This window comes from Streptomyces sp. WM6372 (assembly GCF_001279655.1).
GTDB lineage: Bacteria > Actinomycetota > Actinomycetes > Streptomycetales > Streptomycetaceae > Streptomyces.
On the sequence record NZ_LGDB01000127.1, the window covers coordinates 113,914 to 155,700 of the forward strand.

The 41,787-nt window shown below is 75.2% G+C and carries 31 protein-coding genes and 1 pseudogene (1 of these 32 only partly in view); 1 reads left to right on the top strand and 31 read right to left on the bottom strand.

Features of this window, described 5'->3' with window-relative positions:
• The 21 genes from ADK52_RS11640 to ADK52_RS11740 all read right to left on the bottom strand — a co-directional run.
• A protein-coding gene (locus ADK52_RS11640) for a DUF3376 domain-containing protein (protein ID WP_053689676.1) crosses the window boundary here: on the bottom strand, positions 1-2,034 show its 5' portion. The gene continues 1,191 nt to the left of window position 1, outside the view; 2,034 of the gene's 3,225 nt are visible here — the first part of the coding sequence; it begins with the start codon at positions 2,032-2,034; its stop codon lies off the left edge, out of view.
• A gap of 20 nt (positions 2,035-2,054) precedes the next feature.
• On the bottom strand, positions 2,055-2,849 hold the full coding sequence (locus ADK52_RS11645; RefSeq protein ID WP_053689677.1) for an AfsR/SARP family transcriptional regulator: 795 nt from the start codon (positions 2,847-2,849) through the stop codon (positions 2,055-2,057).
• A gap of 136 nt (positions 2,850-2,985) precedes the next feature.
• Positions 2,986-4,350, bottom strand: a complete 1,365-nt coding sequence (locus ADK52_RS11650) for a hypothetical protein (RefSeq protein WP_053689678.1) — start codon at positions 4,348-4,350, stop codon at positions 2,986-2,988.
• Positions 4,347-5,825 carry a hypothetical protein gene (locus tag ADK52_RS11655; RefSeq protein ID WP_053689679.1) on the bottom strand — a complete coding sequence of 493 codons (1,479 nt, stop codon included), beginning with the start codon at positions 5,823-5,825 and terminating at the stop codon, positions 4,347-4,349. Before ADK52_RS11655 ends, ADK52_RS11650 begins: the two co-directional genes overlap by 4 nt.
• Positions 5,822-7,930: an ATP-binding protein gene (locus ADK52_RS11660; RefSeq protein ID WP_053689680.1), complete on the bottom strand. Its 2,109-nt coding sequence runs from the start codon at positions 7,928-7,930 to the stop codon at positions 5,822-5,824. The genes ADK52_RS11655 and ADK52_RS11660 overlap by 4 nt, the downstream gene beginning before the upstream one ends.
• Complete coding sequence (locus tag ADK52_RS11665; RefSeq protein WP_159045906.1) at positions 7,923-9,575, bottom strand: hypothetical protein; 1,653 nt, start codon at positions 9,573-9,575, stop codon at positions 7,923-7,925. Before ADK52_RS11665 ends, ADK52_RS11660 begins: the two co-directional genes overlap by 8 nt.
• Positions 9,572-11,713: a phage tail protein gene (locus ADK52_RS11670; protein WP_053689682.1), complete on the bottom strand. Its 2,142-nt coding sequence runs from the start codon at positions 11,711-11,713 to the stop codon at positions 9,572-9,574. The genes ADK52_RS11665 and ADK52_RS11670 overlap by 4 nt, the downstream gene beginning before the upstream one ends.
• Complete coding sequence (locus ADK52_RS11675; RefSeq protein ID WP_053689683.1) at positions 11,713-13,887, bottom strand: putative baseplate assembly protein; 2,175 nt, start codon at positions 13,885-13,887, stop codon at positions 11,713-11,715. The genes ADK52_RS11670 and ADK52_RS11675 overlap by 1 nt, the downstream gene beginning before the upstream one ends.
• Positions 13,888-13,905: 18 nt before the next feature.
• Positions 13,906-14,391 (bottom strand): GPW/gp25 family protein, encoded by a 486-nt coding sequence (locus ADK52_RS11680; RefSeq protein ID WP_107090038.1) that lies wholly within the window; start codon positions 14,389-14,391, stop codon positions 13,906-13,908.
• 50 nt (positions 14,392-14,441) lie between these two features.
• Complete coding sequence (locus ADK52_RS11685; RefSeq protein WP_053689685.1) at positions 14,442-17,153, bottom strand: hypothetical protein; 2,712 nt, start codon at positions 17,151-17,153, stop codon at positions 14,442-14,444.
• A 1-nt stretch (position 17,154) separates the two neighbouring features.
• The gene (locus tag ADK52_RS11690) at positions 17,155-18,705 is read right to left on the bottom strand and encodes a hypothetical protein (protein WP_053689686.1); all 1,551 of its coding nucleotides are present in this window, start codon (positions 18,703-18,705) and stop codon (positions 17,155-17,157) included.
• Positions 18,702-19,367: a phage baseplate assembly protein V gene (locus ADK52_RS11695; protein ID WP_053689687.1), complete on the bottom strand. Its 666-nt coding sequence runs from the start codon at positions 19,365-19,367 to the stop codon at positions 18,702-18,704. The genes ADK52_RS11690 and ADK52_RS11695 overlap by 4 nt, the downstream gene beginning before the upstream one ends.
• On the bottom strand, positions 19,367-20,452 hold the full coding sequence (locus ADK52_RS11700; RefSeq protein WP_053689688.1) for a phage late control D family protein: 1,086 nt from the start codon (positions 20,450-20,452) through the stop codon (positions 19,367-19,369). Before ADK52_RS11700 ends, ADK52_RS11695 begins: the two co-directional genes overlap by 1 nt.
• Positions 20,445-20,627 carry a hypothetical protein gene (locus ADK52_RS11705; protein WP_053689689.1) on the bottom strand — a complete coding sequence of 61 codons (183 nt, stop codon included), beginning with the start codon at positions 20,625-20,627 and terminating at the stop codon, positions 20,445-20,447. Before ADK52_RS11705 ends, ADK52_RS11700 begins: the two co-directional genes overlap by 8 nt.
• Positions 20,624-21,958 (bottom strand): hypothetical protein, encoded by a 1,335-nt coding sequence (locus ADK52_RS11710; RefSeq protein WP_053689690.1) that lies wholly within the window; start codon positions 21,956-21,958, stop codon positions 20,624-20,626. Before ADK52_RS11710 ends, ADK52_RS11705 begins: the two co-directional genes overlap by 4 nt.
• Positions 21,955-22,548, bottom strand: a complete 594-nt coding sequence (locus ADK52_RS11715; protein ID WP_182508508.1) for a phage tail protein — start codon at positions 22,546-22,548, stop codon at positions 21,955-21,957. The genes ADK52_RS11710 and ADK52_RS11715 overlap by 4 nt, the downstream gene beginning before the upstream one ends.
• A 7-nt stretch (positions 22,549-22,555) precedes the next feature.
• Positions 22,556-24,565: a phage tail sheath subtilisin-like domain-containing protein gene (locus tag ADK52_RS11720; RefSeq protein WP_053689692.1), complete on the bottom strand. Its 2,010-nt coding sequence runs from the start codon at positions 24,563-24,565 to the stop codon at positions 22,556-22,558.
• Complete coding sequence (locus ADK52_RS11725; RefSeq protein WP_053689693.1) at positions 24,562-25,017, bottom strand: phage tail protein; 456 nt, start codon at positions 25,015-25,017, stop codon at positions 24,562-24,564. The genes ADK52_RS11720 and ADK52_RS11725 overlap by 4 nt, the downstream gene beginning before the upstream one ends.
• A 26-nt stretch (positions 25,018-25,043) precedes the next feature.
• The gene (locus ADK52_RS11730) at positions 25,044-26,921 is read right to left on the bottom strand and encodes a phage tail sheath family protein (RefSeq protein WP_053689694.1); all 1,878 of its coding nucleotides are present in this window, start codon (positions 26,919-26,921) and stop codon (positions 25,044-25,046) included.
• Positions 26,922-26,944: 23 nt separating this feature from the next.
• The gene (locus ADK52_RS11735) at positions 26,945-27,838 is read right to left on the bottom strand and encodes a hypothetical protein (protein ID WP_053689695.1); all 894 of its coding nucleotides are present in this window, start codon (positions 27,836-27,838) and stop codon (positions 26,945-26,947) included.
• Positions 27,835-28,431 carry a DUF4255 domain-containing protein gene (locus ADK52_RS11740; protein ID WP_053689696.1) on the bottom strand — a complete coding sequence of 199 codons (597 nt, stop codon included), beginning with the start codon at positions 28,429-28,431 and terminating at the stop codon, positions 27,835-27,837. The genes ADK52_RS11735 and ADK52_RS11740 overlap by 4 nt, the downstream gene beginning before the upstream one ends.
• A gap of 133 nt (positions 28,432-28,564) precedes the next feature.
• Between ADK52_RS11740 and ADK52_RS11745 the strand changes: the two genes are divergently transcribed.
• Entirely contained in the window at positions 28,565-29,476 is a 912-nt protein-coding gene (locus ADK52_RS11745) for a hypothetical protein (RefSeq protein ID WP_053689697.1), read from the top strand.
• Positions 29,477-29,510: 34 nt separating this feature from the next.
• On the opposite strand, the gene recQ is transcribed toward ADK52_RS11745, so the two are convergent.
• The 10 genes and pseudogenes from recQ to ADK52_RS42935 form a co-directional block, all read right to left on the bottom strand.
• Positions 29,511-31,544, bottom strand: a complete 2,034-nt coding sequence (gene recQ / locus ADK52_RS11750) for a DNA helicase RecQ (RefSeq protein ID WP_053689698.1) — start codon at positions 31,542-31,544, stop codon at positions 29,511-29,513.
• A gap of 64 nt (positions 31,545-31,608) precedes the next feature.
• Entirely contained in the window at positions 31,609-32,121 is a 513-nt protein-coding gene (locus tag ADK52_RS11755; protein ID WP_053689699.1) for an O-acetyl-ADP-ribose deacetylase, read from the bottom strand.
• Positions 32,121-33,539 carry a phytoene desaturase family protein gene (locus ADK52_RS11760; protein WP_053689700.1) on the bottom strand — a complete coding sequence of 473 codons (1,419 nt, stop codon included), beginning with the start codon at positions 33,537-33,539 and terminating at the stop codon, positions 32,121-32,123. Before ADK52_RS11760 ends, ADK52_RS11755 begins: the two co-directional genes overlap by 1 nt.
• Before the next feature lie 98 nt (positions 33,540-33,637).
• A complete protein-coding gene (locus ADK52_RS11765; RefSeq protein ID WP_053689701.1) occupies positions 33,638-34,462 on the bottom strand; it encodes an inositol monophosphatase family protein in 825 nt (274 codons plus the stop codon).
• 42 nt (positions 34,463-34,504) lie between these two features.
• Entirely contained in the window at positions 34,505-36,037 is a 1,533-nt protein-coding gene (locus ADK52_RS11770) for an NCS1 family nucleobase:cation symporter-1 (RefSeq protein WP_053689702.1), read from the bottom strand.
• A gap of 35 nt (positions 36,038-36,072) precedes the next feature.
• A complete protein-coding gene (locus ADK52_RS11775) occupies positions 36,073-37,074 on the bottom strand; it encodes a TIGR03842 family LLM class F420-dependent oxidoreductase (protein WP_053689703.1) in 1,002 nt (333 codons plus the stop codon).
• Between the two features lie 9 nt (positions 37,075-37,083).
• Positions 37,084-38,484 (bottom strand): dihydropyrimidinase, encoded by a 1,401-nt coding sequence (gene hydA / locus ADK52_RS11780; RefSeq protein WP_053689704.1) that lies wholly within the window; start codon positions 38,482-38,484, stop codon positions 37,084-37,086.
• Between the two features lie 16 nt (positions 38,485-38,500).
• Positions 38,501-39,796 (bottom strand): aspartate aminotransferase family protein, encoded by a 1,296-nt coding sequence (locus ADK52_RS11785; protein WP_234343651.1) that lies wholly within the window; start codon positions 39,794-39,796, stop codon positions 38,501-38,503.
• The gene (locus ADK52_RS11790; RefSeq protein WP_053689705.1) at positions 39,793-40,635 is read right to left on the bottom strand and encodes a nitrilase-related carbon-nitrogen hydrolase; all 843 of its coding nucleotides are present in this window, start codon (positions 40,633-40,635) and stop codon (positions 39,793-39,795) included. Before ADK52_RS11790 ends, ADK52_RS11785 begins: the two co-directional genes overlap by 4 nt.
• 151 nt (positions 40,636-40,786) lie before the next feature.
• Positions 40,787-41,787: pseudogene (locus ADK52_RS42935) on the bottom strand (hypothetical protein); the annotation flags it as partial.

Below are 41,787 nucleotides of genomic sequence, written 5' to 3' on the forward strand. Positions count from 1 at the left end.
GGTGGCCCAGCTGGTGTTCGCCGCCGAGACGGTGTGGAAGTCGATGTCGGGGGCCTCGGCCAGCGGGTCCGGCCGCAGCGGTCCGAGCAGCACCTCGGCGTACGCGAGCGCATCGGCCATCGGCGGACCGGTGCCGGCTGCCGCCGCGTGCAGCGCCTCGTAGCCGGCGACGTCAGGTACCAGGCCCACGCCGATCTCCTGGCCCAGTTCCGCCAGCCGGTCCCACAGCTGCCCGAAGCCCTCCGGTACGGCCGCCGGACCGGAACCGGGCGCGGGAGCCCGCGGAAGGGATCCTCCGGTGACGGCCGTCGCGAGGTCCGCCGCCCAGGCCTCCCACCGCGCGGGAGCGGCCCCGGGAAGGGGCGTCGGCAGCACGAGGGCGCCCAGCAGGCTGGTCGCCTCGCGGAACGGGGCGGTGACGTCGGCGGGGATCAGCCCCTGCGACAGGGCGGTCCGGTAGCGGTCGAGCAGCAGCCGGTCCCGCGCGGCGGTCAGCGTGGCGACGGCGAGGCGGCAGGCGAACAGCCTCTTCCGGTACGTCTTCACCAGCTCCGCGTCCACCGGCCCGGCGCCGGACTCGTACGCGCCCAGCCAGTCCATGAGCAGCTGCACCGCACGCGCCAGAGCCAGCGGGGAGTACCCGGGTCCGGGCACCATGCCGGGCCCCACCGCCAGAGAGTCGGACACCTTGCGCAGTCGGGTGAAGAACACCGTCGAACCGCGCCCCGCGCTCTCGTCCAGCACCTCCAGCGGCCCCGGGCCGGCGGGGAGGGGCAGCGCGTCCGGGCCGGTCACCTCGGCCGGGTCCTCCAGCAGCCGGACGAGCCGCAGCGCCTCCGCCTTGCCGACCATGCGGGCGTACGCGTCCAGCCGTGCCGGGTCCGCGGCGTCCGCCTGGACGAAGGCCGGGGGCAGCACCCCGGTGGCGGCCCGCTTCTGCTGGGCCGCGGCCTCGGCGGCGCGCAGTTCGAGGTCGTCGTCGCGCAGGGACTCGGAACCGGTCTTCACCGCGAGGGATTTCACCGCCATCCGCACCAGCCGGGTGACGCGCCGGCTGGTCCCCGGCTCGGAAGGCGGCGGGAACGGCGGCACGGGCTGGAGGAACAGCAGCCAGCGGTCCGCCTTGCCGGCCACCGGCGCCCCGGCGACGGCCCGTACGGCCCAGGCGACGGGGATGTTGTCCAGCAGTCCGCCGTCCATGAGTTCGGCGCAGCCGTTCAGGTTCTCGTCGGGGTAGCCGCTCTCGCTGCTGACCCCACGCATGTCCACCCGGGGCGGGTCCTCGACCGGCTGCGCGCCGTTCCCGACGAACACCCGGGCCGGTTCGAAGGCTCCCGGGAACGAGGACGAGGTACGGGCCGCGTACGCCAGCCGGTTCAGCGCCCCCTCCCGGGCCACACCGGTGACGTCGACGGGGAAGTCCGTCAGCGAGGTGCGGTGGCGGAAGCGGAAGTAGGCGTTCGAGCGGCCGACCAGCAGCGGCCGGCCGAGGGTGGGCCGCACCCGGTCCCGGCGCGGGCGCAGCCGGGTGGCCGTCAGGATCAGCCGCAGCGAGGTGGGGCGCTTCCACTCGGGCGGGGCCTCGTTGATGAGCCCGCCCAGCGCGCTGCGCAGCTCCGTGTAGAAGACCTCGTCCCCGCGCATCAGCGAAGTGGGCACGTGGAAGGGCGTCGAGCGGCGCAGCAGTCCTTCGAGGTCGCCCAGGCGCAGCCATACGTCCCGTACGCCCGGCCCGAAGGGCATCCCGTACACGAGGTGGCAGGCCAGCAGTACGCCGTTGAGCCCCCCGGCGCTGGTCCCGACGAGGACGTCGATGTCGACGTCCTCGTATCCGCACACGTTCAGCAGCCCCGGGTAGAGGCCCGCGTCCGGGACGGGCTCCAGTGGATCCGGGGTGGGCTCCTGGGCCGCCACGCGCAGCGCCGCCGCCTCGCAACAGGCCCCGCCCATCCATACGGCGAGGCTGACCCCGCCACGCATCGCGAGGGCCAGGCGCAGTTCGGTACTGCGCCGACCCGGCCGGTCGTCGCTCATGCCACCAGCTTGGCCCCGGATCAGGCACGCCGCACCCGGGCGGCCACCACCTCGCGGGAGCGGGTGGCCGAGCGGCAGAAGTTCCGTATCAGGCCGGAGAGTTCACTCCCCGGCTCCACCTCGAGCTCGCGTTTGACGAGGTCGCGGTACGTGTCGTACGCGCGCATGGCCTCGATCAGGTTGCCCTCCGCCAAGTGGGCCTCGATCAGGGCCCGCTGGGCGCTCTCGCGCAGCGGTTCGGCGCTGACCGCGAGCAGGGCCGACTCCACCGCCTCGGCGTGCCGGCCGACCCGGGCCAGCTCGCGGCTCAGCGCCTCCAGCGCGTGCAGCAGCCGCTGGCGGACCCGTTCGCGCTCCAGCAGCACCCAGTCGTCGTACCAGCCGGGCAGCAGGTCGAGCGCGTCGGTGCGCCATTTCAGCGCCGACAGGTCCTGGGCGGTGGCGGTGCCGCCGATGAGCCGCCCGGCCCAGCCGTACAGGACGTACAGGTCCACCACGGTGTGCTCGCGCATCGCGAGCGAGCACTTGTCGGAGTCGAGGAGGTCGATGCCGGCGGCCTTGAGCCGCCACAGCGCGGACCGCAGGTTCCCCGCCGCCCGCAGGTCGTCGCCGGACGGCCACAGCGTCCCTGCGGCGTGCCGGCGCTCGACCCGGCCGCCGTTGAGCGCGACGAACGCCAGGAGCCGCTTGCCCCCTTCGGGCACGTCCAGCCATCTCCCCTGATGGATGACGCGCGGGCCGCCCAAGAGATGGAGGGCCGGCGGCTCCCCCTGCCCGGGGACGCGGACCGGTGACGCGAGGAACTGCTGGTTCATAGGCGGTCCTCCTGCATAGAAGTCCGACCGCATATGCTATGCGCGCACCGTCACCGATCAGTCACCGAGTGCTATGATTTCACTCGGGATCGTGGCGGTCATCCGGGGTCGTCACAGTCATTCGGGGTCGTCACAGTCATCCGGGGTCATAACAGTGACGCTGCTCCCGCCTGACGAACGCGACCCAGTCCCCGACGGGCGCCGCCCGGTCGTCGACGGGCAGCAGGATGTCCACGCCGACGGGCTCGTCGAGCCGGATGCGGTCCCGGTGTTGTGCCTCCTGCACGGCCCGGGCGACATCGGGGAGCGCGCAGGAGCAGTACCTCAGCTCCACCTGCCCGCCCAGCAGCGCCCGGATCCCCGCGGGGCCGGCGCTCTGCTCGGGCTCGGGGGTGTACGGCAGGTACCCGGCGGGCGGGAGTTCCGCGATGCCCAGGTCTTGCAGGGCGTACGGGCCCGGTCCGGCCTGCGCTGGCCGGATCAGGGCGCCCTCGCCGATGCCCGTGATCAGCCGGGCCACCTCCCGGCCCAGCTGGTCCTTGGTGTGGCTCTTGAGGAACTGCTCCTCTCCGATGAGCGCCAACTGCTCCAGCAGCGGCCCCAGATCGGCGGCGGGCGCCGGCGCGGCGCCCAGCACCTGCGCCAACTGGTCCTGGAACTGGAGGATCTGGGCCGTGTACGCGTCCCAGGGCCGCATGCCGAGCCGCGACTGCCAGTACCGCTGCGGCGGGGCCGCGGCCCGGTCGCGGCGGGCGGCCCACGTGTCGACCTCCCACCCGTCGGGCCTGCCCGGGTCGCGCAGGAGCACCGCGATCCGGACCGTCCTCGGCCGGCCCGGGCTCGCGGCCGGCGGGGTCCAGGACTGCGGCAGGTGCGCGCTGCCGGTCCCGTACGGCCACGGGGAGTGCCCGGTGCGCTCGGCGCCGAAGATCCGCGAGGCGAGGAAGTTGCGCCGGGAGGCCGGGAGTTGGTTGTCGAGCCCCGGCTCGGTGCCCTCCGCCAGCTGGATCCGCACCCCTTCGGCGAGGTAGGGGCGCCGGGTGGTGCCCGAGCCGGCGCAGGGGTCGTCGCAGTAGCTGCCCTGCACCGGGGCGTCGCCGTAGGGACGGGAGTCGGGTGCCACTTCGACCCACCAGAACCCGTCGAGCCCGGGGTCGAGGCCGGTGAGCGGGAGCGTGACGAGGCGCTGCGAGCGCAGCGGGCGGCCCTCCGGGGAGACGGCGAGGCCGCCGCCGACCCGGAGGGTGCCGTCCTTCACGCTGACCTCGTAGCCCTCGACCACGCCGGGGCCGCCCGCCGCGCCAACGGCCAGGGCGAGTTCGCGGGCGTAGTCCTGGATGCGGCTCAGGTGTTCGGCGCGCAGGAACAGCCCGTCGAAGGGGTTCAGCCGGTCGATCCCGCCGTCGGCGGTCGCGGAGGGGCCGGCGGGCGGGGCCGGGCTCGCGGGGTCGGCGGGCGGGGCGGCCCCCGCGGCTGCGGCGCCGGCTTCGCTGATCGTCATTCCTCGGTCCTCCCGGGGGCCGCCTGGCGCGGCAGATGGACGGTGACCACGGCGTCGTTCCCCTCGTCGGCGGTGCCCGGCGGGCCGCCCTCCAGCCCCGCGAAGGGCGCGCGCGGGTGCTCGCCGTACAGGGGCTTGGGGCCGGTACCGCGGACGCGGACGCGGACCGTCTCGTACGCGGGCCGCTGGTCCAGGTCCACCTTCACCCGGAGCCCGTCGGCCGACACCCGGATCCCGGCGACCTCGTCGTTGGCCCAGCCGCGGCCGGAGTCGGAGAGCGAGGTGATCTCGATGCCCTCCGGTTCGGCGGAGCCCGGCGCGAGCGGAGCGGTGACCTCGAAGCTCAGCACCGTGTGCTCGCGGCTCCAGGCGAGGGAGCCGCGGATCAGGCGCGGGCCTGCGGCGTCCGCCTCGGCGGCGGCGCCGATGATCCCGGGCGCCAGGCCGCACACCAGCTCCTGGACGGTGGTGGTGGGCAGGACCGCGGTCCGGACGGACGGGTCGGCGCGCACCTCCTCGATCCGTACGCAGCCGTCGTACTCGCTGAGTTCCACCGTGAGGCGGGCCAGTACGACGGGGGCGTGGTCCTCCGTGACCGGCGCCCACGGCGGGCACATGTCGCCCTCCTCGCGCTCGGGCGCCAGCGCGGTGGCGTCCGCGGCGGCCAGCCGGCGGAAGGCGGCGAGCAGCGCCGGGGCCCGCCGGTGCGCGGGGACCCGGGCCACCTCGGCAGCCTCCCGCAGCGCCTCCTGCCCGGCGGTGTCCCCCGGGGTGGCCTCGTCGAGTCCGAGCAGGACCCGTACGCGGTGGTACGGGCGCCAGGGCGCGGGGGCGGTGGAGCGGAGGGTGATCCGCGCGCTCTCCACGATCCGGGAGAAGTCGTCGTGCCGGCGCGTCACGTCGCACGGGTCGGCCAGGGCGGGCACCGGCCGGTCCGGGCAGGACGCGAACTCCGCGAGGATCCAGGCCTCGACGGTGCGCCGCCGGGGCGGCCCGGGCTCGGCGTCCGCGTCCGCCCCTCCCTCCCGGGGCGGGTGCCCGTCCTGCGCCGGGTGCCCGTCCTGCGGCGGGTGCGCTTCGATCCAGTCCCTCGCCCACGCGGTCAGGGAGACGCACCAGGCCGTTTCGAGGGTGAGCTCGCGGCCGAGCCCGTCGACGGCCAGCCCCGGAGCCACCCGGAGCTCGTCGCCGTCCCGGGCGACCCCGAGCCCCCAGAGCACCCCGGAGCCGTGCTGCCAGGCGTTGTGCAGCATGAGCTTGCCGCGCGGATGGCCCATCAGGACACGGAAGTCGTCTTCGCCGAGCAGCATCCCGAAGGCCACGCGCAGCGCGAGGAAGGGGTTCACGGGCAGCTCGTCCCCGCCGCAGGGGCCGGGCCCGCACGGCCCGTCTCCGTACGAGGGGTCGGTGGGCAGGTCCGGGGCGGACCCGCCGCCGCAGCCGCACGGGGTGCCGCCGGAGCCGAGCGCCGTCATGAGCTCTCCTTCTGGGTACGCCGGTCGATGACCGGACCGGGGAGGTCGTACGCCGAGTCCAGGGCCAGCGCCGCCCGCCGGTCCGCGCCCGCGCCGCCCGGCGCGGCCGGCTCCCCGGGGAACGGGCGGCCCGCCTTGCCGTACTCGCGCCGCATCGCGTCGACGAGGTGGCCCTGGCGGACCGCTCCCCCGTCGTCCGCCGCCCGGAAGGCCGCGCCGATCGCCGCGTTGCGGATCCAGCCGCCCGGCACGGGGTAGTGCTGCGCGAGCCCCGCCAGGTCCACGTCGGCGTCCAGCAGGGCCCGGGGCAGGTGCAGCTCCCACAACCGGTACCGGCCGGCCTCGTCGGGGAGCGGGAACTCCACGACGAAGTCCATGCGGCGGATGAAGGCGGCGTCGATGTTCTGCCGCAGGTTGGTCGTCAGCACGGCCAGCCCGTCGAAGCGGTCCAGCCGCTGGAGCAGGTAGGCCGTCTCCATGTTCGCGAACCGGTCGTTGGCCTCGGAGACCTCGGTACGGGTGGCGAACAGGGCGTCGGCCTCGTCGAGGAGGAACACCGCCTGCGTGCGCTCGGCGACTTCGAAGCAGGCGGCGAGGTTCTTCTCCGTCTCGCCGATGTACTTCGACACCAGCTCGGAGCCGTCGACGACGAGCAGGTCCCGGCCCGCCTCGGTCGCCAGTACCTCGGCGGCCAGGGATTTCCCGGTGCCGGGCGGCCCGGTGAGCAGCAGCCGTACGCCGCGGGCGGCCCGGGCGGCCTCGCGCAGCCGCCAGTCGTCCAGGACCAGCGCCTGGTGGCGCAGCCGGGCCACGGCGTCGCGCAGCTGGCCGTCGGCCTCCGCGCCGAGGACCAGCCGCGGCCGGCGGGCCCGCGGGCTGACCAGGTCGACGCCCGACGGCAGCAGTGCCCCGGCGCGGGCGCGGATGGCGCCGGAGACGTCCGGGCCGGCGCCGTCCTCCTCGCCGTCGGGGGGCTCGGGGGCCAGTGCGGCGCGGCTGTGCACGTCGAGGGCCACCTGGGCGGTGAGCGCCGGGTCGAGGGGGTGGCGCGCGGCCAGTTCGGGGGCGTGCTCGGGCGCCCCGGGCAGCGCGGACCGCCAGGCGGTGCGCCGGTCCGCCGTGCCGATCGGCCCGACCGGCACGGTGAGTACGGGACGCTGCGGCCCGGGGCGTACGGTGCCCGGCGCCGCGCAGACCAGCAGCGGGCCGGGGATCCGGGCGACGGCGGGGGTGACCGGGCCCGCCGCCCCGTCCGCCGGGGCCGGCACCACCAGCAGCGGCACGGCGTCCCGTACGGCGGCGTGCAACCCCAGCAGCCCCATGGCGCGGGGGTCTTCGGGGCGGGTCCGGGCGGCGAGCAGGCCGAGTCCGGCGGCGCGGGCGAGGGCGGCGCAGCGGCTGAGGGCCACGGTCTCGTCCCGGGCGCAGACCAGCAGGACGCGGGGTTCGCGGGAGCGCAGGGCGGCGACGGCCCGGACGCTCTCGGGGAGTTCGAGCCAGCCGTCGAGTCCGGCGACGGGCGGGCCGGGGTCGGCCTCCTCCAGGGCGGCGGGCCGGGCGGGGTAGCCGTGGAGGGCCTCCCACAGCCCGTCGGCGAGGGTCAGGGAGCGTTCGTGGAAGGGGCCTTCGCCGGTGAGGGCGAGCACGCCGGCCCGTGCGGCCGGGCCCTCGTGGAGCAGCCGGCGCAGGACGACCCGGTCGGGCGCTTGCCCGCGTACCCCGCCGCGGGCCGCCGTACGGGCCGCGCAGTCGATCAGGAGGCCGGCCAGGCCCACGCTGGGGTGCGGGGCGCCGCCGGGGTTCATGGTGCGGAACGTCCGTGCCAGGCCCTCGTGTTCCTCGGGGAGCCCGGCGAACAGGACGAGCTCGGTCTCCAGGGAGCCGAGGCCGTACCGGTCCACGAGCCGGTCGAGCGGGGTGTGGGACGTTGGGCGTAGGCCGGGTGCGGCGGCGGCCCGCTGTGCGGCGCTCGCGGCCCAGTCGCGCAGGAACGCCACGGACTCGCCGCCCGCCTCCTCGCTGCACAGGGTCTCCAGCAGCTCGGCCACGCGTACGGCGACCTCGGCGGCCCGGCCGGAGAGGTCCCGGCTGATGCGCTCAGACATAGCGGTACCTCACGACCGCGCCGAGCCAGCCCAGCCAGCCCGGGTCGAGGTCCAGTCCGGCGCGGCGGACCGCCAGGTCGGTGTCGGCGACGGCGAGGACGGCTTCGATCCAGCCGGTCTCGGCCGTGATGCGCCCGGGGCGGCGGGCGACCGCGAGGACGGCGCCGAAGGGGTCCCGCGCGTACCGCTCGTCGCCGAGGCGGGCGGCGGTGGCCCCCGCCCAGCCGGCGGCGAGCGCGTCCACGGCGTCCTGCTCACGCGGGGTCGCCGCCGGGGCGCGCAGGAGGGCGGTGGCGCGGTCGGGGGCGAGTCCGGCGAGGGCGAGGGCGGCGGGGTCACCGGGCGCGATACCGGGGACGAGGGCGCGGGCGGCGGCGTGCAGGACCCAGGGCAACGGACGTGCGGCCAGGGCGGGTTCGTCGAGGGCGCGGTCCGGGAGCCCGGTTTCGGGCGCCGTGGCGAGCAGGAACAGCAGCCCGGCCCAGCCGGTGGCCGCGCCGTCCGCCGGATCGGGAGCGGGCTCGGCCCCTACGGGCCGTACGGGGGCCGGCGCGGCGGTGTCGCCGGCCGAGGGGCCGCCCGGGCCCGGTCCGCGGCCGCCCGCACCGTTGCGGGGCGGCCCGGCGGCGGGAGGCCGCTGCGGCGGCGCGTCCCCACCGGGCGGGGCTTCGGCGCCGTCGGCGGCCGCCACCGCCCCGGCGGGCTCGGTGTCCCCGGGGTCCGCGCCGTCCGCGCGGTGTCCGCCGTCCGGCGACTCCCGGAAAGTTGAAGCCGCTTCGGTCTCCGGCCTCGCGGCGCCTGCGCCCAGGGCCCGCAGCCCCTCCGCCAGCAGCCCGCGCAGCCCGGGCCGGGCTGCGGGCCGCTCCAGTGCGGCCGGATCGGTTTCCGCGAGGACGAGCACGGCCCAGGCGGCGAGGACCGGTCCGGCGGGGCGCAGCCGGGAGGCACGGACGAGCCGGACCAGCCTCGATCCGGCGAGCAGGGTCCGGGCCAGCGCCCGCGCGTCGGGGCCGGGCGGCGGCGCGGCGGGGGGTTCGCCGGGCGCGGGGCGGTCCGTACCGGCCACGAGCGCGGCCAGGCACTGCCAGCCGTCCCGCCCCCAGGCCCGGTCCAGCGCGGCGAGCCCGCACCGCTCGGCGCCGCGGAGCACGGCGGCCGCGGCCTGCTCCGGGCGGCGTTCCAGGGCGGCCAGCAGCGCCGGGCCGGGCGACGCCTCCGGGGCCGGGTCGCCGGGGCGCAGGACCCCGGTCTGCCGCCAGGCCCACAGCCGTTCGCGGCGCCCCGCGGCCAGCCCGGCCACCGCGTCGGCGAGCAGCTCCACGTCGTGCCGGTAGTGCACGAGAGCGCCCGGTGCGCCCGCGCGGCCCTCCCGTACGGTCCGCTCGATCGCCGCGGCGACCGCCTCGGACCAGTCGCGGGCGAGCGCGGGATCGGGGCGGTCCAGGTCGAGGCCGAGGCTCAGGTCGAGCCGGGCCAGGCACCAGTGCCCGGGCGGCAGGTCCAGGGCGCGCAGGGCCGCTTCGAGGGGGCCGTCGACCGCGCGCCGCAGCGGTCCGCGCAGCCGGTCCGCCGCGGGCGGCGGCGCGCCGGGAGCGTGGCGCAGGGTCGCCGACAGCCGCTCGATGACCACGGTGGGGCCGCTCATCCGACGCGCACCGCCCCGGTGATGGTGCTCTCGCCGACCCGGGAGCCGGCGGCGGGCACGCCCACGATGCCGTCCTCGCCGACCCGGATCCGGCCGACGACCGCGGGCCCCCAGGCCGCGCCGGGGCCGACGACGGAGGTGAGACCGAGGTGCAGGGTGCGGCCGATCCGCATGCCGGCGCCGAGCGGGCAGATGTCGACGAGGGTGTGGGCCGGTTTGTGGGCCTCCACGATGGCGCGGACCACGTCGAGTCGGCCCGGGCCCGGATCGGCGGGGATGAGCACGCTGAACCGGTGCGCGGCGGCGGTGTAGCCGTCCTCCCCGGGCCGGGTGCCGCCCACGGTGAAGCGGCCCAGCGCACCGCCCGTGGCCGCCGCGCCGCCGACGGCCGGTGCGGGGGCCCCGCCGGGTCCGGCGCCGAGCACGGCTCCGCCGAGGCCGCGCAGCCGCCAGTGCTCCACGACGCTGATGGGCAGCGGGAGGTAGAGCCGCAGGATCCGTTCGAGGCAGGAGACGGTGCCGCGGATGCGGAACAGGTCGTACGCCTGGGCGATCAGCTCGCGCCGGGCGGCCGGCGGCCAGCGCCGGTCCAGGGCCAGGCCGAGGAGCCCGGCCAGCCAGCCTAGGGCCTCCTGCGGGGTGGCCCGGGGGTCGAGCAGGAGGGTGCGCAGGGCGGCGCGGGCGTCCAGTTCGTGCAGGAGTCCCTCGGCGGGGGCGAGGAAGCGCTGGAGGAAGGCGGCGTCGGCCTCGTCCCGGCTCCAGGCCGCGGGGAGCGCGGCGGGCAGCCGGTGTCCGGGCCGCTCCACGCGCAGGCCCCGGACGCGGGGGGTCACGCGCGGGGTGCCGGCGAGCCGGAGGACGATCCACAGGTAGCGGCCGGGCGGGGCCGCGACGGGGGCCTCGTACGTCTCGAACCCGTCCTCGGGGTCGATCTGCGCCCAGGGCAGTTCGCGGCCGGTCGGGCGCCGGAACAGGGGCGCGGAGGGCGGCAGCCGGTCGGCGTAGAGGGCGCGGGAGGGCAGCGGCGGGGTCTGGTCGGGGTGGCGCACGGCGCGCGGTCCGCGCACGGGCGGCGACCAGGGCAGCGGGTCGGGGACGGTGTCCTCGTCGGTGGTCAGGAAGCTGACGCGGACCTCGGTGCCGGGCGGGACGCAGGCGTCGAGGAACAGCCGGCCCCAGCGGGTGCGGTACTCGCCCGCGTCGAGGCGGTAGCCGATGACGCTCCCGGCGGGCGTGTAGCGGGCGGCGGGCCCGGCGGTACGGGCGAAGCCGTCGGCGGTGGTGAAGGCGACGCGGCCGTCGGGCCCGGCGGTCATGGCGCCGCCGTCGTAGCCGGGGGCGCGCAGGGGCTCGATCTCCGTCCAGGCCCCGCCGTCCGTACGGAACCGCCGCAGCGGCTGGCCGGGGCCCCGGGCCACCACCAGCGCCCCGTCGGCGGTCAGGTCGAGGTCGGTGGCGTCCGGTACGGCGAGGGGCCGGGTGCCGTCGGCCCGGGCGACGACGGCGCGCCCGCCGGCCGGGCCGGTCCACAGCACGTGGAGGTGGCCGGCGTGGTCGGCGATCCGGGTGGGTCGCAGGCCTTCGCTCCCCGCCGGGTGGCGCAGTGCGGGCCCGCGCAGCGGTCCGCGGCGGCCCTGGAGCAGCACGATCCCGGCGGGCCGGGTGACCAGCACGGCCACCGCCCCGCAGTGGGCGGTGACGTCGAGGGGCCTGCGGTGCGGCCGGGCCGGGCTGCGGACGGGGACGCGGCGCAGCGGCCGCTCGCCCCACAGGTCGACGACGTGGACGGCGCCGGCCCCGGATTCAGCGATGAACAGCCGCTGGGCGGCGTCCACGGCGAGGCCGCGCGGGACGCACAGGGTGCCCGGCCGGCGGTGGGGAGCCCCCTCGCCGGCGGCGCCGGGCGCGCTGACCTCCACGCGCCCGGCGCGCGGGTACGAGCGGTAGGCGCGGCCCCAGCGGTCGAAGGCCAGCCCGGCCGGTCCGTGCACGGCCGTCCCGGGGTCGGGCCCCGTCTCCGGCTCGGGTTCCCAGGCGAGGCAGACCCCGCCCTCGTCGAGGAGGGCGGTGGACTCGTGGCGGCAGCGCACCCACTGGTCCGGGTCGGCCAGGACGCCGATCGCGCGGTCGCCGTGCATCAGCACACCTCCGGGGGGAGCGGTACGACGACGGGGTCGCCGGGGGGCGGCGCCGGGGAGCCGTATCCCGCGCCGACGGGCAGCGGGCTGCCGGTGACGACGGTGATCGCGGCGACCCGGGGCACCTCCCACGGGTTCAGCGGGACGAGCGGGAGCGGGGTCCATCCCGTACCGGAGCGCCGGGCCAGCAGCAGCTCGTCCTCCAGGTACTCCACTCCCTCCACCTGGACGGCGACGGCCTCCAGTTCGGCGCGGCGCACGGCCCGCCCCAGCGGCCAGCCCGCGCCTTCGGGCCCGTAGGGGGGCAGCGGGGCGAGGTACTGGCGCAGGATCAGCTCGACCCAGCGGCGGACCGCGTCGGGCTGGTAGCCGTCCCGGGTCCGGATGCCCGCGGAGACGGCGATGTCCACGTAGGTGGGCGGGATGACGTACAGCTCGGTCGTGACCAGGCGCCGGGGGGCGAGGTACGCGGCCGCCTGGCGCAGCAGGGCGAGGTCGGGCAGCGGGGCTCCGGGGTCCCGCAGGTCCTCGGTGGGGAAGACGAGCACGCTGACGACGCCGGCGGCGGGCTGGGTGGGCGTGTCGGGGTGGAGCAGGGGCAGGGTCTCGGCGCGGCGCACGCCGGGGACTTCGAGGGCGAGGGAGCGGAAGTCGTCTGAGGTGACGGCCCGGTCGCGGCGGTGCACCTCGGCGGGCAGGGCCTCCAGGGCGTCGGCGAGGGAGGCGGGGTCGGCGCCGCCGGCCGCCGGGAGGGGGTTGGTGACCTTGACTCCGGCGACTCCGGTGAGCGCGCCGATCGCGCCCGCCGGGACGTTCCCGGCGGAGCCGCCGCCGTACCGGTACGCGAGGACGCGGATGCGCTCGCCGATCTGGGGCAGCCGGCAGCGGGTGCCGAAGCGGACGAGTCCGGCTTCGGCGTCGAGGGTGTAGTGCCGGTCGAAGGGGCCGCTGGCGGCGAAGTCCTCGACCTCGGTCCAGGGGCGCCAGCCGTCGGCCTCCTCGACCTCCAGCCGGACGCTGCCCGCGAGGACGGGATGCCGGGTGAGGCGCAGGACCTGGCCGGCGTCGGCGGTGCCGGTGCCGAGGAGTTCGGGTGCGGCGGTGCGGGCCTGTACGGCGCCGACGGCGTTGACGCCGACCCAGCGGATGCGGTGGATGGCGTCGTTCTCGTCGGCGGGGCGGCGTACGCGCAGCCAGCCCAGGACGCGGGCGGCCGCCTTCTCGTCGTCGAGCGGGGGCGGGCTGTGCAGGCCGCCGGGGCCGGCGGCGCCCCGGGGATGGGCGGGGAAGGCCGCGGGCAGCTCGACGGAGACCACGCCCGCGGTGGTCAGTCCTCGGGTGGTGTCGCCGAGCACGGCGAGGGAGGTGAAGGCGGTGGGGGCTCCGGGGCCGTTCCACAGCTCCCAGAGGAAGCCGGGCGGGGCGCTCACGAGGTCGCCCGCCCGCAGCCGGGTCGGGTCCTGGGTGTCGCGGGCGCGCAGGTCGTAGGGGCGCGGGAGCCGCTCGTCGGGGACGACACCGAGGAAGAGGGTCCGGCCGGCCATCAGGCGGGGGTCGGTGGTGTTCTTGGCGAGCAGGGCGATCCACAGGGAGCGGTCGAGGGTGGTGCTGACGTCCAGGGGCGGCTGGTCGGGGTCCAGCGGGTCGGCGGGTACGGCGGTGGTGACGTAGAAGGCGACGGGCGCCCCGGAGGCCACCCGGCCCCGCTCGCCCTTGGGCAGGGCCTCGACCGCGTTCTGGCGGCGGCGGCTCTCGGCGGGGCCGGGTGCCTCGGGGGCGGGCGTCTTGCCGACGGCGAGGGTCTCCAGGGGCCAGGCGACGACCTCGTTGCCGGTCTCGAAGGAGACCCCGCCGGCCCGGGCCTCGGCGCCGCGCAACACCTGCACCCCCTCGGGGCGTTCGGTCTGCAGGACGAGGAGGGCGCGGGCGGTGAGCGCGGGGCGCGGGCGGACGCCGAGCAGCCGCAGGAAGGCGACCTTGGTGGCGTCGGGGATCTGGTTGAAGCGGAAGAGCAGGGACTCCCCGAGGTGTGCGAAGAGTTCGAGCAGCGCGATGCCGGGGTCCGCGGCGTTGTGGTCGGTCCACTCGGGGGCGTAGACGGGGATCCGCTTGACCAGCTCGTCCCGGAGCTGTTCGAAGGTGCGGTCGTCGAGGATGGGGCCGATCAGCGGCATACCGTCGTCACCCGGCCCCTACCGCAGGTAGAAGGGGTAGACGAGGTTGTCCGGGCGCAGGTCGAGCAGGTGCACGTAGGCGATGTCGATCCATACGAGGGTGGGCTCCTCCCCCGGGGTCACGGCGACCTCGGTGACCCGGATCCGGGGCTCCCAGGCGGTGAGCGCCTCGCCGATCTCGGCGGCGATCGCGGTGCGGATGGCGGGGGTGTTGGGGGCCATGAGGTGGCGGCGCAGTCCGCAGCCGAAGGTGGGGCGCATGATCCTCTCGCCGGGCTCGGTGTCGAGGACGGTCTCGATGGACTGCCGGATGGCGGCGGCCCCGGTGACCCACCCGAGCCCGCCTCCGCTCCCGCTCCCGTCTCCGCTCCCGTCTCCGCTTCCGCTCCCGTTTCCGGGCCGGAACGGGAACCGCAGCCCGGTCCCGAGCCGGGCCTCGGCGGCGGACAGGGCGGCCGGGCCGCGGCCGCCGGGGGCGGCTGTCAGGGCGTCAGATGCTGCCATGGCGTCCATGCTCCGCCGGGACCGTCACCGCACCGTCTCCCCTGCCCGGGTCACCACCAGCCCTCCTCCCGGAGGGCGGGCTTCATCTCGTTGATGGCGGCGTCGTACTTGGTGTTGAACTTGGACCGGATGTCCTTGACGTCCATCTGGACGGCGGCCTTGAACTTCTCGGCCTGCATCAGATCGAGCTGGCCGGCCCGGTGCTCGTCGGACTCCTTCCACTTGCCCGTGCTCAACACCCGGGGATGGTCCGTCCAGTTGCCCTCGGAGTCCTTGCGCCCGCGGTGGTCCTGCTTGTCCATCTGGATCGCCGGACCGCGTCCGACCGAGAGGTTCTTGATCTTCTTGGTGACGCCTTGCGGCGGAATGTGGTTGATCTCGGTACCGGCGTAGTTGAGGCCGGTCTTCGGGTTCTTCAGCTCGCTGTACCGGCCGCCGTGGTACGCGGGCAGCTCCTTGGGATCGCGGCGGTCGACGCCCACCACCCCGCCGGCGTCCCCGGGGGCCGAGGTGTCGGCGTCGATGGCGGGGAGCTTCTTCGTCTTCGGGTTCATGGCGGCCGTGACCTGCCATTTTCCGCCGGCCAACTCGGCGTCCAGCGTGGTGAAGCCGTACGTCCTCCTGATCCCGGTCAGGGCGTCGCGCAGTTCGGCCGCGTCCTGCGGGTCGCGGTGGGACTTCTCGGCGAGCGCGCCCAGGGCGTGCAGCCCGGCGAGCCAGCGGTGCTGGACGGCCGGGGACGGGGGCGCGGCCTCGGGCGCGACCGGCTTGGCCGGTGCGGGAGCGGGGGCGGCCCGCGCGGGAGCCTTCGCCGGGGGCCGCGCGGCGGGGACGGCCCGGGTGGCCCCCGGTTCCTTCCAGGTGCCCTTCCTCTGTTCGTCCTTGGCCGACTTGGCGGGGACGTGGTCGTTCACCAGGTCCGTCAGGAACTTGTCCGGGCTGAAGTTCACCTCGCCGAAGGCGATTTCGGGGACCTTTCCCGATCCCAGGACGTGTTCCACGTCCGCCCCGATGCCGAACTCCCCCGGCAGCGGGTACTCCAGTTGCCCCAGCGGCCAGTTCCAGCGCTTGTCCGGTGCCGGGGACCACCACGGGCTGTCGAGTTCGACGAAGAGCTCGCCGCCGAGCCCGAGGAACGGCTGGGCGGCGATCTCCATGTGCCCGGCCAGGAAGAACTCCCCGTGCTTGCCCGCCTTCGGATCGGCCACCTCGCGGTAGCCGATCACCGGCGTGGCCTCCACGTACCCGCGTACACCGGCGAGCGCTGCGAGGGCGATGCCCGCCTTGATGTCGTGGCCCACGAGCTCGACGCCCGCGCCGCCCTCGGCCGTGAGCCGAAGGCCCGCGTACGCGGAGAGGTTGAGGGTGCCGGTCAGCGTGAGGCTCTTCAGCACCTCCGGCCTGGTCGACCAGGTGCCGGTCAGCTCCATCTTGTCGAGCGTCGCGGGGCCGATCTCCGCGAGCGCTTCGAGGCCGATGTTCGCGAACAGGAAGACGTTGCCGACCAGCGGGATGCCGTAGGCCGCGCGGACCTCGAACCTCGCGAGCCGCTTGGTGTACTTCTTCGGCTCGAAGAGCGGCTTGTCCAGCTTCGGCTCGATCCTGCCGACCACCGTCACCTCGCCGTGGTGGTCGACGACCACCAGCGCCTCGCCGCGCAGCCAGTCCGCCAGCCGGACCCGGACCGTTCCCCAGCCCGCCACCACCCGGGGGCCGGGCCGCGGCACCGCGGGCTCCGCGGCGTCCGGGCCCGTCGCCCCACCGGTCACCGCCTTCGCGGACGTGACCTGCTCGGGGAGACGGCTGTCCGTCAGCGCCTTCGCCGTCGCGGCGTCGGTGGCGAGCAGCGTCACCTGGCCGTCGAACCGGTCGTTGGCGTGGCGCACGGTTCCCCGTACGTCGACGAGCCCGGCCGCGAACGCGGCCGTCACCTGCCCGGTGAACCCGCGCAGCGCCACATCCACGACCGCCTTCCCGGACAGCGCCCCGTCCGGCCCCCGGACCACCGGCACCTCCACCGAGCCGAGCCCGGCCACCGTGCCCTTCGCGACGGCGTCGAAGGTGACCCGTTCGCCCGCGAGGCCGAGGCTGCCCGAGGCGCTGAGGAAGCCGCCGAGGGTGAAGGACATCGCGCCGGCCTTCACGAAGAGCGCCGGGCCGCGCAGTTCGTTCTCCACCCCCGCCAGCCGCAGACCGCTCACGCCGTGCCAGCCCAGGGCCCGGGCGGAGCCCTGCAGCATGTCGAACAGGCCCCGGCCGTCGTCGAGCAGTACGCCCTTCACCCGGGCCGAGGCGTGCCCCTCCGGTACGCCGCCGCGGACGCGCAGGGCGAGCACCGGCTCGATGCCCTCGGTGCGCAGCGGCAGCAGCAGCGGATGGTGCAACGGGACGGCCTGGTGGCCGTTTCCGGGTCCGGTGGCGATCCCCTGGTCGGTCTTGCGCAGGTGGAGGGTGCCGGCGGCGAGCCCGCCGAGGCGCACGCGTACGGGCCCGCCCGCGGCCCCCTTGCGGTCCAGGTACTCCTCGACCGGCGCGGGCACGTCGAGCGCCGCTCCGCCCTGGAGCGCCAGTTCCTCCCGGGGGACGTCGGGCGCGAGGACCGTACGGGACAGCTCGTCCGCGAGGTTTCCGGCGGCGGGCCGTACGGGCGCGGGTCCGGGGGCCTGCGCGGGTGCCCGTACGGCCGGGGCCGGGACGGGTGCGCGGGCGGGTTCCCGGGCCGCGGGGGCCGGTTCCCTGGCCGCGGGGGCCGCAGCCGCCATCTCATCCCCCCTCGCACAGCGGGTCGTTCACCGGCGGCTCCGGCCGGGGCGGTACCGGCACCGGGGCGGTGGCGGGCGGGGTGACCAGGTCCACCAGGTCGTCGAGGTCCTCCTGGGCGAAGGAGCCGCTCGCGTCCCGGAGGCGGGCGCCCGCGCCCTTGGCCCCGAGGAGTTCGTCGAACGCGTCGGTCTCCGCCCGCCCCATGTCGGCGAGGGTCTTGGTGCCGTCGAAGAAGGCCTTCAGCGCGGCGGCCGCCTCCAGCGAGGGCGGCAGGCAAAAACGCAGGGCGAGCAGCCACCACAGCTGGAAGAGGAAGACCACGATGGGCAGGAACATGCTGAACAGGAAGAACGCCACGATCATGAAGATTTCGAGGGCGAAGGTGCAGGTCCGCGGTACGGTGCCGCCCACCGAGCCGCCGCCGGGCGTGCCGCCGCCCGGATCGAAGGACAGCTGCGAGTCGGGCGGGCTGGTGATCGCGACCCCTCCGGGCCCGGGCGGTGCGGCGGCCCGGGCGGCCAGCGCCCGGAAGTCGGGCATGGTGATGGAGATCTTCCGGTTCTTGGTGCCCTCGGGGTCGTAGAACGGTGCGAGCCGGAAGGGTTCGGTGGGCTTGCTCCAGGAGGTCCGCTCCGGGCAGTGCTCGTGGCCCGGGAGCGGGGTGCGGCGTACGAAGCAGCGCAGTTCGTAGACGGAGCGCTCGTCCAGCTTGGGGGCGCCCTGGTCGTCGTGGTCGGCGGAGGCGGTCGGCACCACCCCGAACCACAGCGACCGCTCCGGCGGGGGCGTTCCGTGCGCGCAGTCACCCGAGCGGGCGGGCAGCCGCCACATCGGCAGCTCCTGTTCCCGGTCCTCGGGGCGGCCGGGCGCGGGAGGCTCGCCGAGCCCGCGCCACTGGCCGCCCGCGGGCCCGGCCATCCAGGCCCGGGTCTCCTTCTTCAGGTCGACCTGGTCGAGCAGTTCGCGGTGCGTCTCCTCGAAGGCCGTGCGGTGGGCGAGGTCGGCCCACAGCACGTCCTGGGCCTGCGACAGGTAGGGGCCCGTGTCCGGCCCCGCCCGCCCGCCCTCCGCGAGCAGCTCCGCCGTCAGCCTGCGCGAGAGCGTACGCAGCACCTTGGGCGGCGCGTCCGTCTCCACGTGGCGCCGGCGCATCACGAACCCGACGTCGAGGCCTTCGGCGGACTGCGGGCGCGGCAGCCCGGGCCGGTCGCAGAAGAGCTCGACGACGACCGCGTAGAACCGCTCGTGGCTGGGCTGGTAGAGCTTGCGCAGCCGGGTGCGGACCAGCCGGTGGGTGGCGAACCGGGCCCGGCCCGGGCCGCGGTCGGCGAGGCCGACGGGCACCGGGAACGACCAGACGTCGTCCTCGGGGTCGAACTGCAGCGAGTCGCGCGGATCGGCCACGAGGGCCCGTACGAACTCGGCGGAGGCGTACTTCTGCAGCGCCGGGGCGTGCGCCGCGGGATCGAAGCGGTCGAAGTGGCCGCGCTCGCACGCGTACCAGGGAGCCAGCACCTTGAAGCCGTGCCCGGGGCCCGCGGCCGCGGTCACCAGATGTTCCCGGCGCCGGGGGTGTAGGCCGGGGAGATCACCACTTGCTCGGTGACCAGCGTCCCGCACTTCACCAGGCCGCTGAAGGTGGACAACGGGGCGTTCACCGCCACCATGGGCGCCTTGACGTCGACGGACACGTTCGCCTGCACCTCCACCGCGGTCGGGGTCAGCCGCACCACGCAGCCGCCGCTGTGCCGGATCGTCACCTGCTGGGCGGCGTCGTCCAGGGTCACCTCGTGGCCGGAGGCCATCGTGATCCGCACCTTGGCCGCGCCCCGGGTGTCGTCGAACTCCAGCCTGCTGTCCGCCCTCGACCGCAGGACACGCAGGTCGTTCGCGTCCTGCGGCTCGTGCGGCAGGGCGGTGCGGCCGTTCCAGGCCGCGCCGAGGACGTACGGGCGGCGCGGGTTGCCCGCCTCGAAGGCGACGACGACCTGGCTGCCCACCTCGGGCAGCACCAGCAGGCCCTGCTCGTCGTCGGCGTACGGGGAGCAGAGCGTGGCCCAGGCGCGTACGTCGCGGTCCCCGTCCGTGCCGAGCCAGGGGAAGCGGACCTCGACCCGGCCGAGCCGCTTCTCGTCCACGATGTCGGTGACGAACGCCGGGTAGACGCCGAAGTATCCGGGTGCGGAGCCGTCCACGGGCGCGGGCAGGGACATCACACCACCTCGTTCAGGCTGGGGCGTTCGGCGTCGAAGCGGGTGCGGAAGCCGTGGTCCGCGTCGAAGGTGTGCCGGATCCGGGTGACGGTGTACCCCTCCCCCTCGAAGGGGGCGCCGACCGAGCGCAGCACGAGGCGGCCGCCGACGACGAGATCGGGGCTGCCGTTGGTGGTGCCCGCGACGGTCACGAACCGGCGTCCGCGGCGCAGCATTTCGGCCCGCGCCCAGGTCCCGGCCTCCTCGGCGGTCAGGGCGGCCTCCCGCACGCGCAGGCTGGTGCCGGGTCCCAGGGCCCGGGCCAGGACCGCGGCCCCGGTGCGGCCTCCGGCCGTCTCGGCCTCGACGGTCTCGGGGCCGGCCCGTTCGTCGACGATCTCGCGCCGGTCGGCGTCGTACCCGGTGACGACGACCTCGCCGCGCTGGTGGGCGAGGTCGGCGCAGAGCCGCACCGCCATGAGCTCGCCGCCGTAGACGAGGGTCTGCGGGGTCGTGCCGCGGCTGCCGCGGGGGCGGAAGTGCAGGGTGCGGCCGGTCGCCCACAGTTCGGCCTGGACCAGCCGGGCCCGTTCCCGCAGGAAGGCCAGGTCGCTCTGGTTGAGCTGCTGGAGGACGTCGTAGCGGGGCCCGGGGACGTCCGCGTCGGCGGCGAGCCCGTGCTCACGCGCCAGCTCCTCGGCGACTCCCGCGTCGCTGGTGTCGTGGTACGTGCGCATCCGGCGGGTCATGCGCAGCCGCATCAGCGCGTCCTCGGCGTGGACGAGGACGAGCGGGGGTTCGCCGTCGCCGAGGAGGAGTTCGAGGCCGGAGACGACTCCTTCGAAGACGTACCGCTGGCGGGAGGGCGGGCCGAGGGCCACCTTGAGGGCGCTGCCGAGGCCGACCGTGGAACCGTCGAGGTGCCGCAGCCGGTCCTGGGGGCCCTTGGCTCCGGCGCCGACGGCGAGGAAGTGCCCGCGCAGCGTGCGCAGCCCTTCGACGCCTTCGGCGACCTCCAGGCGTACGCAGTCCCGTGCGAGGTCCTTCACCAGGGAGCCCCCGACTTCGAAGACGGGCGATACGGTCGCGATGGCCGCCTCAGTCATCGAAGCCCTCCGCCGCGACGCGGGCGGCGAGCCAGGCGGCCCGTTCGCAGGCCTCGCGGTGGTGTTCGGCGGCCTCCCATGTCCCGCCGGCCCGGTCCGCTCCGGCGCCGGGCGGTGCGGCGCCGCCCGCGGCCGGCACGACGTCGGTGTGCAGCTCTCCGATGTACACGCTCATGGCGGGCCTCCTCGCGGTGTCCACCTCAGGGTGGTCGGGCCCGCGTCACGGCCGCGTTGCTCGCAGTCGGCGGCGGCCCGGCCGGGCGCGGCGGCCGGCAGCCGCTCCCAGGGGGCGGCCGCCGGGTCGGGCGGCGGGATCTCCTCGCGCCGGGCCCGGTCGGCGAGGCTGCGGGCGCCTCCGGCCCGGACCTCGGCGAGGGTGGCGGGGTCGGCGCGGGCCCGCAGCGGTATGCCCAGGCCGTAGCCGAGGGAGCGCCGGTCGAGCGCCGGCGGCGGGGCGTACCCGGCCGGCCCTGCGGGCGGGGCCGGTTCCCGTAGAGGCGGGCGGGCCGGCGCGGCCGGCACCTCGAAGCTCTGCCGGGCGCGTGCGGTGGCCGCGTCCGCGGCGGCGCCGGCCACGATGTCCGCCGACGCGGCGATGCCGCCCGCCGCGCCGAGGACGAATCCGGCGAGTGCGGGATCCGCCCCCGGGCCGCCGCCGGTGCCCAGGGCGGCGGCCAGGCCCCCGACGGAGGTCGGGGCGGCGTCCCCGGCGAAGCCCGCCGAGAGGCTGATCCCGGCCGCGGCCGCGAACCCCGCCGAGACCTCCGCGCCCAGGTGGACGGCGGCTCCCGCAGCCAGGGTCAGCGGGCTGTCGAGCCCGCTCATCGCGCCGCGCCAGGCCGCCGGGTCCAGCCCGAGCCGGGACAGCAGCTGCTGGGCGGACTCCCCGTCCCGGGCCTGCACGACCTGTTGGGGCCGGCTGGTGCCGGCGGAACCGGGCGAGGCTCCGGTGCGCTGGTCGCCGGCCTCGGTGGCGGTGCGGGCGTCGCGGGTGCCGGGGCCCTCGTCGTGCGCCTGGTACGCGAAGTTCTGCTCGACGACGGTCACCCCGACCTTGGCCCGCAGCGGGGTCCCGTCGGGGGCGAAGTGGTCGAGTTCCTCGGTGACCTGCGTGACGATGCCGTTGTAGCGCAGGGTGCCCCAGACGAAGCGGACGGCGGGCGGCGGGTCGGAGGCCTTCGCGGGCGGTTCGACGAACTGCCGCACCAGGGCGGTCCAGCGCCGTACGTCCACGTACTGTCCGCCGCCGCGCTGTTCGGCGGTGTCGAACTCCAGGTCGAAGGTGAGGGTCGAGCCCTCCTGGGCGGGGTGCTGGACCTTCTGGCTCTTCGTGGTCGCCCCGCCCCGGTCCACGTTGTTGTTGCGGCTGATCCGCAGCGTGGCCGGGTTGAACTGCACGGCCAGCGGCCTGCTGCCCTCGGCCTCCTTGACCAGCGGCGGCCGGTCCTTCCCCGGCTGGGCGGTCACCGTGAGCCGCTGCAGGGTGGCGTGGACCAGGGCCGTCACGGGGTCCGCTCCAGGCGCAGGCCCTCGTGGGCGATGTGCAGTTCCTCCACGGCGATCTCCCCCGTCCTGGCGTTGAGCGTCGGTCCGGTGATCTTCAGCGGCAGTCCGCGGACGAACGTCCAGTGCGCGACCACCCGTTGGCCGGCCGGATCGAGCACCTCCACGTCCCCGTCGTAGCGGGGTACGGGGGCGCCGCCGGCGACCATCCCGTGCAGCCAGTCCCACAGGCCCGTGTCGGCGCTCCCGCCGTCGGCGGCGATGAGCATGCCGCGTTTGAGGACGAGCGGCTGGAGCCTGACCCGCCCCGCCCGGCGCACCACTTCGTCGTTGGCGCCGCCTTGCAGGTACTCGCGCACGTCGGCCTCCAGGGCCAGCCCGGCGCACTCCTGGAACCCCCCGTCGCCGAGCCGGTCGGGGGCGCCGTCCGGGGCGCCGGGACCGGCCGGACCCGGGCCGGCCGCGGCGGGGCCGGAGGTAGCGGCCTCGGACGGCGGGCGGGGGATGTCGGGCGGGGGCGCGGCGGTCCGGCCGGGCGCGGCGCTGCGGGTGAGCCGCACCCGGAACCTGAAGGCCTGTACGAGCTCGGGCACGCTCACCTCATGTCACCGCCACGGCGCCGTCGGCGTCCTGCGCGATCCGCAGGACGAGGTACTCCAGGGGCTGGGCGGGGGCCACGCCGATCTCGGCGACCACCCGTCCGAGCCCCCCGGACCAGCCGGGGTTGAGGCGCTCGTCGCACCGTACGAAGAAGGCCTCGTCCTCGGTGTCGCCCGCGAACGCGCCGCTGCGGTACAGCCCGCGCAGCAGCTGGACGACGGCCGCGCGCAGCGCGCCCCGCAGCTGCGGGGTGTGCGGTTCGAAGGCCAGCCCCTGCGCCTGCCGGTCCAGCACGAGCCGGAGCATGGTCATCAGCCGGCGCACGCTGAGCTGGCGGTGGCCGGGATCCCGGGAGAGGGTGCGGGCCGAGGCGAGCCGGTAGCCGTCGCGCTCGGCGCGGAACACGTCGACGCCGAGCAGGTGCAGCTCGTCGCAGTCGGCGTCGCCGAGCCGCTGCGCGGCGGTCACGGCTCCGGCGGCCAGGGCGTTGGCCGGGCCCCAGGGCAGTCCGAGGCTCCGCTCGCGCTCGGCGATGATCCCGGCGGCGAACCCGCAGGGCGGGACGTAAACGGCCACGCGGTCCGGGTCCTCGGGCGCGACCACCCCGAGCCAGGGGTGGTACGCGGCGGCGTACGTGCTGTCGAAGGCGGCCCGCCAGCGGGCGACGGCCCGGACCGGGAGCCCCGGCGGCACGTCGAGGAGGGCGACGAACCGCCGCTGGCGCTCCGCGAGGGCGACGAGCCGCTGCTGGCGCCGCAGGATCTCGGGCAGTTGGGCGGCGCCGTCCAGGAGCAGGGCGCGCGGCCGGGCCGGGTGCAGGGTCACGGGCGCGGGCGGCGGCGGGCAGGGCGCGAAGCGGCCGCCGACCTCCCTCGGCGGGGTCTCGGTGGCGGGTACGGACTCGCCGTACTGCCACAGCAGATCGGGTACGCAGAGCAGCGCGACCTCGGGGACCAGCGCCATCCGGTCCATCCCGGCGGCCGGCCCGGACCCGGGCTCCTCCGCGCTCTCGGCGCCGCCGACGGGCAGCAGTTCGACGGGGACCGGCCCCTGGAAGCTGTCGGCGCCGATGGCCCCGTAGCGGTCGGCGCCGGGGCGGACGGGGCGGGAGAGGGCGGAGCCGAGGTACGCGTCCGGCGGGAGCAGCGCCCCGGGCCACGGCCCGTCGGGGGCCACCAGCAGGGATTCGGCGGCCAGTACGGAGGCGGCGTACCGGGGGTGCTCGGGGCCCAGGCCCAGCTCCGCGAACCGCTCCCGGCGGGGGTACGCCGGGTCGCCGTCGGCCACGGTGACGGTGGCGGTGACGGGCTCGGCCTCGACGGTCAGCGGGCGGGAGCCGCGGCCGGTCGAGCCGCCGGCGCCGGGCGGCCGGTCCAGGACCGCGACCCGGCGGCGCGGCCCCGACGCCTCCTGCCGTTCGGCCAGTTCGAGGACGCGGAAGAAGCTCCCGGCGGCCGGCAGCCCCGGCCCCCGTACCCGCAGTACGGAACCGGCCGGCGGGGTGCGCCCCTCGGGCAGGGCCAGCTCCCGGCCGTTCGCGGCGGCCTCGAACTGCCCGGCGCCGGTGAACTCCCAGCGCACCGAGAGCCGTCCGCCCCAGCTCCCCTCGTCCCGGGCGCGCAGCCCGATCGCGCAGGGTGCCCCGCTGCCGGGGTCGGCGCCGGGCGCGTCCGCGCGGGCCAGCGTGGTGTGGTGCAGGGCGCGGGCCTGCTCGGCGGCGGGGTGCGGGGCGCGCGGCAGCGGGGCCACCCGCAGCACGTGGGCCCGTACCCCGCCCTGGGCGAAGAAGGCCCGTACCGCGTACGGCAGCAGCCCGGGCCCCTCGAAGCCGCCGAAGTACCGCTGGTAGTCGCTCCAGCGGTCGACGGCGACCGGCTCGTCGACGGGCCCGCGGGGTGCCACGCCGACGAAGCCCGCGATGTCCAGGCGCACCGGCCGGAAGGAGGGCGCCGGCCGGCGGGTGTCCCGGTAGACCCCGGGCGCCCCGAGGCGCGGTCCGGGCGGGCTCACAGCGACTGGAAGTCGATGCGTTCGGCGACGAGGTGGAGCTCCTCCATCGCGACCTCGCCGCCGCCCTTGCCCGTGAGGGTGGGGCCGACCCACTTCTTGGGCTGGGCGGCGCGCAGCACCCAGGCGCAGACCGGCCGGCGTCCCTCGTCGTGCAGGGTGACGGTGACGGTGCGGGCGTCGTACTCGCCCTCGCGGGTGGCCTTGATCCAGTTGAAGAGCCGCAGGTCGCCGATGATGCCGCGTTTGAGGGTGACGTCGTTGGTCGTATTGGTGTTGGCGATCTTGCGGACGTGGTTCTCCGGGTCGTTGCCGTTGCGGTATTCGGAGAACTTCACCTCGTTGCCGGCTCCGCTGAAGTCGGAGAACCCGCCGGCGATCTGGTCCTCGCCGCCGGTGTCGCCGAGTTTGACGAGGAAGTTGAAGGCTCCGTAGGGGTTGTTGCGCGTGGCCATGGGGGTACCTCCCGTTCTGCGGGGCGTCAGTTGCGCTGCGCGTCGGCCGTGAACTGTCCGATGCGGAACACGACGAACTCGGCGGGGTAGGTGGGTGCCACGCCGATCAGGCAGATCAGCCGCCCGTTGTCGAGGTCGTTCTGGGTCATGGTGGTGCGGTCGCAGCGGACGAAGAAGGCCTCTTCGGGCTTGGTGCCGAGCAGGGCTCCGGTCCGCCAGACGGTGATCAGGAAGTCCTCGACGGTCTGCCGTACGGAGGCCCACAGCCGCTCGTTGTTCGGCTCGAACACGGCCCACTGGGTGGACTTCTCGATGGAGTGCTCCAGGTAGATGAAGAGCCGGCGCACGTTGACGTACTTCCACTCCGGGTCCGAGCTCATCGTCCGGGCGCCCCACACCCGCCGGGCCCGGCCCTCGAAGAAGCGCAGGGCGTTGACGCCCTCCGGGTTGAGGACGGACTGCCGGTCGTAGGTGACGTTGGCGGTGAAGTCGTTGATGCCGAGGAGGACTTCGTTGGCCGGCGCCTTGTGCACCCCGCGCTCGGCGTCGCTGCGGGCGTACACGCCGGCCACGTACCCGGAGGGCGGCACGTCGATCACCGGCGGCGGTGCGCCCGGGTCGGGGCGCCGGCCCGGGTCGGTGATCCGGACCCAGGGGTAGTAGAGCGCGGCGTACGTGGTGTCGAACTGAGCGCGGAACCGGCGCACTTCGGAGATCGAGCTGTCGCGGGGCGGGTCGACGATCGCCATCCGGTAGCGCAGCCGCTCGCAGTGCCCGATGAGGAGGTCGACGGCGGTCTTCTGCTCGGCGGCGGCCAGGGTCACGGTGTCCGGGAGGGCGACGATGGCGATGTCGTCGATCTCGGCCAGCGCGCCGAGCCCGCGGGCGGGGTCGGCGAGACTGTCGGGGTTGGCCTCCTTGCCGCCCAGGTCCTGCGCCGACAGTTCCAGCCCGTCGCCGCCGCGGGTCAGGTGGGCGCCGGGCTGCCCGAGGGTGAGCAGGGCGGCGAGCCGGGCGCCGGGGGTGGGCGGGGGCGTTCCGGCCGCGGGCCTTGCGGTGTCCAGCCAGACGAGGGAGAACTCGTCGGCCGGATCGGCGGCCTGGAGGACGTTGCCCACCGAGCGCGGGTGCCGGTCGTCGAGCTCCAGCTCGTTGTACACGTCGACGCGATCGCCCAGGCGTACGGTGACGGCCAGTGTCAGGTGGAAGACGGCGGTTCCGGCCGCGACGGGCTCGAAATCCCCCTGGCCCTTCAGATAGCCGAGGACCCCGTCGGCGCGGCGGACGACGGTCCTGACGTTGGCGGGCACCGGCGGGGTGTCGTCGGAGAGGGAGGGCACGCTCCCGCCGCCGCCCAGCTGGACGAACTCCACGGCGGCGCCCGCCTGCACGCCGGTGAGCCGGGGCACTCCGTCGCCGCCGGCGACGAGGATGTTCTTGCCGCGCCGGAAGGTCACGGTGACGGCGATCCGGGCGCCCGCGGAGCCCGGCCAGCGGGCCCGCCAGTACAGCAGCGGGGTGCCCGTCGCCGGGACGGCCAGGGAGGCGAAGTTGGCGTCGACGGCGGGGGGCGCGTCCTCGGCGGCGCTCGCGGGGACGAACGGGAAGACCCGGGAGACGTACAGCCGGCGCCCGCCGTTGGCGAAGAAGGCCCGGGCGGCGAGGGCGAGCTGGCAGTCCTCCTCGCCGATCTTCAGTCCGCCGAAGGCCCGTTCGTACTCGGTGAAGCTCGTGACCAGCGCCGGTCCGGGCAGCACGGTGGGACCGCCCGGCAGCCGGTAGGGCACCGGTCCGTACTCGGTGCGCCCCGCCATGGCGAACGTGCTGGTCGGCACACCCTCGATGGACCGTGAACGGAAGCTGGTCTCCTCGACGTAGACGCCGGGGGTCAGGTACTCGGGCATGTACGGGTCTCCTCGGTCACGGGTCAGGCGGGGGCGTGCGGCAGGTCGGCGGCGTGGACCACCTGACCGACGGTGAGGGCGCGGACGGTGTCGGCGGCGGAAGTCCGGTACCCGGCCGGGCGGGCGGTGCCGCGCAGCACCGCGTTGTCGAGGTCCTGGGGGCGGGGCGGGTTGGCGCTGCGGAGGATCGGCTCGGCGACGAGGTCGGCGAAGAGGTCGGCCGGCGGATCGCCGGGGGCGCCCGCCCCGGGGTCGGGAGCGTGGGTGCGCAGGGCCACGGCGAACCGGGAGGGCGCCGGGTACGGCAGCACCCCGACCCCGTCGATCAGCAGCAGCACCTGGCCGTACTCGTCCCCGTGGGCCCAGCCGAGCGGGACGCCGCCCGGCCCGAAGGCGTCCACCCGCGGCCAGCGCACGGGGGTGGCGGCGGCGTCCGGGCGTACGACGCGCAGCCGCAGGCCGGTCGTGCCCGGCGGTACGGGGTAGGCGGGGCCGGGCAGCAGCCAGGGGATCAACAGGCGGGAGGCGGCGGGCACATGGGGGGCGGTGGGCGGCCGCTCATCGGCGCCGGAGAGTTCGGCGCGGGTCCACAGCGGTATGCGGAAGCGGCGGGGTATCCAGCGCCGGGCGGGGTCGTCGACCCGTACGGTGACGGCGGCGGGGAGGCCGCCCGCGGTGGCGTGGCGGAGGACGAACCCGGTGGCGCCGTGCCCTTCGAGCGGGCGGACCGGGTCGTCCCGGCGGCCCGGTACGGGACCGCTCTCGTAGCCCACGCGCAGCCCCGGCCCGGCGGCGGCGCGGCTGCGGGCGTCGAGGGGCCGGACGGCCAGCGCGAGCCGGTGTAGTACGTCGACCGGTCCGGCCTCCACGGCGATCGGCCGGTCCGGACCGCCGGAACCGCCGGTCCCCGGCGTCATCGGAGCGGCCCCGCCGACGACCCGGCGGCGACCACGGTGACCTCGCCCGCGGCGGGCCCGGCCGGACCGTCGATCCGGATGACCCGGGCGACGTACGGCAGGCAGAGCCGGTAGTCGGTGGTCATCGCCTGGAAGGCCTCGCTCATCGAGTCCATCGCCAGCTCGTCGGGGACGATCTGCACCGAGTCCCCGGCGAGCCAGTCCCCGCTCGGGTGCAGCAGCGGCCCGGTGAGCAGGCCCTCGCCCTCCAGGATCCGGGCGACCAGCCCCAGCCATTCGAGCTCCGCCTCCACGAACTGGTCCCAGGCGGCGATCATCAGGTGCATCCGCAGCGGCAGCCGCGGCAGCCCGTCCTGGGCGGCCATCGCCGCCAGCGCGGGCCGGGTCTCGCGGTCGATGCTCAGGCGGTAGCAGTAGACGGAGACCGCCGGATTGCGGATGACGGAGCCCGGGGTGTCCACCTTGTCGAAGTCGACGGGGCCGGCGAGGACGGCCTCCGGGCGGCGCCCCGCCGGGATCTCCTCGGCGAAGCGCCGGTTGAGCAGCGCGACGACGCTGCGCCCCACGGCGGCGAGTGCCCGGTATCCAGCCATGGGCCGATGCTGCGGCCCCTCCCGTCACCGGCGCGTTGCGCGGGTCGGCGGCGGCGATGGCCGGGCGACGAACCGGTGACACCGCCCGGCCCACACTCGGGTGCGCCTGCCCCCTCACCCAGGAGAGCCCACCATGAGCAGCACCGCGCACCACCCCCCGGCCGGCACCCGTACGGGCGGCTGCGATCCGGGCGCGATCGACGAACTCGCCTGCGTCGCCGCGGGCATCCAGCGCCGTGCCGAGGTCACCCAGCAGCATCTGCCCCAACTACGCGAATTCCAGGCGAAGTTCAACAGCGCCCGGACCGAGTACACGAAGGCCCGGCTGGCCGCGGGGACCGATCTGGACGAGGCGGCGGCGACGCTCGCCAAGGTCCGCGAGCAGATCCGCTGCCGGGTCACCCACGAGCAGCGCCACTGTCTGCACCAGGCCGTCGACAAGGTCTTCGACGAGATCCGCCGGTGCGCGGGCGGCTGGGGCTGCTGCGTGGACGACTGCGGGTGCGACTTCGACGACACGGTGGGCGGGGAGGACACGGTCGCCACGCTCTCGGCGCGCATCGCCCGGTACACGGCGGACACCCTGAAGGCCGCGGCCTGCTTCACCGACCTGGACGGGGAGCTGACGGCGCTGCCCGAGCGCGCGGCGAAGATCAAGACGGACGCGGCCCAGCTGCTGGCGGACGTCTGCGACGCGGTCCTGGGCAAGGACGTCGTACGCCTCTACGCGCGGCTGCTGGTGCTGCTCCGCCGGATCGCGGAGGCCTGGCGGGGGTTCACGGGCGTCTCGGAGTTCGTCGACTGCCTGTGCAAGGCCCTGCTGTGCGTGCTCAAGGGCTGGCAGGCGATCGCCGTACTGGAGGGCGCCCGCGCCGAACTGCTGTGCAAGGAGGAGACGCGGAAGGCGGCGTGCGAGCGCAAGCAGAAGGAGACGGTCGAGGAGGTGATGGCGGAGTACACCCGCCTGTGCCCGCCGTGCACCGCGCACCCCGACGGGGCCGAGGAGGAGGATCCGGACGAGGACCGCGCCGCCGACGCGGCCTGACCCTCCCGTACCTCCTCCCGGCCCGCGGCCCGGCCTACTCCCAGTCGTCCCAGGGCGGGTCCGTGTCCTCGAAGTCGAAGGGCGGTTCCTCCTCGGCGTGCGGGGCCGGGGGCTCCGGCGCCGCGGCCCGGGGCGGGGTCGACGGGGCCTCGGTCGACGGGGCCGGGATCGACGGGGCCGCGGTCGACGGGGCCGCGGTGGCGCCCGTCTCGGCCAGCGCCGCCAGGATCCCCTCGGCGTACTTGGCCAGCTTGGCCTCGCCGACGCCGCTGATCGTGCCGAGCTCCTCCACCGTGCCGGGCAGCCGGGTCGCGACCTCCCGCAGCGTCGCGTCGTGGAAGACCACGTACGCCGGCACGCCCTGCTCCTTCGCCGTCGCGGCCCGCCAGGCGCGCAGCGCCTCGAACACCGGCACGGCCGCCGCCGGCAGGTCGACCGGGACCCGCCCGGCCTTCCCGGAGCCCGAGCCGGAGCCGGAGGACTTGCGGGCCGCGGGGGCCGGCGCGGCCTCCTTGCGCATCGGCACGCTGCGGCGCCCGCCCAGCACCTCGCCGCTGGCGTCGGTGAGCACCAGCGTCCCGTAGTCCCCCTCGACCGCCAGCAGCCCCGAGGCCAGCAGCTGCCGCACGACCCCGCGCCATTCCGCGGTGCTCAGGTCCGTGCCGATCCCGAAGACGGACAGCGCGTCGTGGTCGAACTGGATGACCTTGGCCGTCTTCTTGCCCTGGAGGATGTCGATGATCTGGCCGGCCCCGAACTTCTGCCGCCGCTCCTTCGCCAGCCGCCACACGGTGGACATCAGCTTCTGCGCGGCGACCGTGCCGTCCCAGGACTCGGCCGGGGTCAGGCAGGTGTCGCAGTTGCCGCACGGCCCGGCGGCCGCCTGCCCGAAGTACGCCAGCAGCCGCACCCGGCGGCACTCGACCGTCTCGCACAGCGCGAGCATCGCGTCGAGGTGCGCGGCCAAGGAGCGGCGGTGCGCCTCGTCTCCCTCGGAGCCCTCGATCATCTTGCGCTGCTGCACCACGTCCTGGAGCCCGTACGCGAGCCAGGCCGTGGCCGGCTCCCCGTCACGCCCGGCGCGGCCGGTCTCCTGGTAGTAGCCCTCGACCGACTTCGGCAGGTCCAGGTGCGCCACGAACCGCACGTCCGGCTTGTCGATGCCCATGCCGAACGCGATCGTGGCCACCACCACGACCCCGTCCTCCCGCAGGAAGCGCGCCTGGTTCGCCGCGCGCGTGCGGGAGTCCATGCCCGCGTGGTACGCGACCGCGTCGATGCCGTGCTCCACCAGGAAGGCGGCCGTCTTCTCCACGGAGGCCCGCGACAGGCAGTAGACGACTCCGGCGTCCCCGTCGTGCTCGGTGCGGATCAGCTCCAGCAGCTGGCGGGTCGGGGTGTTCTTCGGCGCGATCCGGTACTGGATGTTGGGCCGGTCGAAGCTGGCCACGAAGTGCCGGGCCTCGCCCTCCGCCAGGCCCAGCCGGGCCGCGATCTCGGCGTGCGTGGCCTCGGTGGCCGTCGCCGTCAGCGCGATCCGCGGCACCTTGGGCCAGCGCTCGTGCAGCATCGACAGCGCCAGGTAGTCGGGCCGGAAGTCGTGGCCCCACTGGGCGACGCAGTGCGCCTCGTCGATCGCGAAGAGCGACACCGTGCCCCGGTCGAGCAGCCGCTGGGTGCCCTCGGTGCGCAGCCGCTCCGGCGCCAGGTACAGCAGGTCCAGCTCACCGGCGAGGAAGGCCTGCTCGACGGCCTGCCGCTCGTACGGGTCCTGGGTCGAGTTCAGGAACCCGGCCCGCACCCCGAGCGCGGTCAGGGCGTCCACCTGGTCCTGCATGAGGGCGATCAGCGGCGAGATCACCACGCCCGTACCGGCTCTGACCAGCGCCGGGATCTGATAGCAGAGCGATTTGCCGCCGCCCGTGGGCATCAGGACCAGCGCGTCGCCGCCGCCGGCCACGTGCTCGATGATCTGCTGCTGCTCGCCGCGGAAGGAGTCGTATCCGAAGACGCGGTGCAGCACCTCAAGGGCATCGGGGGTCTCGGTGGGGGCGTCGACAAGGCTCATCCCAGAAGCCTAGCGACCCCCACCGACACATCCGGACGCATCCGCCGCATCCCCCGGCCCGGGGCTACGCCAGCGCCGCCTCGAAGGCCGCGTACGCCTTCTCGTCGAAGAGGACGAAGCGGACCTCCTCCACGGGCGCCGCGGCAGCCGCCCGGGCCGTTTCCACGGCGATGCGGGCGCCGTCGTCCATCGGCCAGCCGAAGATTCCGGTGGAGATCGCCGGGAAGGCGACCGTACGGGCCCCCAGCTCGGCCGCGACCCGCAGGGACTCGCGGTAGCAGGAGGCCAGCAGCGCCGAGCGGTCCTCGTCCCGGGACCAGACCGGGCCCACGGTGTGGATCACCCAGTCGGCCGGGAGCCGGCCCGCCGTCGTGGCCACGGCCCGGCCCGTCGGCAGACCCTTCCCGTACCGGGAGGCGCGCAGTGCCCGGCAGGCGTCCAGGATCTCGGGGCCGCCGCGCCGGTGGATGGCGCCGTCCACTCCCCCGCCGCCCAGCAGCGAGGAGTTCGCCGCGTTGACGACCGCATCCGCGTGCTCGGCCGTGATGTCGCCCTGGACGAGGGTGATGCGCACCATCAGTGGGCCCTTCGCAGGTGGCGCCAGACCGCCTTGGCCGCGTTGTGCCCGGACATGCCGTGCACTCCGGGGCCGGGCGGGGTGGCGGAGGAGCAGAGGAACACGGCCGGGTGGGCCGTCGTGTACGGGAACAGGGACAGCTTGGGGCGCAGCAGCAGCTGGAGCCCGGAGGCCGCGCCGCAGGCGATGTCGCCGCCGACGTAGTTGGGGTTGCGGGCCGCCAGTTCCGGCGGGCCGGCGGTGGCGCGGGCCAGCACCAGGTCGCGGAAGCCGGGGGCGAAGCGCTCGATCTGCCGCTCGACGGCGTCGGTGAGGTCGCCGCCCCAGCCGGCGGGGACGTGCCCGTACGCCCAGAACACGTGCTTGCCCTCGGGCGCCCGGCCGGGGTCGACCAGGCTGGGCTGGGCGGTGATCAGGAAGGGGTTGCGGGGGGCCCGCCCGCCGGTGGCCAGCTGGAGGGCGGCGTCGATGTCGCGGGCGCGGGGGCCGATCTGGACGGTGCCGGCCCGGCGCGGCGCCTCGGCGGTCCAGGGCACGGGGCCGGAGAGGGCGTAGTCGATCTTGAACGCGGCGGCGCCGTACTTGTAGCCGTCGTAGGCGCGCCCCAGCCGGGCGATCCGGGCCAGCGCGGTCGGTGAGGTGTCGAAGACGTACGCGCGGGCCGGCGGCAGGTCGTCGAGGCGCTTGACCTCGAAGCCGGTGTGGACCGCGCCGCCGAGGTCGCGCAGGTACCCGGCGAGGGCGTCCGAGATCGACTGGGAGCCGCCGCGCGCCATGGGCCAGCCTCCGGCGTGCGCGGCGAGGGCGAAGACCAGGCCGACGGCGCTCGTCGCGATCCCGCCCAGCGGGGCGATGACGTGCCCGACGAGCCCGGCGAACAGCGCCCGCGCCCGCTCCTCGTGGAAACGGCTCAGCAGCCAGGTGGAGGGTGGCAGTCCCGCGAGCCCGAAGCGGGCCAGGGTCAGCGGGTCCCGGGGCAGGGCGGTCGAGGGCAGGGACATGAAGTCCCGTACCAGGGTGTCCCATTTACCGAGGAAGGGCTGCACCAGCCGCCGGTACGTGCCCGCGTCGCGCGCTCCGAGGGAGGCCGCCGTCTCGGAGACGGAGCGGGAGAGCACGGCGGCCGTGCCGTCGTCGAAGGGGTGCGCCATGGGCAGCGGGGCGTGCAGCCATTCCAGCCCGTACCGCTTCAGCGGCATGGTGGAGAACACCGGCGAGCCGATGCCGAGCGGGTGCACGGCCGAGCAGGGGTCGTGCCGGAAGCCCGGGAGGGTGAGCTCCTCGGTGCGGGCCCCGCCGCCGACCGTCTCCGCGGCTTCGAACACGGCCACCGAGAAGCCGCGCCGGGCCAGCTCGACGGCGGCCGTCAGCCCGTTGGGCCCCGCCCCCACCACGACGGCATCGAGAATCGACGGCACCTTGAGACTCCTTCGTCCGGCGGCGGCTGCGCTCCCAGGATATTCGCCCCGTCCACACGGGCTCCCGTCCGCGCCCGGCCGGGCGCGGACGGAACGGCTCAGGCGCCGCGCAGCAGCTCGCGGATCCGGACGGCGGTGGCCTCGTCGCGGCCCACGGCGAACGGCAGCTCGTTGTCCCGGTCCACCCGGAACGGGACCCCGGCGACGGTGCTCTGCGCGCCGCCCGCCTCGGCGACCAGCAGCAGTCCGGCCGCGTGGTCCCACGCCGAGGGCCAGGTGAAGGCGAGGCCGTCCATCTCCCCGCGGGCCACCTTCAGGTACTCCAGGCCCGCGGAGCCGCAGGGCCGGGCCGCGACCCCGGGCACGTCGAGCCGGGACAGGGTCGCCTTGTCCGCTTCGGAGGTGTACAGCGGGTGGGCCATGGCGACCCGCAGGTCGGCGCCCGGCTCCGGCGAACCGCTGTGGATCCGCTCGCCGTTGACGTACGCGCCCTGCCCGCGCACGGCGGTCGCCAGCTCCTCCAGCGCCGGGGCGAAGGTCCAGGAGGCGAGGATCTCGCCGCGGTGCGCCAGGGCCACCAGGGTGCAGAACGCCGGATCGCCGGCGACGAACTGCCGGGTGCCGTCCACCGGGTCGACGATCCAGACCGGCGCGTCGGCGCGCAGCGCCCCGTACACGGTCGGGTCGGCGTGGACCGCCTCCTCGCCGACGACGGCGGAGCCGGGCAGCAGGTGCGTCAGGGAGGCCGTGAGGTGCTCTTCGGCCTTGCGGTCGGCGACGGTCACCAGATCGTGCGGGCCGCTCTTCTGGTCGACCTCGTGGTCGGCGAGCTGCCGGAATCTCGGCATGATCTCGACCGCCGCCGCCTTGCGGATCGCTTCTTCCACTGCGGACAGGTCTTGGGCCAGGAACTCTTCGATCATGCCCCCATCACACCATGCCGGGCTGACAAACCCCACCGGTCGTCATGTCGGTCCGTCGTACTCCGGATGGCCCTCCGGTGAACCGGGGCGCGCCCCGTGCATGAGCGCCGTGTAGAGCAGCAGCGACGCGGTCAGGCCGACCGCCCAGCCGTAGTCCGCCAGCGGCTTCAGGAGGGGGATCAGGCCGTCCTCGGGGAAGGGGCCCTTGCCGGGGGCCGAGTGCGAGCCGCCGATGGCCAGCACCCCGCCGACCACGAAGGCCGCCAGCGCCCGTACGTTCCAGCCGCCCGTGTACCAGTACGGCCCGCCCGCCCGGTAGAGGTCGGCCAGCGACAGCCGGGTGCGCCGCACGATCCAGTAGTCCGCGATGAGGATGCCGGCGACCGTGCCGAGCAGTCCGCCGACCAGGCCGAGCCAGGTGAAGATGTACAGCTCGGGGGTGGAGGTCAGCTTCCACGGCATGATCAGGACGCCGACGACCCCCGTGATCAGGGCGCCCCTGCGGAAGTCGATCAGGCGGGGGGCCAGGTTGGACAGGTCGTACGCCGGGGAGACGACGTTGGCCGCGATGTTCACCGAGATCGTCGCGATCAGTACGGTGACCAGGGCGTAGAGCAGTCCGAAGACGCTGTCGGCCTTGGCGACGAGCTCCACCGGGTCCCAGATCGGGGTTCCGTACACCGCCTCCGAGCCGGAGGTGACGAACACCGACAGCAGCGCGAAGAGGGTCATCGTCGTCGGCAGCCCGAGGGTCTGTCCGAGGATCTGGGAGCGCTGTCCGGCGCCGAAGCGCGTGAAGTCGGGGATGTTGAGCGAGAGGGTGGCCCAGAACGCGATCATCCCCATGAGGGCGGGGAAGAAGACCGTCCAGAACTCCGCGCCCCAGCCGAGCCGGGAGGGCTGGTCGAGCAGTTCGCCGAAGCCGCCCGCCTTCGTCCCGATCCACACCAGCAGGGCCAGCGCGCCGACGATGACGAAGGGCGCGGCCCAGTTCTCGAACCGCCGCAGGGTCTCCATCCCCCGGTAGATGATGGCGAGTTCGAGGACCCAGAAGAGGGCGAAGCACAGCCACAGCGGCCACGGCTCGCCGCCGATCTCCGCGGCTCCCGCCCAGCCGCCGAAGATCTCGCCGAGCAGCACGAAGATCCCGGACCCGCCGATCCAGGTCTGGATCCCGAACCAGGCGCAGGCCACGGCCGCCCGGATCAGCGCGGCCAGATTGGCCCCGCGCACCCCGAACGAGGCCCTGGCCAGCACCGGGAACGGGATCCCGTACTTGGGTCCGGCGTGCCCGGTGAGCAGCATCGGCCCCAGCACGATGACGTTGGCCAGGGCGATGGTGAAGACGGCCTGTTTCCAGTCCATCCCCAGGGCCACCAGCCCGGAGGCGAGCAGCCAGGAGGGGATGTTGTGCGCCATGCCGACCCACAGGGCCGTGAAGTTGTACGTGGTCCAGCGCCGGTCCGCGACCGGTACGGGGAGCAGGTCGGGGTTGGTGAAGCGGCCGTCGGAGGGGACCGAGCCGGGGGCGAGCTCGACGCGGTCCCCGGTGCCGCCGATCGGGTGGTCCGTCATGTGCGCACGCCCCTTCGGGTCGATGGGGGTCTCGGTCAGGATCCGAGCGCCGGGATGACGTGCTGTCCGTAGGCGTCGATGGTGGCCTCCTGCGCGTCGTGCATGTCGTACACGGCGAACTGGTCGACGCCCAGGTCGCGCAGGGTCCGCAGCTTCTCGATGTGGGCCTCGGGCGGGCCGAGCAGGCAGAAGCGGTCGACGATCTCGTCGGGCACGAAGTCGGCGGACGGGTTCCCGGCGCGGCCGTGGTGGCTGTAGTCGTAGCCCTCGCGGGCCTTGATGTACTCGGTGAGGGCGTCCGGCACCATGCCGGAGTGCTCCCCGTAGCGGCCGACGAGGTCGGCGACGTGGTTGCCGACCATCCCGCCGAACCAGCGGCACTGGTCGCGGGCGTGTGCCAGGTCCTCGCCCACGTACGCCGGCGCCGCGACGCAGATGGTGAGCGCGTCCGGGTCGCGCCCGGCCCGTTCGGCGGCCTCCCGGACGGAGCCGACCATCCACTCGGTGAGGTAGGGGTCGGCGAGCTGGAGGATGAACCCGTCCGCCTTCTCGCCGGCCAGGGCCAGCGCCTTGGGCCCGTACGCGGCCATCCAGACGGGGAGCTTCCCGCCCCGGACCCACGGGAGCCGCAGCGGATTGCCGTCGACCTCGGCCTCCCGGCCCTCGGCGAGGTCCCGGATGACGTCGATGGCTTCCCCCAGCCGGGCCAGGGTGTTCGGTTTGCGCCCGGCGACCCGCATCGCCGAGTCCCCCCGGCCGATCCCGCACACCGTGCGGTTGCCGTACATGTCGTTGAGGGTGGCGAAGGTGGAGGCGGTGACCTCCCAGGTGCGGGTGCCCGGGTTGGTGACCATCGGCCCGATGTGCAGCTTCTGCGTGTTCGCGAGGATCTGGCTGTAGATGACGAAGGGTTCCTGCCACAGGACCGCCGAATCGAAGGTCCAGCCGTAGCGGAAGCCGTTGCGCTCGGCGCGCTTCATGAGGCTGACGACCCGGGAGGCGGGCGGGTCGGTCTGGAGGACGAGGCCGAAGTCCATCACGGCTCCTTAGAGGTACTGGCAGGTGGAGCGGGGGATGAACACCCCGTGGCCGGCCCGGCCCGTGTACTCGCGCCGGTCGATGACGAGTTCGCCGCGGGAGAGCACGGTGTCGACGCGTCCGGTGATCCGCTTGCCCTCGTACGCCGAGTAGTCCACGTTCATGTGGTGTGTCTCGGCGGAGATGACCTGCTCGGCGTGCGGATCGTAGAGGACGATGTCGGCGTCGGAGCCCGGCGCGATGGTGCCCTTCTGCGGGTAGAGGCCGAACATCCGGGCCGGGCTCGCGCAGGCGATCTCGATCCAGCGGCGGCGGCTGATGTGCCCGTCCACGACGGCCTGGTGGAGGAGGTCCATCCGGTTCTCCACCCCCGGCAGCCCGTTCGGGATCTTGGAGAAGTCTCCGCGGCCGAGCTCCTTCTGGCCGCGGAAGCAGAACGGGCAGTGGTCCGTGGAGACCACCTGGAGGTCGTTGGTCCGCAGCCCGCGCCAGAGGGCGGCCTGGTGCTCCTTGGGCCGCAGCGGGGTGGAGCAGACGTACTTGGCGCCCTGGAAATCGGGCTCTTCGAGGTTGTCGGTGGACAGGAACAGGTACTGCGGACAGGTCTCGCCGAAGACGGGCAGGCCCTTGTCCCGGGCGGCGGCGAGCTCGGCCACCGCCTCCTCCGCCGAGACGTGGACGACATAGAGCGGCGAGCCGGCGACGCGCGCGAGCTGGATGGCCCGGTGGGTGGCCTCCGCTTCGAGGAGGACCTTGCGTACCTCGCCGTGGTGGCGGGGGTCGGTCTCGCCCCGGGCCAGGGCCTGTTCGACGAGGACGTCGATCGCGATGCCGTTCTCGGCGTGCATCATGATCAGCCCGCCGTTCCCGGAGGCCCGCTGCATGGCGCGCAGGATCTGCCCGTCGTCGCTGTAGAAGACCCCGGGGTAGGCCATGAACAGCTTGAAGGAGGTGACGCCCTCCCCGATCAGGTGGTCCATCTCCTTCAGGGTCCCCTCGTTGACGTCCGAGAGGATCATGTGGAAGGCGTAGTCGATGGAGCACTTGCCGTCGGCCTTGTCGTACCACGTGTCGAGCCCCTGGCGCAGGGCCTGGCCCATGCTCTGCACGGCGAAGTCGACGATGGTGGTGGTGCCGCCCCAGGCGGCGGCCCGGGTTCCGGTCTCGAAGGTGTCCGAGGCGGCGGTCCCGCCGAAGGGCAGCTCCATGTGGGTGTGGGCGTCGACGCCGCCGGGGATGACGTACTTCCCGCTCGCGTCGATCGTGCGGTCGGCCGTCCAGGCGTCGGCGGCCGCCGAGCCGTGGGCCGCGAGGGCGGCGACGCGGCCGTCCTCGACCAGGACGTCGGCGTGGAGCTCGTCGGCGGCCGTGATGACGAGGCCGCCGCGGATGAGGGTGCGGATGGACATGTGCGGCGCCTTCCGGTCACACGATGCTGTGCAGGGCCCGTTCGAGGATCTCGGCGCCCTCTTCCGCCTCGGCGACGGTGAGGGAGAGCGGCGGCGCGATGCGCAGCACGCTGGTGTCGTGCCCGCCGCCCTTGCCGAGCAGCAGGCCGCCTTCGCGGGCGGCTTCCAGTACGGCGGCGGCCGCGGCCGGGTCGGCCTCGTCGGTGCCGGGCTTGGTCAGCTCCAGGCCGGCCATCAGGCCCCGGCCGCGGACCTCCCGTACGGCGGGCACGGTGGCGGAGATGGCGCGCAGCCGCTCCAGGAGCAGGCCGCCGACGCGGCGGGCGTTGCCCTGGAGGTCGTGCTCCAGCAGGTACGCGAGGTTGGCGACGCCGGCCGCCATCGTCACCGGGGAACCGCCGAAGGTGGAGATGGAATTGGTGTCGATGCAGTTCATGACCTCGGCGCGGGCCACGACCCCGCCGATGGACATGCCGTTGCCGATGCCCTTGGCGAAGGTGAGGATGTCCGGCGGGCCATTGCGCCCATGGGCCTGCCAGCCCCAGAAGTTGTCGCCGGTACGGCCCCAGCCGGTCTGCACCTCGTCGCTGATCCACAGGATGCCGTGCCGGTCGAGGACCTCGCGGAAGGCCCCGTACAGCCCGTCGGGCGGGGCGGTGAACCCGCCGACGCCCTGGATCGGCTCGGCGATGAGGGCGGCGACTCCGCCGCGGGCCTGGCCGAGCACGTCCTCCAGGTCGGCGACGGCGGCCGCGGTGAAGGCGGCGTCGTCCAGGTGCGCGAAGGGGCCGCGGGTGCGGACGGCGCCGTGGACGTAGTACGTCTGGAGCGGCGAGAGGCTGGTCGGGGACCAGCCGCGGTTGCCGGTGATGGAGACGGTCGAGAAGGACCGGCCGTGGTAGCTGTTGCGCATCGCCAGGATCTGGTTGGAGCGGCGGTACGCGGTCGCCAGCAGCAGGGCGGTGTCGTTGGCCTCGGTGCCGGAGGTGGTGAAGAAGACCCGCGCCTCGGGGATGCCGGACAGGGCGGCGATCCGCTCGGCCAGCTCGATCATCGGGCGGTTGAGGTACAGGGTGGAGGAGTGGATGAGCCGTCCGGCCTGTTCGGAGACGGCCTTGGTGACCTCGGGCAGGGCGTGGGCGGTCATCGTGGTGAGGATGCCGCCGAAGAAGTCGAGGTAGCGGTTGCCGTCGGCGTCCCAGACGTGGCGGCCCTCGCCGTGCGTGAGCTCGATGGGACGGTCGTAGTAGAGCGCGAGCCAGTCGGGCAGTACGGCCTGGTGGCGGCTGTGCAGGGGGATCGGGTTGGTCACGGCTGAACGAGCCCTCCGTAGGCGTCGGGGCGGCGGTCGCGGTAGAAGGCCCACTGGTCGCGGACCTGCTTGATCAGGTCGAAGTCGAGGTCGCGGACGAGGAGTTCCTCCTCCTTGCCGCTGGCGGCCTCGCCGACGAGCTGGCCGCGGGGGTCGACGAAGTAGCTGGTGCCGTAGAAGTCGTTGTCGCCGTACTCCTCTTGGCCGACGCGGTTGATCGCTGCGATGAAGTACTCGTTGGCGACGGCCGCGGCGGGCTGCTCCAGCTGCCACAGGTAGGACGACAGGCTGCGGGAGGTGGCGGACGGGTTGAAGACGAGCTGGGCTCCGGCCAGGCCCAGCGCGCGCCAGCCCTCGGGGAAGTGGCGGTCGTAGCAGATGTAGACGCCGACCCGGCCGACGGCGGTGTCGAAGACGGGCCAGCCGAGGTTGCCCGGGCGGAAGTAGTACTTCTCCCAGAAGCCCTTGACCTGGGGGATGTGGTGCTTGCGGTACTTGCCGAGGTAGCTGCCGTCGGCGTCGATGACGGCGGCGGTGTTGTAGTAGAAGCCCTCGGACTCGGCCTCGAAGACCGGTACGACGATGACCATGCCGGTCTCGCGGGCGAGCGCCTGCATGCGCTGGACGGTGGGGCCGTCGGGGACGGGTTCGGCCCAGCGGTAGTGCTCGGGTTCCTGGACCTGGCAGAAGTAGGGGGCGTTGAACACCTCCTGGAAGCCGATGATCTGCGCGCCGTCGGCGGCTGCCCGCCGGGCGTGCTCCTCGTGCTTGGCGATCATCGACTCGGTGTCTCCGGTCCAGGTGGCCTGGACGAGTGCGGCGCGGACGACTTGGGCCATGAGCTGCTCCTCGCGACGGGAACGCCGAGTTCTACGCACGTAGACGGTGTGCGTAGGGAGTAGAACGTAGGCCGCGTCACACCGCGGGGCAAGACCGCCGTGCGCGGTTGGGTGAGTCGATCAAGTAATGACAACGGATGGTCGAATCCGCTCAATGGACGGGCGGTTTCGCAACCCGCAGGGCGTGTACGAGGTCACGGTGGTGGGCGCCGGAGAGGGCTTCGGCGGCCCTGAGCAGCCGGGGGGTGAACCACTGCGGATCACGGCGGGCGAGGCGGACCGCCTCCTCGGCGGTGCGGACCTTGACGAAGGCGCCGAGCAGGGCGTCGGCCTCGCGGGTCCGGCCGGTCCCGGCCAGGGCCAGGGCGGCGTCGGCGATCTCGGCGGCGGGGCGGGCCGCGCCCTGGCGCAGCAGGGCCTCGCAGTCGGCGTGCCGGCCGGCTTCGCCGAGGGCGGCGGCCGCCGCCGCGAGCCGCTCGGGCGGGAGCGAGGCCGCCTCCCAGAGCAGCGTGGCCCAGTCCGCCCCGAGCCCGGCCCGGACCAGCTCGTCGGCGAACCCGGGCAGCCGCGCGGCGGGCCAAGCGGCGGCCTCGCACAGCAGCGCGTGGGCCTCCCCGCCCCGCCCCTGGGCCCGCAGCCCCAGCAACTGCCCGATCACCGCGGCGATCCCGCCGGGACCCGCCCCGTTCGCCATGGGCACGGCGGCCGGCCCGTCCCACCCCGGAGCGGCGGACCGGCCCTCCGGCTCCTGCGCCGGGGCCAACCGCTCCGGCTCGGGCGGGGTGAAGCGGGGGCGGCCGATCGTCGTTCCGGAGCGGGGCCGTCGGGGAGCGGGGGGCTCGGCCGCGGCGCCGGACTCGGGATCGGGCCCGGGGACGGGCTCGGCGTCGGGCGTGGCGTCGGGCCGGGCGTCGGGCCGGGCGTGGGCGAAGCGGGCGCCGCGGGGTGCGGCGGCGGCCTGGTCCGGATGGCCGGGCGGTGGGGTGAAGGGCGCGGGGGCCGGGGCCGCGGCGCCCGCGTACCGGGCCCCGCCGGCCCGCCGCGCACCGCGCAGCCACCGGCCCTCGGCCCGTCCGACGGGCGGCTCGGCCTGCTCCTGCGCCGCCTCCCGCTGCCGCGGCACCCCCGGCACCGGCCCGCCCTCCCCCACCC

What these genes read in the sequence shown, in the direction of transcription:
- ADK52_RS11645 (WP_053689677.1), bottom strand. Translation starts at nt 2,849, where the DNA reads ATGAACCAGCAGTTCCTCGCGTCACCGGTCCGCGTCCCCGGGCAGGGG.
- ADK52_RS11650 (WP_053689678.1), bottom strand. Translation starts at nt 4,350, where the DNA reads ATGACGATCAGCGAAGCCGGCGCCGCAGCCGCGGGGGCCGCCCCGCCC.
- ADK52_RS11655 (WP_053689679.1), bottom strand. Translation starts at nt 5,825, where the DNA reads ATGACGGCGCTCGGCTCCGGCGGCACCCCGTGCGGCTGCGGCGGCGGG.
- ADK52_RS11660 (WP_053689680.1), bottom strand. Translation starts at nt 7,930, where the DNA reads ATGTCTGAGCGCATCAGCCGGGACCTCTCCGGCCGGGCCGCCGAGGTC.
- ADK52_RS11665 (WP_159045906.1), bottom strand. Translation starts at nt 9,575, where the DNA reads ATGAGCGGCCCCACCGTGGTCATCGAGCGGCTGTCGGCGACCCTGCGC.
- ADK52_RS11670 (WP_053689682.1), bottom strand. Translation starts at nt 11,713, where the DNA reads ATGCACGGCGACCGCGCGATCGGCGTCCTGGCCGACCCGGACCAGTGG.
- ADK52_RS11675 (WP_053689683.1), bottom strand. Translation starts at nt 13,887, where the DNA reads ATGCCGCTGATCGGCCCCATCCTCGACGACCGCACCTTCGAACAGCTC.
- ADK52_RS11680 (WP_107090038.1), bottom strand. Translation starts at nt 14,391, where the DNA reads ATGGCAGCATCTGACGCCCTGACAGCCGCCCCCGGCGGCCGCGGCCCG.
- ADK52_RS11685 (WP_053689685.1), bottom strand. Translation starts at nt 17,153, where the DNA reads ATGGCGGCTGCGGCCCCCGCGGCCAGGGAACCGGCCCCCGCGGCCCGG.
- ADK52_RS11695 (WP_053689687.1), bottom strand. Translation starts at nt 19,367, where the DNA reads ATGTCCCTGCCCGCGCCCGTGGACGGCTCCGCACCCGGATACTTCGGC.
- ADK52_RS11700 (WP_053689688.1), bottom strand. Translation starts at nt 20,452, where the DNA reads ATGACTGAGGCGGCCATCGCGACCGTATCGCCCGTCTTCGAAGTCGGG.
- ADK52_RS11705 (WP_053689689.1), bottom strand. Translation starts at nt 20,627, where the DNA reads ATGAGCGTGTACATCGGAGAGCTGCACACCGACGTCGTGCCGGCCGCG.
- ADK52_RS11725 (WP_053689693.1), bottom strand. Translation starts at nt 25,017, where the DNA reads ATGGCCACGCGCAACAACCCCTACGGAGCCTTCAACTTCCTCGTCAAA.
- ADK52_RS11730 (WP_053689694.1), bottom strand. Translation starts at nt 26,921, where the DNA reads ATGCCCGAGTACCTGACCCCCGGCGTCTACGTCGAGGAGACCAGCTTC.
- ADK52_RS11735 (WP_053689695.1), bottom strand. Translation starts at nt 27,838, where the DNA reads ATGACGCCGGGGACCGGCGGTTCCGGCGGTCCGGACCGGCCGATCGCC.
- ADK52_RS11740 (WP_053689696.1), bottom strand. Translation starts at nt 28,431, where the DNA reads ATGGCTGGATACCGGGCACTCGCCGCCGTGGGGCGCAGCGTCGTCGCG.
- ADK52_RS11745 (WP_053689697.1), top strand. Translation starts at nt 28,565, where the DNA reads ATGAGCAGCACCGCGCACCACCCCCCGGCCGGCACCCGTACGGGCGGC.
- recQ (WP_053689698.1), bottom strand. Translation starts at nt 31,544, where the DNA reads ATGAGCCTTGTCGACGCCCCCACCGAGACCCCCGATGCCCTTGAGGTG.
- ADK52_RS11755 (WP_053689699.1), bottom strand. Translation starts at nt 32,121, where the DNA reads ATGGTGCGCATCACCCTCGTCCAGGGCGACATCACGGCCGAGCACGCG.
- ADK52_RS11765 (WP_053689701.1), bottom strand. Translation starts at nt 34,462, where the DNA reads ATGATCGAAGAGTTCCTGGCCCAAGACCTGTCCGCAGTGGAAGAAGCG.
- ADK52_RS11770 (WP_053689702.1), bottom strand. Translation starts at nt 36,037, where the DNA reads ATGACGGACCACCCGATCGGCGGCACCGGGGACCGCGTCGAGCTCGCC.
- ADK52_RS11775 (WP_053689703.1), bottom strand. Translation starts at nt 37,074, where the DNA reads ATGGACTTCGGCCTCGTCCTCCAGACCGACCCGCCCGCCTCCCGGGTC.
- hydA (WP_053689704.1), bottom strand. Translation starts at nt 38,484, where the DNA reads ATGTCCATCCGCACCCTCATCCGCGGCGGCCTCGTCATCACGGCCGCC.
- ADK52_RS11790 (WP_053689705.1), bottom strand. Translation starts at nt 40,635, where the DNA reads ATGGCCCAAGTCGTCCGCGCCGCACTCGTCCAGGCCACCTGGACCGGA.